The organism is Paenibacillus tianmuensis, from assembly GCF_900100345.1.
Lineage (GTDB): Bacteria > Bacillota > Bacilli > Paenibacillales > NBRC-103111 > Paenibacillus_G > Paenibacillus_G tianmuensis.
In genome coordinates this window covers 51259-108451 of the sequence record NZ_FMTT01000016.1, presented here as the reverse complement: position 1 = coordinate 108451, position 57193 = coordinate 51259, and the positions used below count along the sequence as shown (strand labels likewise).

Sequence of the window (57193 nt, the reverse complement as noted above, 5' to 3'; positions counted from 1 at the left end):
GGCTATGAATGAGATTTCCAAACATGCGGGGCGATTAAAGCTCGTTTATACAAGCCGCTATTTTCAACCGCAAGCGGAAAAGCTGGACGATAGCTTTATTTTTGTCGGTCCTTCGATCGTACCGCGTAAAGATGCTCCGTCTTTCCCGTTCGAACAGCTGCGTGCCCGACATCATCGGACGGTTTACATCGCAATGGGAACCATTTTAAATAAAGACTTGGATTTCTACAAGCTTTGCTTTGACGCATTTCAGGATTTGCCAGTGACGTTCGTCTTATCTTCAGGCAAATATACGGATATGAAACCGTTGGAGGATCGGATTCCCGCTAATTTTATTGTAAAATCTTACGTTCCACAGTTGGAAATGCTGCAGCATGCAGACGCCTTTATTACCCATGCGGGAATGAACAGCACAAGTGAGGCTTTGTATTACAATGTGCCTCTGGTGATGATTCCATTAACCTCGGATCAGCCTCTTGTGGCGAAGCGGGTGGAGGAGCTGGGAGCGGGCATTGCTTTGGATAAAAATAACCTCACCCCTGCTGCTTTGAGAGCTGCTTTGAGAGCTGCTTTGGAAGAAGTGCTGAGCAATCCCGCTTATAAACAGCAGGCTCATGTGATCGGCGAATCTTTACGCCAGGCCGGTGGCTATAAGAGGGCTGCCGATGCCGTAATGAATGAATTTGCCAATATGAATAGTTTCAATGTAGGAGGTTTTACAATTTCATGAGTATGCAAAAAACACACCTGCCTTATGCCATAAGGTAAGTGTGTTGGTTTTTGGATATGAGGTTCGCCTGATCATTAAACAAAGAGTGAAAAGTTCTTACAAAGCGGGTGATGGGAATCGAACCCACGCCACCAGCTTGGGAAGCTGGAGTTCTACCATTGAACTACACCCGCATGAAGTTGTATTGGAATTATCGGCTTCTAATCCGGCTAAAATTCAGTGATCATACACTTTTGGGCGTTCATGAATACTAACCATTTGCTTCACTTTAACCAAAGTATATAGGGTTCCATTCAACTTGTCTAGTGGTCAAGTTGATAAAAAAGGTTAGTGGTCTCTAACGGAGTAACCTTACTGTTGCATCTCACATTCCGCACCCTTGTTTATTTATTCAAAGGATTTTTATGCAGAATTTTAGGCTTAAACAATACATTATCTATTATTAAATCCCATAATTGGATTTATTTCAGATGAAAAAATGCTTGAAAATTAATATAGTTCGAATTTCCACGATGGGTGCGGAATGTGAGCGGGATGGTCGCGGATATCCGCCTAATGGCCGCAGCGCAGCGAGCCGCGAGTTAAACAAAAAAGTCCCTGACCAGTCAAGTTGCTGGCCGGGACTTTTTTGCTTTGTTGCGCCGTATTGTGAATAATGTTGTCGGTTGCTCGGATGCCTTCCGTAGCTCGTTCGCCAGCCAATGAATGTAATCGCCTGCTGCCGGTGCATCGTGGCATCATGACATGGATCGATATTTGAAAATAAAAAATCCCCTTAAAAAGGGATTTTTTAGGTTATGTAGTTGCAAATATTGGATTAAGTAAAATTAGTTCAGACCGTTTCATATCAACTGTCCAAGTTCTATTCTCGGAACTATATAAAGAATGCCATGAAATCACTTGACTCAATAATCCCGTGTCCAAACATTTCCCGCTACTCATTACGGACTGCTCAAGTTCTGAAAATGACTCATAATGATAAATTTCATCAAGTTTAACAAAAGAAGGTTGCGGAAATGGAGGAAAGTGCTTACTTAAATTCTTGTTCGAAGGTATAATTAATTTTGTTTCTTTCCCCCTCAAAGAAGAAACATTCAACGCTTTGATAATGGTACCAGTGTTTTCTATAACAAGGAACGGGCGATTATAATCACACTGAGTACCATTAGCAAAACGCCCCTTAAGCCATAACCCTTGGCCAGGGATAATATTCATTAGTAGATTATTAACCCCACTGTTTCGTCTTTGTAGATTGTATATGCTGAATCTCGCCCGTCAAATGATTCAAGCATGGATAGTAATTCTTCATTTAATTCAATGGATTGAGCGTCGTAATAGAACTTGCGTCCATTGGAATTTCTGTACTCATTTAAATTACTGCCTGTTTCATAAGCTTGGATGATTTCTTTCATATTGTCCAACTCGTTTGTTCTCATTTGCTCCAAGGTAATTACACTTTGAGCTTTCCATGAATATCCGCCACTTTTAGAACGCTTATAAGAATCTTTCCATGATTGATGAAGATGGTTCAATTGAGAAAGTTCCCATGCGCTAAGATCTCCAAAAAGACTTTCAACTGTTTGAAGGGTTTCAAGTTGCTCACTTGATAGATGAATATCATTAACAATCGCAGAGTTAACGAATGATGTGTGGCTGTATTGGTAAAGATGCCTTACCTTTTCAACCACTGATCCATTTTCAAAGGCGCAAATGTCCTCTTCAAATAATGGTTCGTTATACTTAGCTAAGTGTACTAATTGCGAAAAATAAAGCAGTTTTTGCAGCTTCATATTTCCTTCTTTTGAATTTCTCGGTGCATCATAATTTTTCTTAATGAACCAGCGAGCTAACTGCTCAGCTTTTATTGCTACCATATTAACCTCCTCCTTGCATGAAGAATTTTCTTTTTCCCAAGGCAATCAATCCTTGAATGAACAAACGTTCGTATTTTTGGAATATTTGTTCGTGTTCTTCAACTTAATAATACTACAAATTTCCAAATAAGCAATGGTGATATAATGTCGAAATTTGTCACAATAAGTGTCTTTTTTGTGTCTAAATGCTCAAAAAAATAAATACCCCCACCGGCTTACTTAACGGGGGAAGGAAAATTTTCCTGAGATAGACTTTTACCCATCTCTAGTGCACGATGGCTGAATTATCCAATGTCTATGAATCTATGATATACTGGGAAGCAAAAGATTCATAGGATAGGATGGATATATCATAAAAAAACAAACAGCGATTAAAATCATACTCAGTGAACGGCAGCGAAATGTGTTAAATAAGCCGCCCGGAAACTGGACTCATGGTGCCCTTTATCCTCGTCTTAGTAGTACACGAGGGGACTACAAGAAGTGGTACGACAACAGTTTCAATACAAACTTAAACTTAGATGGTTACGAGGTTCATCATATACAACCGCTTTCTTTAGGCGGCAACAATGAAATGTATAATCTCCTTCACTTGCCTGCTTCGACACATTCAGGAGTGACCGCGTGGTTTAGTGGATATTAAAGCTATTGACGATGAGGTGATTTTTTCATGGAAGATACAGGGGAGGAGTACTTTAAGCCTTTAACAATGGAAAGGCTAGTTGAAGGTCTAAAGGTAATAAGCCAAAAGGAAGCAGAAGTGTATCATCAAGGGACGATAGTGACTTATTCCATGCGCTTAAATCCGCCCGCAAATCCAATTGCCATTTCACTAATGGAAGAGGATATTAATATTAAGTTTCCGAAGGATTACTCGCAATTTCTATCTTTGGTTAATGGGATGGATTTCGGAAATCAAAACACTAGAGTATGCTCTTTGGAGAGGATTCACGAATTTTACGTCAACTTTGATATTTACTATGAGAACATGATCGTCATTGCAACTGCATTAGGAGCCTCTGTACACATCATCATGGAAGTGAAGGATGATGGAAACTATCGTTTATATGTAACAGACGTTCTTGGAGAAGCTGAAATGTGGTATCTAGGAGACGACTTGTTAAAATTTTTAGATGCTCTCGTTTCATCATATGGATATCCGTTTTGGGAATGGAACAAAAAGTCCTCGGAATATCTAATCAAACAATTCTACTAGAGTAATTGAAGTTCCACACCAGAGGGATTTCCTTCTGGTGTGTTTTTATGTTACGTTTTACATAATCAAACAGTGGCCCGGAATTAAGCAGATGTTCTGAGTCGAATGAGGGCTGAAAGTAGCAGAAGCGCCGGTTCGTAGCGCGTAACGCTTTCTCCATTCCTTGCTGTCGCGGAGATTATTGGGATGTTTCGAAAGAGTCAAGAGGAAAATTTGTTCGCCCTCCTGTTTTGGGGTGAAACAATAAAAGACCCTGACCGAAAGGCCAGAACCGATGCGGGATTTTTAATTCCGAGAGGTTTTAATATAGTAGAGGAGGGGGAGGGTTTACAGTTAGGAAGTTTTAGCGTTACCCCATCCAGAGGGATACACATTCTCACTGAAACTCATAACGTAATTTCCACGACACGAAAACCATATTGGCAAAATGCCTTATAAATGTTTGTTTCTTGCTTACTCGTCGTAAACTATGTCGCACAACGAAGAGGACTTTTCCCTCCTACTAAACAATAAAAAAAGCGAATAACTTATCAAAATTCGAAGTTGTTCGCTTATAAAGCTAAATTCAAACATTCATGCTATCTGAATGGTTTCAAGTAAAGTAATAATTTCCGAAACTGAATACATCTTACGATACTTTACAATTAGAGCATAAAACATGGGCAACGATATATTTTTCTTTTCCATTATTGTCTGTATCTTATTCAGTTGAGATATACTCGCTTTTAATGCAAGTAATCTTTCAATAACGAATCGCTTATCATTTGTTCCATGAGCACTCAAATAAGCGTCTTCAAACTGTTTGCAAGTTTGGAATGAATGTTTGTCTTGCATATGAATAATGAAATTATGTACAAGTAAGACTTTGGTCATTCCATCGCCTTTAAGTATGATAAAGTTATAAAAATCTTGCATGGTTTCATTATCTGTGATGTACTGTATAAGTTGAATCAATAATTTCCCATTGAAGCCCATTTCGATCAAAGTTTGTGTAATATCAATATCGTTTTTATACTCCATTTCTCTTTCCTCCCGCGTTGGCATAGTCATCTGGAAATCTAACTTGCGACTGTCTTCTTCATGCGAATCAAGTGTGTCACAACCTCAATTTTTTTAATATCTTTGTGTTATATACACAATTTATCATTATTATTTTGAGTTGTCAACTCATAAATTTTCCACACATTGTGTTGACTAAGGTGTTTTTTGTGTTGTAATGTGTGACTATATCTATAAAACAAGGAGGCAGGTCGCGTTGCATAACAGGATTAAAGCGGTTAGAGAATACTTGGGATTATCGCAGAGGGAGTTTGGTGAGCAATTAGGTGTGAGTAGAGACGTAATTAGCAACTTAGAGTATAATCGAGTCCAGCCTAGAGAATTGCTGCTAAAGCATATTTGTAAACTTTATTCTGTTAGTGAGACATGGTTAGAAACAGGTCAAGGGGAAATGTTCGTAGATAAAAAAAATCAAAATAAGAAGCTCGATGAAGCAGTTGCTATTTTCAAGAAATTACATCCAGATTTTCAAGACTATGCATTAGAACAATTAAAAAAGTTATCAGAATTACAGTCCAAGGTCTTCTGGGATTCCGATTTACAAGGTTTTCAAGGTTCCTGATATAGGCTAAGGTTAATTAATACTACAAGTGCATTTAGCACTTGTAGTATCGTTAAAAATAATGTTAATTGAACCATACTTCCTTAATTTAAGGTCGATTCTGGTAGCATTTATACGAACACACCCCAAGAAGTGATTTCGATTTCGATGTAGTGACTTGCAACAACCTCTAAACTGTAGGAATACTATTCAATGCACAGATATGATGTATGATAGGTTGTTCGCGTTAATTCAAATCAATTCTTGAACCAGTCAGCTTAATACTACCAGTTGCATTAAGGTTTATGTCGCCATTCACTTCTACAGTAAGTCCATTATTGTCTATCTTTACTTTACTGCCATTAGCATGTTCAAGTTTAATTACATCCCCTGCTTCGCTTATCTCTATACTTGTGCCTAAAGCATGTGAAAGTTGAATCGAGCCATTATTAGACATTACTTTAACTTCGCTACCATTAAGTTTTATCTCACCTTTCTTTGAGATAATATCAACGCCCAAATCATAAAGCTTGACTTCTCTCAAATCCCCATTTCCACTTGCATTATATCTGAAAATAAACTCTGTAGATGTTTTATAAAGATATCCTCTTGCACTATCACGATAATCAGGAGTATTTTCAATGAATCCATCGCCAGCACCCCAAACACTATATGGATATGAGGCAATCCCTGAATCCTTAAATGCAAATTTCAACTTATCAGAATAATCCAAATCATAGTTATATGCCACATGAGATGTTACTTCTGTTGTTAAGTACTTTTTATCAGCATCTTTCCAATAAAGTTTATTCCCTTTAGAATCTTTAGCCTGATCCTTCGACTTGACTTTACCTGTAATCCATCTTGCCTCATTTTTTTTGATGTCAATATAATCCACATAATCTCCCACATTAGCATCTTTAGGCAATGTTTTTAAGTGATCTACTGTTAGACTCGCAATATACCCATCGTCCGCTGTAATTGTGTTGGTTACAATATGTTCTGCTGTTATGGTATTTGCGCCCCTGATATCGAATTTGTTAAGATATAAAACTCTATCGTTTCCATCGATCAACATATCTCCTTTATCAGATAAGATTCTCAACCTAATCGCCATCAAATCTTCTGCGTACAATTTCCCATCCAATCCAGCGTAGAACTTTTTAATCCAATTTGGACTTGAAGCTGATCCTATATTTGCTTCGATACTAATACCTTCTGTAGCATTCATGATTGTTCTGTGTAGCATATTCCCTCTGGTGACAACAACGCCATTCTGAGCATCGATAACAGTGTTATTATAATTCCTACCCAACTGTAACGAACTCTTCTCAAGGAAGTCTGCAAGCTTCGCTCTTGCTCCTTCGTAAGCTTTATAGAAGTTCTCCCACATTTGATGAAATGCGGTTCTTGTAGAATGCAGATCATTTACAATGTGAGTTGTTGCATTCATATTTGCAAAAACAGGATTCATGTAAGCTGTCAATGCATTATACGAAGAAACCAATTCATTTCCTGCTGCAACCAATTGATTCTTTGCATCATCCAAACCATAATACGAAGAATCTCTGTCATTATAAATAGTTGTTGTATACCTGTTAATTTGATCTTTTAGAGTAGTGTATTGTTTCGTTATGCTCTTATATTGATTAGCTAAAGTTATTTTTTCTGTTGCTACAATAACGTCATCAAGAATAATGGAGTCAAGAACAGTGAAGTCAAAATTAAGTGCAGCAGCGTCCAACAATACTCCACCTTGCTTTGTTTCAATACGCAAACGTTTAGCAACCAAGTCTTCGGCAATGAGTGTACCATCTTCATAAGTGGTATTCCCAATTGATGCGTACACTTTATTTGTCCATCTGTTGTTTTCCCATTTTTGCAAAGCCAAACCATTCGTTGCATTTAGCCATGCTCTGTACTTTCCATCGTTCCTAAGAGCAATAAAGCCATGGTTTCCAATAACAACATTGTTATAGAATTGCCCCATATTCAGGCCAGAATAGAATTGTGAATCTTCGATCTTATTTCTCAAATCTTTTTCTGCATCATAATAGTTCTTGAATTTCAAAATAAATTCTGACCTATCAGCGATATCGCTTGTTTTTTCGGTTAATGGATCATTCACATCAATGTTTAAGGGGCTTTTACTTGTGATTTTCATGAACTGTTCCATATATGTTACCAACGCATTATAAGCGTTTGTTAGAGGAGTAGTGGAATACAAATTGGTCATACTAGGAGCTTTTTTAAAGAATTGGGCCGATGTATCAAATACATCATCTCTTTGGGAGGTTTTATATTTCTCTGCTTGTTCAAGCATACGTTTATAGCTTGCTTCAATTTTATATAGCTCTGTAATTACTTGAAGTTTTTCGAGTGTTGAGAACTTATTGTCCATTGCAATCTTCTCAAAGTCGCCAAGATCAAGATAATTGTTTTCAGCATCAAGTATCGTTTTTCCGACATTGTTGACAATTTTAATCTCTTCTGCAACAAGATCATGTGTATAAAGAGTCCCATCGATTCCTGCCCAAAGAACCTTCTCCCATCCAGATGGAAAGCGTGTTGCATCATTATTTTTTCTTTCAACAGCAATGCCCTTACAATCAGTCAAGCTTACCTTTGTAATATCATTAAATGCTTGCAGACCGAAGCATTCTCTTGTATTAGGCGGCTTTTCTTCAACTAATCCCATTTTCATGACAAGCTTTCCAGCACGATTAAAAATTTCACCTTTTGAGCCTTGCCATTTAACAATGCCATGCTCATCTTCAATGGCGAGATTAACGCCAGATACCACTTTCCCATAAATTCTTTCACCAACAACAAGATGAAGATGTTTTTGGAAGTAATCTAACAAAACATCAGGATTTAAATGATTTATTACTGATTTTTCTTTGATTTTGTGTGTAAGATATGTATTTATGCCACTCCTGTTTATTCTGTATACTGTCAGCATTCCACCTACACCTTCAAATGAAATGTTATCAAATACTTCTCTATAGATATCAGTGACGTTTTTTCCTTCAGTTAGGTTTTTACACGCTATTTCGTAGGATTCCTTTGTTCTTATTCCTGCTGTTAATAAGTTAACCCCGCCACGAGGAATATCACTATAACAAGTTGGTAGAAAATTATTATACGATGATAACTGATGCAAAACAGTCTGTTCTCCATTATGTTCACAGACTACAACCTCAATAACTTGTCCATTATGACTTTGGACAATCAGGTTTTTTAACGATTCAACATTTCTAATATCTTGTAAAAGAAACTTCTCAATAACTCTGTAGCAATAGTCTAGTTCGCCTGAACAAAATATCACCATGTCATCTATGTGATAAAGCTTTTTTGCTATAGTGTCATGCCTATACAAAATTTCATCAATTAATACTGATGTAGCAGAATCTGAGCCAATGAAAATGGTATCCCTCGTCTGTATAATTGTAGCATTACTCATACTTAACTCCTTTCCTTCACAAACTGCTTAAGCCTATTTTTTAATTGGTCTGAAATCACATGCGAATCATTGTGTAGCCACTTGCTTAAATGTTCTCTGGAAACTGCAACTTTATTAGCAATAAAAACTATTGGAGTGCCATATCTCTCTTTTAATCCGAATAGAGCTTTGCGTAATTCCGTGTCGTTCATTTTAAACATCACTCCTTTGTAATAATGCAATACTGCAATCTAATAAGCATAAATAAAAAAACCGCCGATATATCTCGGAGGGCTTCACTTCGTAAAGTGACTGGTACAACAGTAATTCTACTCAAATGGCAGAGATGTTACCGCAGAATAATGTATTCATTATGATGCTACTATCTAACAACTAATGTACGCCATTAAATGACCTTGCGACGAGGTCATCGGATGTACCATTATCGGATATTATCCCCTCAATAAAGAACAGAAGCCACTTCCAACAGTGAAGCGGCTTTTTGTGTTATATACATTCTAAAATTGATTCTAAGCCACTCAGTACCAGATTATAGTGCTGTAACGTCAGAATAACTTCTATATTCTCGGTAAGCCCATCACACCTAATTTCTCTAATAAATTGTTCCAATTGTTTACTTTTGCCAAAACAATAGAACAAATAGTGTTTTCGACTCTTTGAGAAGTGAGGGAGAAAAGGGGCTATATCCCCTTTTCTCCATGAGCGATGACAAACCAACCTTTCCTGTCGTGGCAAGTTTTTTTTGTCGTTCTCTCCTCAACACTTTCGGCAAATAGGAGATGGGGCATTATGAAAAAGAATGAAACGAATGAGAATCAAATCGAGGTCATTCAAGGTGAAGTCTGGAGAGAAATTGCAGGTTATGAAACACTTTATCAGATAAGCAATTATGGACGAGTTAAGAGTTTAGGTAACAGTCAAGATCGCCAAGAAAAGATTTTGAAACAGCAACTTCAACGAGATGGGTATAAAAGAGTCTGGCTATATAAGAAAGGTTTGAAGCGAAAGAGATTTCCTGTTCATAGACTTGTAGCTAACGCATTCATCCCAAATCCGCTTCGCAAAGAACAAGTTAATCACCAAAATGGAAACAAATTGGATAATAGACTTGAGAACTTAAATTGGATGACACGTAAAGAGAATATCGCTCATGCCTACGAAACTGGGCTAGTTAAGAAGAATAAGAATCCAGTAATCGCAACTCATTTGGACACAGGGGAGCAACGACAGTTTAAGTCGCAGAAAGAAGCATCTAGGGAACTTGGTTTTTATATGAAGAATATCTCTAACGTACTAAAAGGAAGAATCACACATGTAGGTGGATGGAAATTCGAGCGTAGTTCGTTAGACAAGAAATCATCATAATAACAAGCCGAAAGCAATCATTGGTCTGTCCAATTTTGACATAGAATATTTTCTCTTTAACCCCGAATACGAAAATCGTGTTTGGGGTATTTACTTTAATTTGTGAAGTCAAAGGAGCGAAATTAGATGAACGATAAGTATTTCTTCTGTTACTCAACAAACTTGCAAATATTTTTGAAAAATAAAGGGTTCAGTTATATCTGCTGTGCTTATCACGCAAAAACAATGAGGAAGTTCTGGCAGTTCAAACACAATAAAGCATTACAGGCTGCGCTAGACGAATATCGAGAACAAGGAATTGAGTTAAAGAGGACTTAACAAGGCTTCTTGTTGAGTCCTTTCTCTTGTAATTCCATGCTGATAGTTCAAAAAGACAAATGGTAATTCAAAGGGGCGATCATTAATGCAAAAAGAAGCAATCAAGAAACTAAGTGATTTATATATAATTCAAAGAGGTAAATATCTCTTGCAAAGTAAGAAGGGTAATTGGCGTCATGTTACAGCAGGGCAGTTGAACAAGTATACCAAGAAAAAAGATATAAGACTGTCAGATTGGCATCTAGAGAACCATTTGAATGGTAATTTCACCATCGGGACATTTGCAGGTGATTTTGGTAGTATCTTTATGTCATTTGACGTAGACTTCCGTGATAATGAAATGGCAAGATGGATTACTTATAAGATTACTTATACACTTGATTCGTTTGGAATCGACCATCACACTAGCTTTAGCGGTTCAAAGGGTTATCACATTGATATATTCTTTGAAGATAAGATTACAGTAAAACATGCAAGAAAATTCTTTGACTATGTGATTGAGACGTCAGATGTTAAACAACATACACAGGGGCAAGTTGAATTTCGCGTTAGCGAGAAACAAGGAATCAAACTGCCACTCGGAATCCATCAAGTAACAAAGAATTATTGTGGTTTCTGTCGTGTGGAAGAGGGATTAAGAGTCATGAACAAAGAACAGAGTGAAAAGTATCTGTTGATGATAAAGCAGATACCAAGTAGGCAAGTATTAAATGTTATCGAAATTGCTGAATCAGAATTAGATGAAATTGATACAAAACAGTTCATTGAATCACAAGATGCGATCAGCCCATTTGTACCACTGGCGAATCATGAACAGTCAGAAGATTACTCGATTTCGCGGGCGCAAAAGCTTCTAACCGAAGGATCACAAGTACAAGGTAGCCGACATAACTCAACATTCTTAATTTGTATGTATCTCAAAGACTGTGGATACGAGCGTGACGAATGCAAAAACGAATTGTATGATTGGATGGACGCGCAAAACCCTGATTCATATACAACGAAGTTAAACGATTGTTACAAGGACATTGATTTAGTTGTTCGAGACGTTTACGAGAAGGATTATAACCTACGCGGCGGTAACAAGGATTTGACAATTACTTTAAACGAATTGAAATGGATTATTGACCGATGTCCTGAAAAGAACCAGAAGCTAATCACATATGCAATGCTGAAACATTCTAAACGCCATGCGAATATGCAAGGCGTTTTTTATATGCCATTTACAATGATTGAATCAGCAACAGGTGTAGTTGAAAAAACAGTAAGAAACCAAGTAAACAAGTTGATTGAACTAGGTGTCATTGAAGTTGTCGCTCGTAACAGGAAGCCAGTAGGCGGTAAAGGGTTTCAACGAAATCTGCCTAATCTGTATCGCTTAAACATTGATGTTTTTGTTGATGATTCAAATGTTTTGACGATAAATGAATCCCATGACTTGAAGTCGTGTATGTTGTTCTTCTTTGATAAAAAGGAATTGAAAAATATGTTGCCGAGAAGACAATATGAGAGTTTGGTTGGTTGATTTGATATGTTGCTTGCGCGTTGATGTAACTGCCACAAGCTGACTGGTCAAATTACCTATTGATTAATGCTTGTAGTGATTAAGTACATTGTACAGTAATGCTTATAATGCTCATAGCCCGTTGAGTTCCAGAGATTAAAAAAGATAAATAATCTATTGTAGGTAATATCGTACAACGCGCTGATAAGACGCTTTGAACTCAATTGAATCTGGATTTTATTGAGATGCAGACAAGAAGATGATGTTTGTGCTATGCAAAGATCAGTTAGTCTACTCTTTATAGCATTCTCTATTTATCTTTACTGCTTCATTTTTGCTTGATTTCGAGCGTAGATTAATAGGTATATCGTATCAAGTTTGCTCGGAAACAAGCAGATAACATTGCTTCAGTAATAAGCTAAATGTGCAGATATAAATGTGAATTGAAATATATCTGCTAGAGTCCGAAAGATGTATAATATTATCAAATAACTCATTAAAGGGATATAGAAATATTTGAACTGAATTTTTTGGGAGGATATTCTTGTGAAAATATTAGTTATTGGGAATGGATTTGATTTGGCTCATGGATTACCAACAAAATACAACGATTTCTTAGAATTTCTTTCACTAATTAAAGATATGTCTATGTATCATGGTAACCCAGTAAATTTTTTAAATCAATTAAAGGAATCATCAGTTGACCATTATATCCAAAAGTACATTGAGGATTTAATTTCAAAAATAACTGATGAATATAAAATAAATAACGACGATGGTAAACTTTTAAAACTTCAAGACCTTAATACTTTAGTAAACAAATCAAAGGACGAGTTAATTCAAGAATTAATTGCAAACCTTAAAGGAAATTTATGGTACGAACATTTTGTTGAGGCTAAGTCTTACATTAATGAAGGATGGATAGATTTTGAATCAGAAATATCAAGGGTAATACAAGTTCTGGAACAATATAAAATTAAAGGATTGTTTCACCCAAGAGACATTGTAGAAGAGGACGTTAAAAAAATTCTTTTCTCGGTTAGTGTTCGAGAGAGAAGTTCAAATACCGCTAAATTTAAGGTTGATGAAAAACTGGTTCAAGAACTTGAAGAGGATTTGAATAAGCTAATACGAAGTTTGGAAATATTCCTTGAGGATTGTATTGGGAAAATTAATATTGAGTATCTGCTTCCAGACATACAAAACATCAAATTAGATTATCCTGATAAAATACTAAGTTTTAATTATACAGATACTTATACGAAAGTCTATAAGCCTGAACGTCGTATTGACTGTGACTTTATTCATGGAAAAGCTGATATTAGACATAACATTGAATCGAATAACATGGTCTTAGGCATTGATGAGTATTTAGACAGCACTCAATCGAGTAAAAATACATCATTTATTGTGTTCAAAAAATATTTCCAAAGAATACACAAGGAAACAGGTTGCGACTATAAAGATTGGATACAGGCTATTCAAAGTTCAAGTGCTATGTCCGAACTTTTCATTTTTGGACATTCGCTGGATACAACTGACAAGGATGTTCTTCGAGAATTAATTGAAACGGAAGGTTTAATAACTACAATCTTTTACTACAACAAAAAAGTATATGCTTCTCAAATTGCAAATTTAGTAAAAGTGTTAGGCGTTGATAATTTAATTTCACGAGTTCATGGTCGAGATAGAAGTATTATTTTTAAGCATCAACAAGACCCAATTAAAAGAGCAGATCCATTCCAAGTTTCTAATTCGGTAAATATGTAAGAGAACTACGCTACTAATTTATTTGCGTTTGAGAACCAATAACGACTTTTAGGCTGTTACATTTTTACGCTTCCGTCTCCATAGTATGTTTCTTACGCTCTACAATGCCCTCTGGCAGCTTTCGACCGCAGGACTACTACTTGATTAATTTCGTCATAGCATCTGCTATAAAACGGCACAACTCGTCTGACTTATACGATGTGTCAGTGAGTCGGTACGCTTCCTCCATCAGCACGACTGCAAAGACTAACTGAACACCATGCTACAAGCACATAACTAGATTGAATCTGAGTTTTATTCAGATTGAAGGAGCGGGATTATGAATAAAAATAACGATAATCGCAACAACAACATTCCTGAGTCTTTCGAAAGCAAAAGCTTAGAGGAATTATGGGAACTTCTGCTAGGTAAGGATGGCTTAGAAGTACAAAAAGCGAAATATGAAGCAAGAAAGTTAAAGCCTGATTATCGGGAAGGGGAACTCAATCTATATGAATGCCCGATGTGCGGTTCAGACGATGTACCGAATGTTGATATAGACTTTGATCTTAACATGAATAACGACAGAATCAAGAGCATCAAAATGCGCGGCGGTAAGTGTTCTCGTTGTGGTGAGACATTTTATGATTCCAAGGTTACAGACCTAATTAGAAAGATAAAAAAGCTGCTTGATTAACAAATGAATTTCAGACTCTAGAATGAGCAGGCTCTAAGCGTTCTATTAGAACTTTAGTAACCATAGTAACTATTTTCAAGTGTGCTCGATTATTGTATACTAAAAGTCACGCCTGTTGATTAACCAAAAACTGTAACTTTATGTCCGATGAAAACAGCACTCTGATCCCTAAGCAAAGAAAGTTTAATGAGCCATATAGATTGAACAAGGTCGAGGAACGTGGTAGACTTTTTCATGAGGCCGCCTCTTTCGTCTTGGGTAACGGAAAGGCGTTCTTTTTGCTATTCTTTTTTGTATTTTATTGGTTAATCAACAGGCGTGACTAAAAGTGCAAGAATATTTCTTGGAGTTGGTCGAAATGATTAATTGGACAAGTAACAGGCTAAATTTTTCCCTTATATATTTTGGCAAAAAGCGGAGTGGCTACTAAGCCCTCCGCTTTTTTTGCGCAAAAATGTTGCAGTACTTTATTTGGCTTTCAGGGGGTGAGTAAAATGTAAGCACTAAAAACATTAATCTGGCAGTTGTTTCATGAATAATTTGATCTGGAGGGATTACATTGACCGAAAAACGAGTTTCAACCAATGACTTTTCACTTGATAATCTGATTGGCAAAGAAGTAACCATTAAACATGTTAAAGGAAAAATACCATTAGTTAAAGGGATGTTCGGTCGCTACAAGGAGTTTATTTTAGATGTTCAAGCCATGATAGAAAAAGATGATTATAAGCTAGTGATTCTCATGAGAGGAAAAAGGAAAGACTCAAAAGTAGAGTACACTGGGTATAAGCGTTTACTTTCCGAGGTAAATCTCATTCTTGTGGCAGATGGAGAAACCGTAGATATCCATACACCTGAGATACAAAGAATGCATGAGGAGCTAAATAAAACTTATCTTTTATTAAAGAATCATGGAAAACTTCGACAATCATCTTCCACAAATATATGAAAAGATACGAATTAATAAAGAAGACCCCAAGGCAAAATACATGTCTAAGTTACTAAAGAATTTAGTGGAAGATAATTAGCAATTTTTGATATCGCTAGATTTTAATTAGGAGGTCTTGAGGTATTGGGTAAAAAAAATAATAAAAAGGGTAGAACAATTAAAAGAAATACGCACAATGTTGTTGATTTTAAAAAATACAAAAGCAAAACATTAGCTGTAAAAAATTTAGCAATTAAACAGCCAAAACCATTTCATCTGCAAAGCGAAGAATATCAAAAGGGCAGCATCGACTCTATGTTAGATGATTAAAACTAACTGAAACATAATTTGAGAGTTTAGCCACCAGATTCAATTTGTTATTCAAAATTGCCCAAAAGTGGAAACCCGCTTCTGGGCAATTTTGAATTTTTATTTCTATTACCCTATCAGCTTCTTCTTCTGTGATTCAAACTCATCTCCGCTGAGTATTCCGTCATTTCTTAGCTGAGCAAGCTTTCTAAGTTCATCAGCAACAGACACATTCTCATGCGGATTATTGCTGATTGCGAGAGTTTCTTTTTGCTTGTCTTCTTCATCGGCTTGTCTGATAAGGACTCCGATTAATTGATGGCAATGATATGCCGTATTGTAAGCATCTTTGTATTCATGGCTGTCTTTCGCATATGAAGTAAAATCAGAATCTAGGAAAGCAATTTTATGAATCGGGTTTGCTGTATCATTAACAATCACGTTCAACTCAATCTTCTTCACTTTCTCTTGACTTGTCGTTGAGCCAGAAAGACCTCCCATCAAAGCTCCTACACCACCAGCAAGCAAACCACCTAATAACGCTCCTCCAAGTTGGCTGCCTCTATTCGTAGACGTAACACTGATACCATCGGTCAAAATTTCAGATTTTAATATATCTGAATATTTATACAATTTGTCTTTGTGGTAGAAATTTGTGTTTACAAAAGAAATCTGTTTCGAGTTTTCATCAATAGACAAAGTAACATCTCCACTTTGAGAAGTGTACCTTTGAGTCGATTTATAGTTTGGGATATTCACTAACCTTTCATCTGTTATCTGACGCTTCTGTTCCATTTTCTCTTCTTCAAGTTCTTTATGCTTCTTATAGCAATACCATGAAGCAACTCCAAATCCGATAAGTAATAACCACGCTACACCTCCGTGAGCAATTGCAATAAAAAACACTATAAATGCAAGGATTCCAAATATACCCCCAAAGCCTAAATACATATTATACCTCCATTCAACATTTGCTCACCTTTTCGCAAGCGTCGAGATAATCATTCATTAAATTGGTTTCCTTCTTTAGCTGATTAATCTCCTTATCAAGCTGTTTAAGTCTTGCCTTCCGTTTATCACTCTCTGATTCACAAGCTGTTGCCAATAGAATCAAAAAGATACAAGTAATACTGAGTATGTAGTTCTTTATTCTCATCTGTATACACCCCCTAGTTGTAAAGTCATATACCAAATTATAGTATCGTATATATACGATTATTTCAATGAAACTTCTGATATACGATTATGTGAAAGTCTACACACCTTCCATACGCTTGTATGGAAGGGAAGTGATAAAAATGTCTTCAGATTTTTTAAAACTCGTTGGAGAACGTATCAGAACGTTACGCAAAGAAAAAGGCTACACTCAAGAGTCTTTATCGGAAAAAAGTGGAATACATGTTACATATATTTCAGATATTGAACGAGGGGAAAGAAATATCTCAATGGAAACACTTGAAAAAGTGATTACTGCCTTAGACGTAAACGCAGTTGAAGTGTTTAGAATCGAGGGTATTGAAGGTATAGAAGAACGGAATGAAAAAAAGCTATTAATCGAAGCATTTAACTCATTATTAGCTGGAAGAAAAATTGAGGAAGTCCAAATGATTCTCAGACTCGCTAAGGACGTTTTAGGTACATTCGATAAATTGAATTAACCAAAAATACTGCAACTTGAAATAACAATAGTCACCCTCGCCTTCAAAGTTTTACTGGCTTGGGTGACTATTGGATTTTGATTTATTGATTTGTTGTTTTTAGCTTCCGAGTGATTGAATTTGAGAGTACACTTTTTGCAAGTCGTAGATGCAATAATTCGCTTTGATGTATTAATTCGGCAGAATGCATATCGGTGATAATTTCCTCAATGGTGAGTAAATGAAGGTCGTTTGTGCCGCGTTCATGAACCAACATCATAATCGCAGCAATTACTTGTTGATACGTCCTTATTTTATAAACTAAGTCATTCTCTTCAAATAGAAGGTGTTCATATTTTTCCAACGATACACTCATGTTATGCCCTCCTGTGATATTACAATCGCTCTCCACTCTTTTGATGCCCAAATTCATTTGGTGTGTCTGTCTTTGGTCTTTATTTTCTGAAACAAGTTTAAAATGCGTTTTAGAGATTATTAAGTAGTGATAGTGATAAAAAAGCATCATTCATTGCAACCATGCATGTTTGTATTTGTCTTGCACAGCCCTTATAATTTAATATCGTTGAGTGGATTAAATTTCTCATTTTGCGTTTTTAGAGCTGTTCCAAACATACGTACATAACGATTTGTCATGCTGATATCGTTATGTCGTAGGAGACGTTGTAGAGTAAAAGCATCCATGCCATTTTGAATACAACGTACAGCAAACGTGGAGCGGAATGTATGGCATGATAATCTTACATCTTTGAAATTCATAATCTTCTTTAATCGTTTGAATATTGTTTTAATAGATTCGGCCTGCAACTGTGTATTTCTATCAGTAGGAAATACATATTGCCCAATGTTATCAAAATGTTTCTCACAGTATACCCGAAATTCGGCCAATTCTTTACATAATTTCTCTGTAAGGGGGACGGATGATAATTCTCTCTTCTTCCCGAGTATCGAAGCAGAGCCGTTTTTCAAATCCATATCAGACCATTTCAAATTAACAAGTTCTCCAAGACGTACTCCTGTCCCTAAAAGGAAAACTATTATCGAGTAATCACGAATGGCATAAAAAGTGCGTTCTCGTTGTTTAATTCGCCGTAGATAACCAAGCATCTGTTCGATGTGATAATCGGAAAACGGCTTAATAACAATATCTTCCTTGGCATAATTGACTTTCTTACAAACATTTTGCTTCTCGTTAATAATTTCGTTTTCTTGCAACCAATTGTAGAAGTTTTTCAACACACGAAGCTTGTTATTGCTTGATGTCGCATTATTTCCATTTTCATTTTGTAGTTCTATAAGAAATGATTTCACCGTTAGTGATGAAACATCATAGATACTGACCATTTCGTTCTTAGCTCAGTAGTTTTGAAACATATTAAGAACAGAATCATAAACCTCTAGTGTGTTAGACGACAGATTTTTGTATTTCTTGTCAGCAATAAATTCTTTAGTGGCAAACTTAATCAACATAAAAAACACACCTTCCAAATGGGAATTTAGTGTCCCAAAAGGTTAGTGTGTTAACGTTCCAAAATGGAGTTTTAACCTGACCTCAAACCAAAACTCTCAACAAATCTTCTTGAAAGCGGGTGATGGGAATCGAACCCACGCCACCAGCTTGGGAAGCTGGAGTTCTGCCATTGAACTACACCCGCAGGAAGTTGTATTGGAATTATCGCACAGTACTGAAGAAAAATCAAGCAAGTTATTGAACCGACGCGTTTATAATAAATCATGCACATTTAACATACATATAGGCATAAAAAGTATATTTAGTCTGCGGAGGATTGCGCTTGAATCGTTCATTTTACGCTTTATTGGTCAGTCAAACGGCAACCAATCTTGGCTTTGCGCTCTATACGATGGTTGTGGTCATGCATCTGTACACGCAGACCGGTTCGACGGCGTTGTCCGCTGCCGTGACGTTAATCAGCGCAATTTCGCGAATGGTCAGCGGCGTTGTTTTGCCGTCGTTTGCCGACCGGTTTCGGCTTCCGATACTGCTGATCTTGTCGCAAACGGCGCAACTGGTTGTTCTCCTGTGTCTTGCGCTGATGCTGACGCAGGACGTTTCCGCCTCGAGCTTGATTGTCATCATGGTGCTGCTCGCGATCATTTCTTTTTTTAACGGCTGGTTCTCGCCTGTGAAAAGCTCGTTGCTCCGGGCTGTCGTACCCGAGAAGGAGCGGGTGAGAGCGATTGGCTTGCTATCGACGGTGGATCAAACGTTCCAATTTGCCGGATGGACTCTGGGTGGCGTGCTGCTGACGGTTTTGGGCCAAGGCGCTACGCTTGGGATTACTTTTGCCCTGCTCGTCGTATCGATCGGATGCATATTTCTATTGAAGCAGCATGAAACGACGGAACTTCGAACGGGACAAGGATTCGTGTCCGGATTAACGGCAGGCTGGAAAATTCTTTACAGGCATGAAGGACTGCGCGTGCTCGTCATGATGGATTTGATCGAATCTTGGGTCGGCACGATCTGGATCGGAGCCGTCACGTTAACTTTTGTCAAAGAGGCTTTGCACGAAGGAGAAGCCTGGTGGGGATATATTAACGGCGGTTACTATTTAGGCACTATCGTCGGCGGCTTGAACGTCCTTCGGCTTTCCCGCCGGATGCAGGGGAAGCTGACCATGAGTATGCTGACGGGAGCGTCTTTGTTCGGTGTGCTGACACTGCTGTACGGGTTCGTATCGAACAGCATGCTGGCGCTGCTGCTCGTCCTGTTGATGGGGCCGGCTTATCAGATCCGCGATCTGGTGCAAGAGTCGATGATTCAAAATAGCTCGGACGAGCATACTTTGCTTAAAGTGGCGGCAGCCCGGTCCACCTTGGTCCAGCTCATCTCGATGTTATCCATTGCCGTGATCGGAATCGTAACGGACGTTATCGGCGTTCGGTTGGTTTATATCGTCTCCGGTTGCGTGCTGCTCGTTTCGTCCGTGTACGGGTTCGTGCAGTTGCAGCTTCGAAAAAAAGGGGCTTTGCTGGAGCGCGAACACCTGTAGCGCCCTTTCTCAATCGTTGGCCTGCTCCTCGTATTGCGGGAACAGCAGCTTGAGCATCCCCAGAATGCGCTCCCGGTCTTGATCGGTGAGCAGGTGGCCGTTGTAGTGAAGGCCGCTCACATATTGAAGCGACTTGCCGATATCGTACAGATGCTCGAGCGTCTGGGTATCGGTTTTTTCGGCGTCCGCTCCTATCGTTCGGAACTGCTCCGCCATGTTCTCCAATTGGCCGATCAGCTTGTAAATCTCGACCTTCGGCGGATCTTGCTGAAGCAAAGCTTGAAGCGTATCCGGCGTAATCTCAAAATCGTCGCCGAAGAACGGGCGATATTCTTTTTCCAATCGTTTAAGGGCCGCCCGGGGAATGCCGGGAAGGGCTTGAACGATCCCGTCGAGGTCGATACCGAGAATATCGAGCAGGTCTTGGAACGCCTGCCGGTACTTGTGGGTGTCGGCAAGCTTCCGATAACCGGCGGCCGCCATCAGGTCGGCATACTCGACGCCCAGCGGTTCGACCAGCTTCTCCAGCAGCTCGGGCGAGGGCATGTTTTTTTTCTTGCCCGTTTCGATCTGGGACAAATAAGGGTTCGAGTAGCCGATCCGATCGCCCAATTGGGTAAGCGTCAGTCCTTTGGCTTCTCTTAGGCTTTTTAAATAGGCTCCGAATTGCTGAACGTTCATCCACGCACATCCTTTCTTGTTCTTCTAGTATACACTTTTGCTTGCTATTAGTAAATAATATCGTAAATATTATTGCTATTAGCAAGAATTTGTGATAATGTTACTAACACAAAACAAGAAACGATGAGCAGCAGCCTGTGGATGCTTGTCCGCAGCAACAATAACCATTCGGGTGAATCGAAAGGTGGTCGCTATGAACGATACGCTCACGCTTGCGCAAAAGAAAGCCGTCCGTGCGGCTATGGAAGAACGGCTAGCTCTGTACCGGAGCTACAAATACAGCAGCTTCGAACGCCGCGAAGCCCGGGTTATCGCCAGCTACGACCCGCGGTACCATGGGGTGACGAATGCGGTAAGCGATCCTACCGCGCAGATCGCGGTGTACAACGTCAACGAGCAAATGCACCGCAGTTACGTATGCGATTCCGTGGAAATCGCGCTGAGCCTGCTGCCGGACAAGCAGCGGTCGATCATCGAAACGCGGTATATGCGGCACAATACGCCGACGGATATGCAGGTGTGCGACAGGCTAAGCATGTCCAAGGATACGTACGACCGAAACCGGCTTGCGGCGATGTACGAATTGGCTTTATTTTTGGAAGTGGATTGCGGGTTCGAGCTGACATAGCGCAGTAAGCAGCTGAATTATACTGAAAAAAGCCGGTGTTTCCTACGCGTAGGAGCACCGGCTCTCTATTTTACTTACGTTAGATGGTAAAATGCGTGTCTTCGTCTTTCCAGATGCCGGGCTGCCGCTTCGGGAGGCTCTTTAAATGCGCCACTTCCTGCGGTACGCCGCTGGCTGCCGCAGCTTCGTAGATCGTCATGCCGCCCAGAATGAGTTCGTCAGGCATCAGCAGCTCGACGGCGAACTGGTTGGCTTCGCTCTCGATCCGGTCGATCGAAACGAGCGTGTTCGTGCGAAGGAAAGGCGTATTCACCTTGGGGTGAAGGAGCACGTGCCCAAGCTCGTGCGCGCACGTAAAGTGCTGGCCGGATTTATCCAAGCTTTGGTTGATATGGATGCAGCGGATGCGTTTGTACGTGCTGAAGTAACCGAGAATGTTGCCGAGCGGCTCAAAGAGAACAAGGATGTTTTTCTGAGATGCGATTTTGAAAGGGTTGTTCGTTCCGTATTTTTTAATCAGTTGCAAGGCTGCTTGTTTCGAATTTCGCATCTGTTTTATCTACCCCCGTACCGATTTTATTTTCGATATTTGTTCGGGGTAAACTTCTGTTTCGCTAACTGCTTGGCAAGCCGCATGGAATTCTCTAGCGATATTCGCAGCAATTCTTTACTCTCCTCATCCAAGGTTTCGCCATGAAAAGCAAGAGCTTCATCGGACTCGAGATCGCTGAGCATTCGTTCAAGATCCCGGGCGATGTCCTTCTCTTCTTTGGGTGTCAAGGGAGACGTGCCCCGCTTCTCCTCCATGAACGATACGTTCGGTGAAGGCTCGTCGGACAAGCCCAGAAGATAATCCGTCGTCACTTGAAAATGGGAGGCGAGCTTGCCGGCCATATCGGCGCTCAGCCGTTTTTTTCCCCTTTCGATCTCGTAATAATATTGAGGCGTAATGTTCAACAGCTCGGCGACAACGGTCCCCGCCATATTCCTTGCTTTTCGAATGTCCCGCATCCGATTCCCCATAAGACACTTCACCTTTTCTGAACTGGCTTTTAATAGAACGCTTGTTTCCATTGTATCAGCTTTTAGCTTAAAAATCAACCTAAAACAACTTAATAATGAAGATAATGGGAGATAAATTAAGCAAATAGATTGTTTTATGGATATATTTGTGCGATAATACCTCTATATGATGAAATTGAGAGATTGTATTTTTGAAGCTAATAGCTTATTCTTGGTTTCGTAAAGCGAACGATATGCTAATGAATGGAGGCGCCTCGAATATGACGAATCACGTCCATAACCTTGAATCTGCAAACGCGGCTCAACCGGCTAACTCTGTAAGGGAGCGGCGGCAGGTTGCGGCAAAAACGGTGAAGAGCAGCAAGGCGGAGCAGGTTTGCAGTGTGCAAGCGGGGTCTTGGGAACCGCGTCAATCGGTGACTTTGGAGATGCTCCGGACGAAGCTTGCCGGGCTCGTTCAAGCCGGACAACAATGTGAAATTCGGGCGCTTCTCCGGCACTACGGCGCCGAACGGCTGCCGGATGTTCCAACGAAATATTTTGACGAGCTGCTCCACGCGGCGGAAAAGCTCGGGTGAACGGTACCGCAAGTTTAAACTGTAAGTTTGATCGGACATACTTCCAGAGCATGACGAGAGGGGAATAAACCGGAATGATGATGCTTAATGTCGAATTAAACTACGAAAAAATAGCTATAGATCAGCTTCGAGGATATAAACGGCTTGTTGGACGAATCAAGATGCTTGAGAAGTTTCCTGTCAGCGGCGGGATGCGCCTCGGCACGATTGTTCAGGACGGACAGCTGCAAAACGTGCATCACCATTGGCGGAAGCTGTTGGCATCCGGCGCAGAGCAAGAAGCGCTGCGAAGCACGGAGGCGAAAGTCAAGGCGCTGTTGGAAGGGCTGTTGGGTACATCGGACGGCTATCAGGGGATATTGGCACGGATAACTGAGCTGCAAGAGCTGGAACGGCAAAAGGAGCGAATGGAGCATGCTCTGGATGCTCTGGACGATTTGAAACACGAATACGCGCAAGTACTCAAATTGCTCTATCTGGATGGAAACGAGCCGCATGACATCGCTTGCGATCTGGGCATCTCCCTATCCACCTTCTATGGATGGAGACGCAAAGCGTTGAAGGAATACGGAATATTGATTAGCTAGAGTCGCAGCGGTCTGCGGCTCTTTTTTTGCGCTACGGGTCTGCTTGATCCGTACGGCAGGATTCGCCTGTGCTATAATGAAGCTAATTTTCAATGAAGAGGAAACGAGGAGAAAACAATGCTTCAAGAGGATTTGGCATTCATCAAAAGCGTTAAAATGGAGGACATTCCGTGGCAGCGCCTAATTTCCTCCTACGGGCGGGCAGCGGCGTTTCCGCAATGGTTTCATGCGATGGCTCACGGAGATATGGAGGCGATGGGCCATGCTGCCGAGCAATTGGCCGAGGAGTTGGAGCATCAAAGCACGCTGTGGCACGCGACGCCGTTCGGCGTGATTTTTGCGATGCGGATGTTTGGCGAAGCTGCGAACGATTCGGTCAAGCAGGAATTGAGCGAGCAGAAGCGGGAGCGGCTGAATGCGCTTATCGTCGCGATCCTGAACATTTGTCAGCCCATTGCGGCTGCGTGTGCAGATACGCTGGGCCATGTCGTCGAGATGGAACCGTTCTTGTCCATCACCGATCTGCTTCGCGAAAGCGAGCTTTGGCCGGAAGATGAGGAAGAAGACGAGGAACGTTGGGAGGACGATCCCGTCTCCGATCAGGCATTTTACAGCTTCGTTTACTATACGGCGCAAATTTTGCTTCTATATAAGAAAGATATTCGCCGGCTTTGCGATTCGTCGTGTGAGGAAGTGCGGGATGCCGCCGAGGAACTGCATGCGGAGGTAGAAAGAATCGAGGCTGGTGGCTGAGTTGAGAAAGCCGGGGCTTAGTGGAAAAACGTCGGAATATCGCTGCAAATGCGTTGGAATAACAATGGACAACCTTTGTAACGAAGTGCGGTTTTCCCGTGCTATGATGTTAATGTAAGATAATTGTGCTAAGGGGAACACGAACGAAAGAGTCGCAGCGATGCGGCTCTTTTTGCATTCGCTCCGCCGCACAAGATTAGGCTTCAGGGGGAGGGAGGATATGGAGCGGTTGCGTAAACTGGATGGTACAGTTCAAGCAGGCGATTTCCGAAGCACCCTTTGAGGTGTGCGCCGCTGCCGGGCGGAAGGAAGCGCAGGCTGCGGCAATTCATGAAGCTTCGATTTTCTGGCTTCTATTGGGGTGGTGAACGTGGAAGAAATTAAGCAGGGGATCGCGAAACGGCTCAAGGAATTGTTTCCGGCCGTGAGCGTCTATACCGAACAGGTCGAGCAGGGCTTCACGAAGCCTGCTTTTTTTGTTCGGCAAACGGAAGGTGCGCAGAAGCACGGAATGAACCGGCGGTATATTCGGACGGGGACGTTCGACATCGCCTACTTTCCGGTTCCGGGCAGTCCGCAGTTGATCCGCGATTGCGAGACGGTCCGGGATACGTTGTACGAGCAGCTTGAGCTGATCCCGTGGGAAGGTCAACCGTACCGCGGCTCGGGCATGCGCTACACGTTGACGGACAACGTGCTTCATTTTTACGTCAGCTTCGAGGTTCATATGATACGGCCGAAAGGGGTCGTGCCTACGATGCGAAATTTAGTACAGGAGGAACATATCCGACATGATTGAACAAGAGACAGGCATGATGGAAGAAACGATTGCGACTCAGGAGGGCTTGCCTGCTTTTACGAAGCAGCAGTTTTTGGAGTCGAAGCTGTTTACGGCGCAGCAAAAGGATTTGCTGAACGCTCTGCTTCACGATGAGGAAACGTATACGACCGACCAGGTCAAACAACAAATCGAACAATTTTTGAATAAGGCGGTGGAATAGATGGCAGGCGGAACATGGACAACTCAAAACAAAGTACGCCCAGGGGTGTACATCAATTTCGAAGGTGAAGGAAAACCGGCCGGAACAGCCAGCGACCGCGGGATTATGACGATGGCGCTGCCGCTCGGTTGGGGCGAAGCGAAAAAGGTGCTGACCGTAGGCGCAGGCGACGATGTGAAAACGCTGCTCGGCTACGATATCGCAGCGCCTCAGCTGCTGCTGGTTCGGGAGGCTTTGAAACGCGCCAAAACGGTGCTGCTGTATCGTTTGAATGCCGGTACGAAAGCAGCCGCGACGGTCGGTGCGCTGAAGGTGACGGCCAAGCACGGCGGCGTGCGCGGCAACGATTTGTCCGTTGTCGTTCAGGCGAATATCGACGACAGTAAGAAATTCGACGTGAAGACGCTGCTGGCCGGGCAAGCTGTCGACTCTCAGACGGTGGCCAACATCGCCGGGCTGAAAGCGAACGATTGGGTCGAATTCGGCGGCACGGGCGACTTGACGGCGACTGCGGGCGCTTCGCTCACTGGCGGTGCCGACGGCACCGTATCGAACCAGGACCATACCGACTATCTCGCGGCGATCGAAGTGTTCGATTTCCAAACGATGGCGCTTGCGTCCGGCGACGCTACGTTGAAATCCGTGTACACAGCATTCGTCAAACGGCTTAGAGACACCGAAGGCAAGAAGGTGCAGGCCGTGCTGGAAAACTATCCGGCAGCCGACTTCGAAGGCATCATCAGCGTCAAAAATGGCGTCGTGCTGACGGACGGCACCGTTCTGGATGCGGTGAAAGCGACGGTATGGGTAGCTGCGGCAACGGCCGGGGCGCAGGTGAACCAATCGCTGACGTACCAAGCGTATGACGATGCGGTCGATGCGGACATCCGTTACACGAACTCTCAAATCGAATCCGCGCTGCGCGGCGGCGAGGTTGTTTTTGTGCAAAACAAAGGCCGTGCCATCATTGAGCAGGACCTGAACACGTTCAAAAGCTTCCTGCCGACGAAGGGCAAAGTGTTCTCCAAAAACCGCGTGATTCGCGCGCTCGACGGCATTGCCAACGATATTAAGCGGATTTTCGAGACGTTCTATATCGGCAAGGTGAACAACGATCATGACGGTCGCAATTTGCTATGGAACGAGGTTGTTACTTACCTGAGAACGTTGCAGGCGAATGCGGCGATCCAAAACTTCAATTCGCAAACCGACGTGAAAGTCATTCAAGGCCAGGATACCGACAGCGTGTATGTGGAGCTGCATGTCCAGCCGGTTGATTCGATCGAAAAAATCTACATGAAAGTGACGGTGAAGTAACATGGCAGAACAAAAAGTGTTACGTGCTCGCGATACGATTAGCGGTCAAGAAGGCCGTGCTTACGCAACGATTAACGGAAATAAAGAAGAAATGTTTTATGTCAAGAAGCTGGAAGCCAAGGTCGAGAAAGAAAAAGCGGAAATCAAGGCGCTCGGCCGCCGGGGAACGCAAAGCAAGGCGAAAGGCTGGAAAGGCACCGGTAGCATGACGATTTACTATATCACTACGCTTTTCCGTGATCTGATGAGAGAATATATGGTCAACGGAAGGGACACTTATTTTGATATTACGGTATCGAACGAAGACCCTTCCTCTTCGGTTGGAATGCAAACCGTTATTATTAAAAATGTCAACTTGGACAGTGTCATTATGGCATCTCTCGATACCGGAAGCGATGCGTTGGAGGAGGAAATTGCCTTCACCTTCGACGGTATTGAAATTAAAGATCGATTCAACGCCCCTACTGCGGGCTAATCTCAAAAACTGGAGGACATAATTCATGAGCGATTTAAGCGTATTTTTTGCCCAAAATGCAGAAACGAGCACGATTGAGGAAGTTGTCGTTTCGGAACGATTCAAGGACCGGGAGGGTGTTCCGGTGCCGTGGCATCTCCGCAGCATGACGGAGGAGGAGAACGAGGCGGTGCGCAAAGCCGTCACGAAGCGCGTCAAAGGTAAAGGCGGCAGCTATACCACCGAAATCGACCAGAATGAGTATATCGCGAAGCTGGCCGTGAACAGCGTCGTTTTCCCGAACCTGAAGGATGCGGAATTGCAGCAATCGTACGGCGTGCTTGGCGCCGAGTCGCTGCTGCGCAAAATGCTGCTCCCCGGGGAGTATGCGAACCTGCTCCAAAAGGTGCAGGAGCTCAACGGCTTCGACAAAGATATGAACGAGCTGGTTGACGAAGTAAAAAACTAATCAACGAGGGCGCAGGCGAGGCGAATTACGCCTACTATGCCCTCCACGAGCTTCACATTTTACCGCAGGATCTCATGGCGATGTCGCGGCGCGAAAGGGCCGCGATCTACGCCATGATCGACGTGCGGGTGGAGAAAGAAAAACGCGCCCGCGCTAAAAAAGGGCTATAGGGAGCGTCTCTTAGGAGGCGCTTCTTTTTAGGTTGTAGAAAGGAGGTAGGGATGTGAATTTTGGTCTCCAAATATTTAAAAGCGTGGCAAAGTCATTTGGGCAGGTTCCAAGGTTAGTGCAATCTGCTCGGACAGGTATTTTGCGTATAAGCACGATGGCCTTTCTGCAATTTCAACGAGTGTCTGGAGCTGTAGGCGCATGGGTGAATAATCTGAAGAACAATATTATACAAAAATTACGCCAGATTCGATTGCCTTCCCTAAATATACCGTCTTCGAAGATCCAGATCGTTATTAACGTAACGATTAACATCTCCGGCAACTTGTCCGCACTTCAACAGTTTCAGCGATCGCCGGGAAAAATAGCCGCAATGTTCCGTAATCTCGGGGCAACGGTTAATAAAGTATTCCAGATTATAAAGCAACTCAAATTACCTTCTCTTAATTTAAAACCGATAGCCCGAGCTGCAGCGGCAATAAAGCAAGTGTTGTTAAATGCTTTTACAGGCGGGCTGCAAAGGTTTAAACAAGGTATTGGAGCGATTTCGTCTGGCTTTGGTAAGTTAAGAAACTATATTTCAACAGCCTTGCAGAACAGCCAGATCCGGTTGCCCCTCCCTAACGTAAGACAATGGTTGAAAAATTTACTGGGAGCAGTTAATGCAGCCGCACCAACTGTTAAAAAATCGTTTCAAAACTTTGGATCTATGGTTGGCTCTGTTGTAAGCCTCGAAAACGGGCAGAAGCTGTATCAAGCTACCGTTGGAGGAGCCATGGAACAGCAAAAAAGAAAAGATATGTTCAAATTCCGAGCGGGAAATGAGACAGAAAATGTTGGCGAATCCATGTTCCATAAGTTTAAAAGCGAAGCGCTGGAAGCAGGGGTCGATGTAAATGACTACTTGTCTACTGCTTTAACGTTCATGCCTGTAGCACAAAATGCGGATCAGATCAGTAAACTGAGTAAGCTTGCTCATCGTTTGGCGACATTCGATCCTGAAAACCAAGGAATCCAGGCTAATGGTTTAGCTTTAAAAGAGGCGCTGAGTGGGGATCCAGTTTCAATGGCGGCTTTGGCTAAACGGTTTGGCATGAGCCAAAACCAAGTGAATGAGCTCAAATTGGACAAACTTGCTGAGAAAGGCGACAATGAAGGATTTATTTCGGGAGTGGATAAGCTTTTTGAAATGAACAATATGGGGCAACAAGCTTATACTAATATGCTTAACAGTCCTGTTGAACAGGTTGGAACGTTGAAAACTCGTGTTAATAACGCTTTTGCCGAAACGGGTCAGGCAGCGTTTAAAGCGCTGGGAAAAGTGGTTAACGATCTCAATAAAGCTTTTGAAGATCAGAGGTTTAAGCCCTTCTTCGACGGATTACAAGCTGGATTTTATGCTATTGCTACAGGAGTCGAAGCTTTTGCTGGAATTATTATGAGTAATATCGGTCTTGTGCAAAATATTTTGCTTGCTCTTGGCATCGTTCTCTTGGTGCTTGCCGGTATATGGATAATACAGTGGCTCGCAGCCTTATGGCCCGTGTTCTTGATCATTGGGGTTATCGTATTGCTTTTGGAAATACTAAGTCAATGGGGTATTACCACGAGCCAAGTCGTCGGTTTTGTCGCCGGATTATTTTTCAGTCTTTTCGCTGCTATTCATAACCAAATTGCTTTGTTTTGGAATGTCATAGTTTCCGTCGCTGAATTTTTCGCCAACGTTTGGAATGAACCGGGATATGCCTTTAAGAAGCTTTTTTACGATTTGTTAAAAAACGTATCCGGAAATTTAACCACTTTTATCAATACCGCCATTACGGGGCTAAACTGGCTGATCGAGAAAGTGAATAAAATAACCGGAAGTAAATTCTCACTTATCAGTAAATTCGAGAACGAATGGGTAGACAAGCTTAAACCGGATCCAAAGGAAGGTACGGTAGATTTATCCAACATGCGTTGGGAACAAATGGACCTAGCCAATGCTTTTAACCAAGGACAAGACTTTGCCAACAAGGCCATGAATTTTAATATTCCCGAGGGAATGGACTTGGACAAAAAGGTTCCGCCCCCGCCTCCGCCCCCGGACAATAGTCATCTTTGGAACAATACGAGAAATTTCCCTGTCGGCCAACAGCCTGGCTCCGAGCTTCCTAATCTCAACCACGTGAACTCGATCGGCCAAATCGAAAATACGGTCGATATTTCCAGCGAAGACTTGGAGGTCATGCGAGATTTGGCTGAAATTCAGAGCATCCAAAACTTTGTGACGCTGACACCGACCGTACAGGTGACCACAGGAGATATTCACCAACCGACCGATGCGAACGAAATGATCCGGCGCATCGAAGAAGTGATGTCGCGCGAAATCGCAAATTCCGCTCAAGGGGTGTACGCGTGATGGAAGACAATTATTTTATTTATTTGAGCTTTAATAATCAGGCTGAAGGTTGGAGGCTGCCGGTCAACCCGGAATCGATCGAAATTTCGGAAGAAGGGCAGGGGAAAACGTACAATATTGTCGGCAAAGGCGGGGGGACAGAGGAGACCCGTGCGGGAGAAATTAATGTCATTCAGAGCCCGAGGCTGAAGACGGTCAGCTTCAGCAGCTTTTTTCCCTCAAAATCGCATAACTATCCGTTTATTGTAAAGGGAATCCCGGAGTTGACTCCGAACACTCCGAACTACCGGTATCTTAGCGATGGGATTCATGACCCGATGAAATACGTTAAAGATATTCGTAAATGGATGGAAACCAAGCATCCCATTCGTTTTATGTATATCGTTCGACGACGTCGCGAAGATGGAAAACTAGATAACGCCAGCGATCGAGACCTTAACTTTCCGGCCTCGATCGAAAAGTTCGAATGGAAGGAGGTTGCCGGTTCCCCAGGTGATATCGAATATTCGCTATCACTTAAGGAATACGTCTTTTACTCCGCCAGAAATGTTCAGCCCGTTATGAACGCGAAGGGGGAGACCGTTCTCGTTCAGCAGCAGCCTGCTCGTCCGAACGAAGGGGTCATGCCGGAGACGCACATCTTCCAAGACGGGGACAGTCTTACGAAAATATCTACAAAGTACTACGGCGACAGTGCGCGTGCCCGCGAAATCCAAGAATTGAATGGGATTTCCGATTCGGAAGTGGAAGGTATTCAAAACGGCACGGTACTGAAACTGCCGCCAAAGTAAAGGGGGAGCGTCATGCTCCAGATCGAAATCGATAACAAGGACGGCTTCCTGTGGGATCTTTCGGGGATCGTCTCCGAAGCGACATTTAAAACCGCCCGGGTCGGGCAGGCTTCAAGCTTTGAAATGACCTTGATCAAGGGCGGTTTCTACGAATCGAAAGAATTCAAGTACAATCTTGGCGACATTGTCCGGGTCAGACAAGACGGACGCAATGTGTTTTACGGCTATATTTTCTCCATTGAGAGCGGGAGAGAGGAAACCGTACAGATTACGGCCTACGATCAAATGCGTTATTTGCTTGCAAATGATTCTTACGTGCTCTCGAATGTAACGGCAACGCAAGTGGTGGAGCGCATCGGCAAAGACTTTGGGTTGAAGCTGGGCAAGCTGGACGATACGAAACACGTCATTCCGGGGCTTAGCGAAAACAACACGAAATTGCTTGATATCATTTACAAAGCGCTCGACAAGACTTTAATCGCCACTAAAAAAATTTACGTCCTCTTCGACGATTTTGGGGAGTTGACACTTCGTGATGTCGAAACTATGGCTTTGGATTTTTCGCTTGGGGATACGAGCCTTGTTTACGATTATAAGCAGAAACGCTCTCTCGACAAAACCAGCAACAAGATCAAGATCGTCCGGGACAATAAAGAATCCGGAAAGCGCGAGCTATACATTGTTCAAGACAGCCGAACCATTGCCAAATGGGGGCTGCTTCAGCATTACCAGACCGTCGACGAAAAGGTGAGCGTCGAAAAAGTCAAAGAAATGTTGGACAATCTGATCCAGCTGAAAAACCGAGAGCAAAGATCGTTTTCGATCGACGCTCTTGGGGACATCCGCGTGCGGGCCGGCTGCTACGTTTCCATTAACGTGGAAGAGCTGGGATTGAACCAACGCTTTTTGGTCAACGAATGCACGCATAAATTTGAAGGCAGTGTCGAGCATACGATGAGTTTGGAATTAATCGACATTCGCATTGGGGAGAGGTAGGAATGGGACTCTTAAATCTTATCAAGCAAGCCGGTCTCGATGCTGTTGAGGCGGGCAACCCCGTTTCCGTATTGTACGGAACGGTAATTAGCGAAAGTCCTCTGAAGGTGAACGTTGATCCGCGTTTCACGCTGACGGAGGATTTTTTAATTGTTCCAGAGCAACTGACGGACTACCGGGTGACGGTGGGAGGACAGGAGATCGTGATCCGGGAAGGCTTGAAGACGGGTAACCGCGTTATTTTGCTCCGCATGCAGGGCGGAGAGCAGTATGTCATTGTAGATCGGGTGGTGACGGCATGATTCCGCAAGGCGGTGTGCTGGGAAACAACCGGAACGTGGAAATGACGCAGCTTCCCAGCCGGACATACCGGTTGGATAACGTGATGAACCGGATCGTCGGTATGACCGACGGGCTGGACGCGGTCAAGCAAGCTGCGCAGCTCATTTTGGAGACAGAGCGTTATGAGTATTTGATTTATAGCGACAACTATGGCCGCGAGTTCTCCGGATTGCTTGGACGGGAGCCCGCTTTCGTGCAGGCGGAGCTTTATCGGCGCATCCGGGCGGCGCTTATGCAGGACGACCGGATTCGGGATGTGCAAGACATGCGGATCACGGTTATGGGGGACGAGGCTTCGGCTTCGTTCACCGTCGTATCGCAATACGGCAGTTTTGAGATGACGAAAGGAGTGGGAGCGGGTGTATGAACATCAGACGTTTCAAACGATTTTGAACCGGATGCTTTCCCGCGTGCCAGCAGACGTGGATAAGCGGGAAGGCAGCATCATCTATGATGCCCTTGCGCCGGCCGCTTTGGAACTGACGGAGATGTATTTTCAGCTGGATACGAATCTGGACCTTTCGCTTGCGGATACGTCGAGCGACGAATTTTTGGAACGGCGGACGGCCGAGTTCGGGGTTGAACGTGAAAAGGCCAGCAAAGCGCGACGCAAGGGGCTATTTTACGGGAATGCCGACGCCCCGGCGGATGTGCCTGTCGGCAGCCGATTCGGCGCCGGGGATCTGAGGTATGCGGTCGTTCGTCGGATTGCGGCAGGCGTATTCGAGCTGGAATGCGAAACGGCCGGCGCCACCGGGAACCATTATTTCGGCGCGCTGCTGCCCATCGATTATATCGCCGGACTTGTCCGCGCAGAGCTGGCCGACGTGCTTGTCCCGGGAGAGGACGAGGAGACGGACGAAGCGCTGCGGAAGCGGTTTTTCCAAGGGCAGAAGGAGAAGCCGTTCGGGGGCAACGTGGCGGATTACAAGCAAAAGATCGGCAATATTCCCGGCGTCGGCGGGGTCAAAATCTTCCCGGCATGGCAGGGAGGCGGAACGGTCAAATGTACCTTGCTGGGTAGTGACTTTAATCCGCCGTCCGCCGCTTTGATCGAAGAAGTGCAGACGGCTATAGACCCTACGGTGAACAAGGGTAAAGGCTGGGGGCTGGCCCCGATGGGCCATACCGTCACGATTGACGGCGTACAAAGCGTGAAGCTCGACGTGGAGACGACGATTACGCTCGCAGCTGGTGTGTCCGTCGGGCAGGTGCAGGGAGAGATTGAGGCTGCGATTTCTGCATATTTGCTTGGGCTGCGCCAAACCTGGGCGGAAGAATCACAGCTGACTGTCCGGATCAGCCAGATCGATGCGCGTATTTTGACCGTATCCGGGGTTAACGATGTGAAGGGAACTCGCTTGAATGATCAGACGGCGAACATGACTTTGTCCACGGAGAAAATCCCGCAGATGGGGACGGTGAAGTTGCATGTCTAAGCTGATGAACTATTTGCCGGAGCATTTTCACGAGATCAAGGAAATGAAGGAGCTGACCCGGACCGAGGACGAGGAAATCGAGGCGATAGCTCACGCGGTCCGGCAGTTTTTGGATAACCAGTTCGTCACGACGGCGCAGGAATGGGTGATCAAACGTCGGGAGGACATGGTCGGCATTCGCGCAGACTCGGCGGTGGAAACGCTGGAGTTCCGCCGCAACCGGCTAATTAACCGTTATTCCACGCGCCCGCCGTTCACCGTCCGCTACCTGCAAAGCCGCTTGGATTCCCTCATCGGGCAGGGCGTGGCGAAGGTGGAAGTGGATGGGCAAAACTTTAATTTGAAAATTACGATGGGTGTGCCCGATGCGGCGTATTTCAAGGAGATCGAGCATACGGTCCAAATCGTCAAACCGGCGAACCTTGTATACAACCAGGCGACTTCTCTGGCCGACCGCGTCGGGCTGGAGGAGCACATTTGGAAAACGCCGCTTACCCGGATGACCCGGCTCTCCACGACGTGGAAGCTGGGCAGCACCCGATTCGCCAATCGTGGCAAGGAGGTACAGGTGAAATGATTCCTACAACGTTTATAAGCGAGCTGGCTCAATTTACGAATACGCAAATTGCAAAAGTGGTGCTGAACGGGAGTTACGAGATCGATACGTTTCGGATCAAAAAAGTGGATGCTGGTACGGTGGAGCTGGAGTATATGATCCCCGCTGGATCGGTGGCTGAGGTGACTTTGATCGAGCTGAAAAGCAGCAAAGGGCAAGTCGTAAGCTCTAACGAGGCGTATATGCCGATTACGAGCGATACCATAATTAAGCATACGGTAACGGTGAAGGAGGCTTAACATGGCATACACAGGAAAAACGGATTGGAAATATGACGAGGTTGTCACGGAAAACGACATGAACAGGATCGAAAAGGGTGTCATGGTTGCACATACAGAACTCCAAGACGTCAAGGATACGGTGGCTAAACGTACCGCCGTGGTTGTTGTGGCCGCGAGCAACAGTAGTCAAAAGTCCAAAAATGGTGCGGATTATATTTGTACCGGCACGGACGATTATTTGACAATTAACGCCGCCATCAGTGCCTTACCAGCAATTGGCGGGAAAGTGTTTCTTATGGCGGGGACTTATAACGTCTTTTCATCGGTGGAGTCTAAGGACAGATCTATAAATCTCATATCAAATTTAACTTTAGAAGGACAAGGCTATTCCACTGTGCTTTATTATCCGCAGAACTTTTTTACTGAGGAGCTCTACCTTATTATGGGTTATGAAAAGAGCCATGTTACTTTGAAGAATCTTCGTATTACAACAAAGGGAGGTGTCTAAATGCCTGGTACTATAGTTATTAGGCTTGGCGAATCGGCAGTCCTGGAAAACATCTTTGTTGAGATGCCAACCAATCCGGATACTTTTCGTAATTTCATTTATCTTGGCTCAAATTCTAGGGTAATTTATTCATATATCGCAAATGTTAATGAAGTAAGCGTATCTAGCAATGCTTTGGTTACTTGTTCATATATTTCAAATGTGAAAGCAGTAGACGTATATAGTTCTTCTTTGGTTACAGGCAATAGGTTTGAATTCTCGAAAATTAACGTGCATGGCGATGACAGCTTGATTACGAATAACACTATAAGAAATCATACTGACGGTGGAATAGAAGTTAGGTTTGGAAGTAACAATCTTATACAGGGAAATATGATTAGAAAAGGCACTTCCTCTCCCGAATACGGTATTATGATTAATTCCGGAGACGGTAATTTTGTGATTAATAATGACCTGAAAGATAGCGGTAAAACAGCATTTAGTGACCAGGGAAGAGGCACTATAACCACAGCCGGAAACAGAACATAGCCCTGACGAATCAGGGGTATTTTTCATTTTCTTAATTGTATTAGAATTCGTAATTGATGTTCTCAAACCAAAATTGCCGGAGGTGTTAATATGGACAAAGCAACGATTTTCAAAACGGGCTTCGGCGTCGTTGGGGCCTTTATTTCTTGGGTGGTCGGCGGGCTCGGCCTTGCCTTTACAATCCTGTTGGGCCTTATACTGCTAGATTATGCAACGGGGATCATGGTGGGATACGTCAGAAAGGAGCTTAGCAGCCGCATCGGAACGAAAGGACTGCTTCGAAAAACTTATATTATCATTCTAGTCGGCTGCGTGTATATGATCGAACTGTCGGTCCTTAACTCAAACGGTGTAATTGGGGACGGGGTCGTTATTGCGTACAGCGTCATTGAGTTCCTTAGCATCGTCGAAAATGGCGGGAAGCTCGGCGTGCCGCTCGGGCCGCTGGCGAACGTCATATCGGCCGTGAAGGGAAGGAGCGAATCGAAGTGACCAGAGAAGAATTTATCGCCATCGTTGCGCCTGTCGCTGTGGAACTGAAAAGGGAAGGTTCTCCGATCTTTCCTTCGGTTCGGATTGCCCAGGCTTTGCTGGAAACCGGCGGCAAGATCCATGAGTGGAACAATCTTGTCGGTTATAAAGTCGGCAGCGGCCGGCCCAATAAGTTTTGGAAAGGAAAATCGGTAAGCACCAAGACATGGGAAGTATACGACGGCATCCGAGTAGATGGAGTAAAAGCCCATTGGCGCGCCTACGACTGCCTCGAGGATTGCTTCCGGGATCAGGATTTGCTTTTTCAATGGAGTCGGTACGACCGGGTACGAAGCGCCCAGTCGCCGCAGGAACAGGCGGAGATGCTTCGTGTTTGCGGTTATGCTACCGATCCGGATTACTCTAAAAAGTTAAAACATTTGATCGCGAGCTATTCGCTCGAACAGTACGATAAGGAGGCGGCAGAAGTGATGCTGGATACGGGAGTGGCCAATACAATTATCGCTACATGGATGAGTCCGGCCTGGAAGGAGTCGGATGCAAAACGCCGCGAAGCGGAACAACAAGGAGACGGGAGCACAGTCTCCGCTCATCAACAACAGGCGGATTATATTCATTGGCTCGCAAATGAGCTTCGGAAAGCGTCCGGACAGGTTTTGCAATAATTCAGATGTATAACGAAATGGACTAACCTCCCTACTGGCTTTGGCTGGTAGGTTTTTTTATTAAATGGAAGTAAATTACATTAAAAGATTCGGTAATGTGGCTTTCGGAAGCTACGTTCGGAAGCGGAAAAGAAGCAGGTTTTGGTGGCATTGTAGCAGCAGCAGGGACTTCGATCAGCGCATTTTTGGGTGGCTGGGACACAGCTTTGAAACTGTTGGTCTTTCTTATGGTTGCGGATTATGTGTCCGGTCTTCTCGGAGCGATCAAGAACAAAAACGTCAACAGCGAGGTTATGTTCTGGGGCGGAGTCCGGAAGGGTATTGTGCTCAGGGTTGTAGCGCTGGCCTCTATGTGCGATCAGTTCGTAGGCGGAGACTCCCCTATTTTCCGAACTATTACGCTGTATTTCTACGCTGGCCGGGAAGGGCTGTCTGTGGTTGAGAATCTTGGAATATTCGGCGTTCCGCTGCCGACTGGCTTGGCCAAATACTTAGAGCGGTTGCATCAAAAAGGGCAGGGGGAAGACAAAAAATGAATGGCTTCAAAATGAAATTTCCAATCACGACCCGGTATTTGACGGGGCCAAGTAAAAGACGCCCGTGCATTCCGATGCCGGGCGTTCGTTTTATGGTGGCGCATGATACCGGGAATCCCGGATCAACTGCGGCAGGCAACGTGTCGTATTACGAGCGCAGCCGGAACGACATGTCGGCTTCGGCACATTTGTTTGTGGACGACCGGGGGATTATCGAGTGCATCCCGTTTTTGACCGGGACTCCGGAGAAGGCGTATCACGTCGTGTATAATGTCACGACGGACAGTAAGATGTACGGCTGCAATTCGAACGACGCAGCGGGCGGTGTGGAACTCTGCTACGGTGGCCGGATCAACCTGCAGGAGGCGTACAAGCGATACATATGGGTGCTGGCCTACGCCTGCTATCGGTACGGCTTGAACCCGGCGACGGACATAACAGGGCACCATATCCTCGATCCGGCGAGGAGGACGGACCCGGTGAACGCCTTACGGCTTCTCGGGAAGAAGTTTGAGCAATTCATAGCCGATGTGGTAACTGAATATCAGGAATGTACGAATGAGGAGGACGAGCCTATACTTGAAGCAGGACTAGCGAATACAATCATTGATACGTGGATGGGTCCGGCTTGGAAGGAAGTAGACGCCAAGCGGAGAGAGGCGGACCGGGCCGGAAACGGCACCGCGGCTGGGGCACATCAAAAACAGGCGGATTATATCCATTGGCTCGCAAATGAGCTTCGGAAAGCATCCGGGCAGGTTTTGCAATAATTTAGATGTATAACGAAAATGGACTAACCTCCCTACTGGCTTCGGCTGGTAGGGATTTTTTTATTTTGATATGGAAAAATATACATATAACTGGAATTATGTGGCTTAGAGGTACCTTGGTTCTCATCGGTGGACAATATTTCGGGACTGTAACGGTGAACGTCGAGCGGCCTTAACTGAACGCTTCCTTGTTCAGGGAATCTAGCCGCACATGCTCCTCTTGAGTCTTCTCATGGTCATCCAGACATGCTTTTACATTCCTTCTATCTAATGTCATAAGCCGCTTCCTCCATACAACGGCAAGGTAGACACGTGCGGGAGAAACATGCTATCATTAACACTGTTTCCTAGCAAAAGTTTTCTACAATTTCATATCATAATAGAGCAGGTGCTGATAACCATTGAAGACGGAATCGGCTTAAAAGGGAAGCCGGTGAAAGTCCGGCACGGTCCCGCCACTGTAAGCGAGGAGTTTTTTCCGTATCGCGTATGCCACTGTTGTCAAGTCAATGGGAAGGCTGCGGAAAAAGCGATGAGACGCAAGTCAGGAGACCTGCCCGCTCTGTTGCGGCTGTGATGTTCGACGACGGCTGGCAACGAAGTCACCACAAAACCTACGCGGATAGGGAGGTGTACGGGAGCGGTACAGGACAGGCAGCAAGGCTGGCGTCACAGCGGCGCTCGTCGCAAAAGTCAATGCTGGCTGCACTCATCTCAGCAACCTAAGCTCGCACAAGCATCTTCCGACAAGGGGGATGCTTTTTTTAATTTCTCTCTCCGTTTCTGGACAAAGAAATCGGCATGAGGCGTCAGATGAATGAATAGGTTTATCGCATGGACAGCCGGCGGAGTACGTCAGTTACAGGCATCGGAAGCCTGGCACTCTATGAGGAAGCATACTTGACAGGAGGCGGCAATCAATGAAGGGGAAATTGTCAGTCATCGGGTTCGGCCCGGGCAGCTTCGAACATATTACGAAACGGGCAAGAGAAGCGATTCAGGAAAGCGACGTCGTGATCGGCTACAACACGTATGTGGATTTGATCCGGGGGCTTTTGAACGAGCAGCAAGTGGTCCGTACCGGGATGACGGAAGAGGTCAGCCGGGCACAGGAAGCGGTACGTCAAGCCGAAGCCGGGAAACGGGTGGCGGTCATTTCGAGCGGCGATGCGGGCGTGTACGGCATGGCCGGGCTCATTTATGAAGTGCTGATGGAAAAAGGATGGCGGCGCGAGGAAGGCGTCGAAGTGGAGATCGTTCCCGGCATTTCGGCGATCAACTCTGTGGCTTCGCTGCTGGGCGCTCCGGTTATGCACGACGCATGCACGATCAGCTTGAGCGACCATTTGACGCCGTGGGAGATCATCATTCGCCGGGTGGAAGCGGCGGCTTCCGCCGATTTCGTCATTGCGCTGTACAATCCGCGCAGCGGCCGACGCACGCGGCAGATCGTCGAGACGCAGCGCGTGCTGCTCCAGTACCGGTCGCCGGATACGCCGGTCGGCATCGTGAAGAGCGCCTACCGCGAGCGCCAGGACGTGATCGTGACGACACTTGGCAAAATGCTCGAGCACGATATCGGCATGCTGACGACGGTTATCATCGGCAATTCGACGACAGTCGTCTACGACGGGCTGATAATCACGCCACGCGGATACCAGCGCAAATATACGCTGGACGCCGACGTGCAGCCGCTCCGGCCCCACGAAAGGCTGCGGACGGAAGCGGAGCCTTGGTCGCTGGATGCGCAGCAGGAAGAAGCGTCCAAGAGCACGGGCGAGGAAAACGAAGCGTTGGTCGTCGAATCTCGTTCAGACGGGTCGAGCGAGTCCATGAAAGGCCCATACATCGTCGATTCGATGCTCGATCCGCTGGGCGGACCGGTTTACGGATCGAGAACGGGCGGCGAATCGCCGCTGGCCCTCGCGTTGGAAGCGCTGGGGCTTGTCGATGCGCATCGGGGCGTTCCCGAATCGGCTCAAGGCGAGCGGAGCGGCCTCTTGTTTAAGCAGGAGCAAATCTTAGAGTTTGCCGTAAGCCCGGGGCTTGCGGAGAAAAAGCTGACGGCGCAGCAGCTCATGCTGCTTGCGGAAGTTGTCGGCGAGCACGGGACGATGGAGTATACACCGCATCATCAGATGTTCGTGCGCATTGCGACGTCGGAGCCGGAAAGTGTAACCGGACGGCTTCGGGCTGTCGGACTGCTGCTTGCTCCGGTCGGCGATGTCGCGCAGATCAAGGCTTGCGATTTTTGCAATATGGATAAGGCCGATTCGGTGCCGTACGCCGAAGAGCTGCATCATCGTCTGGGGGGCATGCGCGTACCGAAGGAGCTGAAAATCGGCTTTAACGGATGCGGCATGGCCTGCTACGGCGCGGTGAAGGAAGATATTGGAATCGTGTACCGTAGGGAGAAATTCGATTTGTTCCTCGGGGGCAAAACGGTCGGGCGCAACGCCCATGTGGCGCAGCCGGTCGCCGAAGGGATCGAGCCGGAGCGTCTGGTCGAAACGATTGAGCGCATTGTAGCGCGTTATGCGGCGGACGGGCATCCGAACGAACGGTTTCATAAATTTTATAAACGCATCAAGGAGCTGGAAGGTTACCGGCATCAGGAAGTGCCAGCGTTCCAGATCGAGAATGCAGTGTGCGGGGATTAAAGCTAACGCGTTATTTGAAGCAGTTGCACTACTAAAGCGATAAGCGACAATGAAAATGAGGAGGAAGCGCATGAACGCAGTATTGTTTGTAGGCCATGGCAGTCGTGACCCGGAAGGAAACGAGGAGATCCGGGAGTTTGTCCGTTCGGTGGAAGGTCGTCTCGGGGAGCCGATCGTGGAGACGTGCTTCCTGGAATTCGAGGCGCCGTCCATTTCGAAAGGCATCGCGACATGCGTCGCGAGGGGAGCGACGCGAATCGCGGTCGTGCCGATTACGCTGTTTGCGGCCGGACATGCCAAGCTGCATATTCCGGCAGCCATCGACGATGCGAGACTGAAGTATCCGGCGGTGCAGTTTATGTACGGCCGTCCGATCGGGGTGCACGAGCTGGCGCTGGATATTTTGATCTCCAGACTGACGGAAGCGGGTGTGAACGGCTTGGCTGGGGCGGACGAAACGGCGCTTCTGGTCATCGGACGCGGCAGCAGCGATGCGGATGCCAACAGCGATTTGTTCAAAATTACACGGCTGCTCTGGGAGCGGCTTAAGGTAAAATGGGTGGAGACGGCGTTTATCGGCGTTACGGCGCCGCTGGTGGATGAAGGAATCGAACGATGTATCCGGCTTGGGGCGAAGCGGATCGTCCTGCTGCCTTACTTTTTGTTCACCGGCGTGCTGATCAAGCGGATGGAGCAAATGACGGAAGCTTTTGCGGAGAAGTATCCGGACCAATCGTTCGTGCTGGCGGAATACTTCGGGTTCCACCCGACGCTGCAAACGATCCTGCTGGAGCGGGCCCAAGAAGCGCTCCAAGGCGAAGTGCGGATGAGTTGCGATATGTGCCAATTCCGTCTTGAAGCGATGAAGCATATGGACCATCATCACCATCACGATCACGAGCATGGTCACGATCACCACCATCACCACCACCACCATGATCACGACCATGACCATGACCATCATCACGACCACGAGCACCATCATATGCACTCTCATGATCACGCACACGAACACGGTCACGATCACCACCATCAGGAAAGCGGCGGCACGAAGCCCGCGGGGCCGTCGGAGGCGGCTGCGTCGAAAGAGGTGCTGTCATGATCGTTGTGCTGGCCGGGACGAGCGACGCGAGGGAGCTTGCGCTGCTCATCCGCTCGGCGGGCTATCCGCTCGTCGCCACCGTCGTGACCGAGAGTGCGGCCAAGAGCCTTGAAGAAGTGGGGCTTGAGGTGCGCATGGGCCGACTTGACGCACATGGCTTGGCCGATTTGATCCGCAGCCGCAGCGCCCAAGCGGTGGTCGATGCGAGCCACCCGTTTGCGGAGGAAGCGTCCCGCAACGCAATGGCGGCGGCCGAGCAGGCAGGGGTGCCTTACATCCGGTACGAGCGCGAGCGCGGATCGTACGAGGGGCACCCGCGGCTGTTTTTCGTCGACGACTACGAAGAGGCGGCCGAGTTGGCAGCGCAGAAGCGCGGGGTTGTCATGCTGACGACGGGAAGCAAGACGCTGCAAATTTTTGCCGAGAAGCTGATCGGACTGCCGGACACGACGCTGGTGGCGCGCATGCTGCCGCGCAAGGACAATATGGAGAAATGCGAGCAGCTCGGCTTGGAGCAGAAGAACATTATCGCGATGCAGGGGCCTTTTTCCAAAGAATTGAACCAGGCGCTGTACAAGCATTACGGCGTCAACGTCATCGTGACGAAGGAAAGCGGCAAGGTCGGCGCGGTGGAGGAAAAGCTGTCAGCGGCGCTTGAGATGGACATCGATACGATCGTTATCGGACGGCCGCAGCTGGAGTACGGCGAAGTATATTCGGATTTTGAAGGCGTCACGAACGCGTTAAACGCATTATTTCAGGAGGTGCTCGATTAATGGATTTTCGCACGGAATTTAAACCGCTTACCGTTCAACCGCAGGAAATCGAGGAAAAAAGCTTCGAAATGATCACGGAGGAGCTTGGCGAGCACGACTATACGGAAGAACAGTTCAAGGTCGTGCAGCGCGTCATTCACGCGTCGGCGGATTTTGAGCTCGGGCGCAGCTTGGTATTCCATCCGGACGCGATCCGTGCCGGAATCGAAGCGATCCGCAGCGGCAAGCCGGTGGTGGCGGACGTGCAGATGGTGCAGGTCGGCATCAGCAAGCCGCGGCTGGCCAAATACGGCGGCGATGTGCGGGTATACATTTCAGATGCGGATGTGATGGAGGAAGCGAAGCGGCTGAACACGACCCGGGCGATCATTTCCATACGGAAGGCGGCACAGGAAGCGGATGGCGCGATTTATGCGATCGGCAATGCGCCGACGGCGCTGCTGGAGCTGATCCGCCTCGTCAAGGAAGGAGAGGCGCGTCCGGGACTGATCGTCGGCGTACCGGTCGGCTTCGTATCGGCGGCGGAGTCCAAGGAAGAGCTGCTGAAGCTGGATGTGCCATTTATTACGAATATCGGGCGGAAGGGCGGCAGTCCCGTAGCAGTGGCTACGGTTAACGCGCTGTCGCTGCTCGCCGAACGGCAGGGATAACGCGATGGCGGACGGCGGGGAAAAGGAAACGAAGCCGCTCCGGCATGGCTATACGACGGGCGCCTGCGCGACGGCGGCGGCTCAAGCGGCGCTCGAGGCGCTGATTATGCAGGAGTCCCAGACGCAGTCGACTATCCGTCTGCCGATCGGGCAGGACGTGACGTTCGAAATCGTCGCCTGCGCTTATGCGTCCGAATGGGCGTCCGCCGAGGTGATCAAAGACGGCGGCGACGACCCGGACGCCACGCACGGCGCGCGAATCATCAGCGAGGTGTTCTGGCGCGAAGCGCCGGGGATCGAGATCGACGGCGGCGTTGGAGTCGGCCGGGTGACGAAGCCGGGGCTGCCGATCGAGGTCGGACAGGCGGCGATCAATCCGGTGCCGCGGAAAATGATCCGCGAAGCCGTCGAAGCGGTGCTGAACCGCTATGAGCTTCATCGTGGCGTGCGCGTGGTCGTTTCCGTGCCAGACGGCGAGGAGATCGCGAAGAAGACGCTCAACGCCCGGTTGGGCATCCTCGGCGGCATCTCGATTTTGGGCACGCGCGGCATTGTGGTGCCGTTTTCGACAGCCGCGTACAAAGCGAGCGTCGCGCAGGCGATTCGCGTAGCGGTCAAGGGCGGCTGCAGCCACGTGGTGCTGTCGACCGGCGGGCGCAGCGAAAAGTTCGGCATAGAGCTGTATCCGGAGCTGCCGGAGGAAGCGTTTGTCGAGATGGGTGATTTCGTCGGCTTTGCGATTCAACACTGCGCGCGGCAGGGGATAAGCAAAATTACGCTTGTCGGCATGATGGGTAAATTTTCCAAAGTGGCGCAGGGCGTCATGATGGTTCATTCGAAGAGCGCTTCGGTCGACTTCGGATTTCTGGCGCGTATGGCGGAGGAAGCGGGAGCGCCGGAGGCGGCCGTCAAGGAAATTTTGGAAGCGAATACGGCGGCGCAGGTCGGCGATCAGATGCAGGCGCTGGGCTGCACCGCGTTTTTCGATGTGATGTCCAGCCATTGCTGCCGGGAATCGCTTCGGGAAGCAGGAGCGCTTGGACCCGGCGCGAAGCTGCAAACGCCGCTGGAAGTCGAAACGGTGATCATTTCGATGAAGGGCACGCTGTTGGGGCGCAAAAGCATGACGAACGAGGTTTAGCGGTTCGCTTGCATAGAGGACTAAGATTGACCGGACTCGGACTCCGGCAGGCGGGCAAGAAGGAAAGGGGTACACGCATGGGAGAAAAAATCGCAGTGATCGGGATTGGCGACGACGGAGCGGCGGGCTTGCCTCAGACGTATCTCGACCGGATTCGGCAATCCTCATTATTGATCGGCGGGGAGCGGCAGCTGCAGTTTTTTGCCGATACCGCCGCTGAAAAGGTCGTGCTCAAAAGCGGGCTGTCCGAGCTGACGGAGCGCCTGAGGTCAGAAACCCGGAACACGGTGGTGCTGGCTTCGGGCGATCCGTTGTTTTACGGGATCGGAGGCTATTTGGCCGGCAAGCTGCCCGGTCGGGTGGAGGTTTATCCGCAAGTAAGCTCGCTGCAGCTTGCTTTTGCTCGGATTGGCGAGAGCTGGCAGGACGCTGTGGTCGTCAGCGCACATGGGCGCAGCATGCAAGGCTTGGCGCAACGGATCGACGGCGCGAAGAAGGTGGCGCTGCTCACGGACGAGCACAATACGCCGGGGGCGATTGCGCGCTATTTGTTGAACTACGGCATGACCGAGTACGATGCGTTCGTCGGCGAGAACCTCGGCGGACCCGCCGAGCGGACGGGCTGGTTCGGGCTGCAGGAGCTGGCGGATACGGCGCAGACGCACTTTTCGCCGCTCAATGTCGTCGTGCTGCGGATGCGTAAAGACGCCGAACCGCCGCGCTGGGCGCTTGGCATTGAGGATGGAGCGTTTGCGCAGCGGAAGCCGGACAAAGGGCTCATCACGAAAAAGGAAGTCCGTGTGCTCAGCTTGGCGGCCCTGCAGTTGAAGCGGGATAGCGTCGTTTGGGATATCGGCACATGCACGGGCTCGGTCGCGATCGAAGCGGCGAAAATATGCGGCGAAGGCGCAGTGTACGCCATCGAAAAGAACGAGGGCGATCTGGACAATTTTCACGAGAACGCCCGCAAATTCCGTACGGACATTACCGCCATACACGGCAAAGCGCCGCAAGGTTTGGACCAGTTTCCCGATCCCGACGCGGTCTTTATCGGCGGCAGCGGCGGCGAGCTGCGCGAGCTGTTGGCTGTATGCTGTTCCCGGCTGAAGCCGGAAGGACGGATCGTGCTGAACGCGGTGACGATCGAGAATTTGTCCGCCGCGGCGCAAGCTTTTGCCGCGGAAGGGTTCGTGACAGACATGACGCTGACGCAGGTGAGCCGCAGCAAGCCGATTTTGGACATGACGCGGTTTGAAAGCTTGAATCCGGTATACATCATTGCAGCGCGGAAGCGGACGGATAAAGGAGAGGACGGAACGGATGAGTAAGCTGGGCACGTTGTACGGATTGGGCGTAGGCCCGGGGGACCCCGAGCTGATTACGGTGAAGGCGTTCCGTTTGTTGAAGGAGTCGCCGGTGATCGCCTACCCCCGCAAGAAATCCGGGGCCAAGAGCTACGCTTTGGCGATTACGGAGCTGTACGTCGATACCCGGGAGAAGGAAATGGTCGGCCTGACCTTCCCGATGACGAAGGACCGCGAAGCGCTGGAGAAGCAGTGGAACAAGACAGTCGATTCGGTATGGGGCTATCTCAGCCAAGGGAAAAACGTCGCGTTCGTCACGGAAGGCGATCCGATGCTGTACAGCACGTACATTCACCTCATGCGACTCATGAAGGAGCGCCATCCCGAGGTGGAAGCCGTATCCATACCCGGTATCTCTTCTGTGCTTGCCGCCGCGTCGAGGCTCGGTCTGCCGCTGGCGGACGGAGACGAGCAGGTGGCCGTCGTGCCGGCGACCGACGATTACGATGCGATGCGCCGGGCGCTTGAAACGCACGACTGCGTCGTGTTCATCAAGGTAGCGAAGGTCATCGACCTAATGCTGACCGTGCTGCGCGATCTGGAGCTGGTCGACAAGGCGGCCGTATTGACCAAAGTAACCTCTGCGGAGGAGCTGATCTGGCGCAACATTGAGGAGTTAGCCGGACGGGAGCTGGAATATTTGACGCTGATGGTGGTGAGAAAATAGATGAAAATTTATATTATCGGAGCCGGTCCCGGCGACCCGGATTTGATCACCGTCAAAGGACTTCGCATTCTTCAGGAAGCGGACGTCGTGCTGTATACGGATTCGCTCGTCAATGAAGAGCTGATTGCCCGGGCGAAGCCGGGGGCGGAGGTGCTGCAAAGCGCGGGCATGAGCCTGGACGAGATGGTCGCGGTCATGACCGACCGCGTCAAAGCGGGCAAGCTCGTCGCACGGGTGCATACCGGCGATCCGGCCGTGTTCGGGGCGATTATGGAGCAAAAGGCGCTGCTCGCCAAAGAAGGCATCTCCTGCGAGATCATTCCGGGCGTCAGCTCGGTGTTTGCGTCCGCAGCCGCGGTCGGCGCGGAGCTGACGATCCCGGATCTGACGCAGACGCTCATTTTGACGCGGGCTGAGGGACGTACGCCGGTGCCGGACCGTGAGCAGCTAAAAGAGCTGGCGTCGCATCACTGTACGATTGCGCTGTTCCTCAGTGCGACGCTGACCAAAAAAGTCGTGCGTGAGCTGACCGAAGCCGGATGGAGCCTGGATACGCCGGTAGCGGTCGTGCAGCGGGCGACGTGGCCGGATCAATTGATCGTCCGCACGACGCTGGAGAAGCTGGACGAGGATATGCGGACGAACGGCATCCGCTCGCATGCGATGATTTTGGCCGGGTGGGCGCTTGACCCGAATATCCACGAGAAAGACGAATACCGCTCCAAGCTGTACGATAAATCGTTCACTCACGGCTACCGCAAAGGAGTGAAGGACTGATGAGCGCGAAGGGCGGAGACGGAGAGCGGAACGGTATGGTGGCGGAGGTAGCGTCGGCCGCAGCTTCGAAGGGAGCGTCGGGCAACGCGTCCAGAGCTGTAACGGACGGGGCTCAGCCGATTGTTCTACAGGAAGGTATAATCCCTACGGTTCGCTTGAACGGCGACTACGCCGTCGTCGCCATTACGAAGCACGGCGTGGAGCTGGCCCGACGTTTGCAGAGCACCTTTTCCCATGCCGACGTGTACTACATGTCCAAATTCGCGCGAGGCGACGAAGCGGCTAAAGGCATCCAATTGTTCGAGGGCAGTGTGCGGCTGCTGTTTCCCGCGCTGTTCCCTGCGTATAAGGGCATCGTTTGCATCATCTCGCTCGGCGCGGTGGTCCGGATGATCGCGCCGCTGCTGGAGGACAAAAAGAAAGACCCCGGCATCGTCGTCATTGACGACAAAGGGGAGCACGTCATCAGCGTGCTGTCGGGCCATCTGGGCGGAGCCAACGAGCTGACGCGCGAGGTGGCGGCGGCGCTGGGCGCAAGGCCGGTGCTGACGACCGCGTCGGACGTGCAGAAGACGATCGCCGTCGACCTGTTTGGCCGCCGCTTCGGCTGGACGTGGGAGTCGGACGACAAGCTGACGCCGGTCAGCGCGTCCGTCGTTAACGAAGAGCGCGTCGCCGTCGTCCAGGAGTCCGGCGAACCGGACTGGTGGCTATACGACACGCCGCTGCCGCAGACGATCCGCGTGTACGGCGACGTGCGGAGCGCGCTGGCGGACGAGCCGCAGGCAGCGCTGGTCGTGACACACCGGCTGCTGGAGGCCGACGAGGAATCGATTCTTGCCAACGGCGTACTGTACCGGCCGAAGGTGATTGCGCTTGGCATCGGCTGCAACCGAGGAACGGCGGCGGAGGAGATCGAAGCGGTGATCCGCGAGACGCTCGAAGAGCTGCGTTTCTCGATCCGCAGCGTCAAGGCGGTCTGCACGATCGATCTGAAAAAAGACGAGGAAGGGCTGCTCGCCGTCTGCGCCAAATACGGATGGCCCCTTGAATGCTACACGCCGGGCGAATTGAACGAGATGCCGATGGAAGAGCCGTCGGACACGGTGTTCAAGTTCACCGGCGCTTACGGAGTCAGCGAGCCCGCGGCCAAACGGTACACCGGCGCGGAGCGGCTGGTACTAACCAAAAAGAAAAGCGGCAACGTGACGATTTCCGTCGGTCTCCTGACGTTTGGGAAGTAACCGTACGCACGCGGCTGCTGTATAGAAGTAAAACCGGAAATCTCAGCTTTGCAGCGGAAAGGAGCCGATGAACCTCATGAGCGAATCTAGAACGCACCGAAGCCTTGTCGTTGCCGGAACGGGAAGCGGAGCGGGCAAAACGACCGTCACCCTCGGTCTCATGGCGGCACTCCGCCGCCGGGGAATGACGGTGCAGGGCTTCAAATGCGGCCCGGACTATATCGATCCGACGTATCATAAGGCGGTGACGGGAAGACCGTCCCGCAATTTGGACAGCTGGATGCTGACCCCGGATACGGTGAAGGAAATTTACGCCCGGGCTTCCCGGGATGCGGACATTTCGATCATCGAAGGCGTGATGGGATTTTACGACGGTAAAGATCCGTTGTCCAATACGGGAAGCACGGCGGAAATCAGCCTGCTGCTCGATTGTCCCGTCCTGCTCGTGGTCAACTGTCAGAGCATGGCCCGCAGCGCCGCGGCCATCGTCAAAGGCTTCCAGTGTCTGGAGCCGCGCGCCCGCATCGCCGCCGTATTCGCCAACAAGGTCGGCAGCGACGGGCATTACCGGATCGTGAAGGAAGCGATCGAGCAGGAATGCGGCATTCCCGTTATCGGGTATATGAAGCGGGAGGACGCGCTTTCCGTCCCCGAACGGCATCTGGGGCTCGTGCCGTCCATCGAGCGTGGGGAGCTTGGCGGCTTGTTCGAAGCGCTGGCTGACCGGATGGATCAGACGGTTGATATGGACCGGCTGCTGGAGCTGGCACAAGCGTCCGAGCCTCCGGCCGTCCCGGAGCCGCGATTGTTCGCCGAGCCGTCCCGCCGTTATCGTGTGCGGATGGCGGTTGCACGGGACGCTGCATTTCATTTTTATTACCCGGAAAATTTGGAGCTGTTGGAGCTGTACGGGGCGGAGCTTGTCTACTTCTCGCCGCTGGCGGGCGAACCGCTGCCGGAGGACGTGCAGGGCTTATACATCGGCGGCGGGTTTCCCGAGGAGTTTGCCGAGCAACTGAGCGCCCAGACGCAGGTCACGGACTCGATCCGCAGCGCCGTGGAGCGCGGGCTTCCGACACTGGCCGAATGCGGCGGCTTTATGTATTTGACCGGTGCAATCGGAGATACGCAGGGGCGAAGCTACCCGATGCTGGGCCTCGTCCCGGGTCGAGTGACGATGCAGACCAAGCTGGCGGCGCTCGGACTGCGGGAGGTCGCGGGAGCGGAAGGCAACTTTCTGCTGCCAGCAGGGGAGACGGCCCGCGGACACGAATTCCATTACTCGGTCTACGAGCCGCAGTCGGAGCTGCCTCACGCTTACGAGACGAAGGGACTGCGCGGCGTGAAAAAGGACGGCTGCCTGCTCCATCGGACGGTGGCCGGCTATACGCATTTGCATTTTGCTTCGAACCCCGGCATCGTGGCACGCTGGCTGGAATGCTGCGAAACGTATGGCCGATAGAAATCCCATGCGTATGGCGGGAAGCTTTGCATAATCAAAACAAGAGGGCTAATCGGCGATCGGTCAAGCACGACTCGTCAATTGGCCCTTTTTGGCGTGGACTGATCCGCAAAACGATCGGATAAAAACGGCCCCGCCGCGTTTTTTCCTGCGATGAAGGGATTCGAATGGAAGCTAACGGCTTCCGGAGCGAAACAGCGTCTCGCCGACAAATCCGCCTTCTGCTGCACCGGGCGGACAAGCGAATACGGCACTGGACACATGCGAAGTGAATTTATTGAGCGCATCCAGCTTCGCAAGAATGGACTGCATGGGAATGAACTGCTGCTTGACGCTCCGCTGAAAGCTGATAAAAAAGAGGCCGGCATCCCAATCACCTGTCCCAGCGTCGATCCCGTCGACGTAGGAATAAGCCCGGCGAAGCATTTTCGTTCCCGCGCTGCGGGCTTGCCACACGTGAGAGCTTCCCGGAAATTGGCCCAGCGGAGCCGGGTCGAATTCGTTCTTTTTGCCAAAAGGAGCGCCACTCTCCTTCAGCCGGCCGAAGGTGATCTCCTGCTCGGCCAGCGTGGCCCGGTCCCACGGCTCCAAAAACATGCGAATTTTGCGCGCGACCAAATAAGAGCCGTTCGCCATCCATGCAGGCGCGTCGGACGATGCTACCCAGACGTGCCGCGATCTCGCCGCGTCCGAATCGAGCTCGCGGTTGGCCGTGCCGTCCTTGAATCCAAACAGATTTCTCGGCGTCTCCCCGTCAGGAGCTCGGATAAAGCCGTTCTGAACCCAACGGATCGCCGCGGTGCCCTTGGAGGCTTTGGCCAAGTTGCGGATCGCATGGAAAGCGACGCCCGGATCGTCTGCGCATGCCTGCACCCCGATATCTCCGCCGCACCATTGCGGGTTAAGCCGGTCGCCGGGCATAGGCGGAATATCCGATAGCTCGGCCGGCTGCTCGGAGGCGAGGCCGAAACGGTCTTTGCCGTTGTTTTGGAACAGCGTGGGTCCGAACCCGAACGTGAGGGTCAGATTCGAGGGGGAGAGCCCCTTCGTTTCTCCGGTATCCGTCGGCGGCGAGGTGACGTCTTCACCTTCTTTCAGAGGCTTCCCGGCTGTCATGATAGCGCTGGCCGCGGACCATTCTTGCAATAATTTCAATAGCTGCCCGGCATCCTCATGCAAAATATCGAATGCGGCGAAGCATACGTACGGCTGCTGAGGGGTGACGATCCCGGCCTGCTGCGGACCGTAAAAAGGGACGGCATCGCCAGTATTCGCTTGAGGCTTCGTCGCCGGTGTGCCGGAGCCCGGGCCCGAATCAGCGCGTTTAAGAGACATGAAGGTTGCCATCCCGCTCATGCCCATCACAACGCCGGTTCCGGCAATGGCAGTCAGTTTCAGCATCTCGCGCCGGCTGATCGATTCACTCTCCAGTTCCGGCAGTTCCTCCTGGGCTGTGTTCTTTTCTTCTTCTGGCTTGCTGTTCATTGAAAAAGCCCCCTTGTTTTTATGCGTCAATCCCGGCAAGTCCGGCGGTGTTTCGGTACAAATGGTATCGAGCCGCAGCTCTTTCTGCGTTAACCGTTAGTATGGTTCTCACAGGGTTTGGATGGATTAAAAAGAGACCGATCAGTTTCTTTTTTACAGTAATTCAGAATCCAGCTGTTTTCAACCGTCTCATGTTACGAATTTGCGACAGCCGTATCTCGGCGGAATCCGGAGGCAAGGTGAAGTTGGCACCCCATTTACCGGTCTGGGAGTGGCGGGGGCTCCGCGCTTTCCAAGACGGAAAAATCTCCGCCATCGAGGACCGTCATAAAGGAACTCGCTCTGCCGTCCTGCTCCCGCATGAACATGCTATGAATCGCGCCGTTTGCGCTTGCAATCGGCCGCCGGTTTGCATATAATACTTCTCATATACTGAATACTGCCAAATGCGTTGACGGAGAAAAGTAAGCAGTGCCTCTTGACAGGGAGGAGACGCCGGAGATTGAGAGCGTGTCCGAAGAACCAGGCTGCCGAAGTTCGCTCCCGAGCAGTCCTTTGAACCCACGCGGTCTATCCGACCCGTCGGCAAGTAGGAGGAACCGGTCCGAACGCAAGTTCATGAACCGTTACGTTCAATGAAGAAAGAAGACTTCAAGGCGGCTTCGCCGGTCTTCTGAACAAGGGTGGTACCACGGCTTTTTCGTCCCTTACCGGGATGGAAAAGCCTTTTTTGCGTTCGCGGACACGGCGCAGGCGGAAATCATACAAGGAGGGAATGCAGGCATGAAAGAACGATTGCTTACACTGAAGGAAGAAGCGCTGCGCGAGTTGGCCCAAGTGGAAAACCAGCAGCAGCTTGCCGACCTTCGGATCAAGTATTTGGGCAAAAAAGGCCCGCTGACGGAGATTTTGCGCGGGATGGGTGCTTTGAGCGCGGAGGAGCGTCCGGTCATCGGTCAGGTGGCTAACGAGGTTCGCGCCGCGATTGAGGAAGTCATCGAGGCGAAGCAGGAGGCATACAACGAGGCGGAGACGAATGCCCGGCTTGCGGCGGAGCGGATCGACGTAACTCTGCCGGGACGTCCGGCGGCGCGCGGCGCGGTGCATCCAATCAGCAAAGTGATCGAGGAGATCGAGGATATTTTCATCGGGATGGGTTATACGGTAGCCGAAGGCCCCGAGGTGGAGCAGGATTACTACAACTTCGAAGCGCTCAACCTGCCGAAAAACCACCCGGCCCGCGACATGCAGGATTCGTTCTACATTACCGACGAAATCCTGATGCGGACCCAAACGTCGCCTGTTCAAGTTCGTACGATGGAGAAAATGAAAGGGCATGCGCCGGTCAAAATTATTTGTCCCGGCAAGGTATACCGCCGCGACGACGATGACGCGACCCATTCCCATATGTTTACGCAAATCGAGGGACTGGTCATCGACCGGAACATCCGGATGAGCGATCTGAAAGGAACGCTGCTCCAATTCGTGCGCGAGCTGTTCGGCTCCAAGACGCAAATTCGTCTGCGTCCGAGCTTTTTCCCTTTCACCGAACCGAGCGTGGAAGTGGACGTAACCTGCGCCATGTGCGGAGGCAGCGGCTGTCGGGTATGCAAGCAAACCGGTTGGCTCGAAATTTTGGGGGCAGGGATGGTACATCCGCGTGTGCTTGAAATGAGCGGTTACAATCCGGAGGAATACAGCGGTTTTGCGTTTGGCCTAGGTGTTGAGCGGGTGGCTATGCTGAAGTACGACATTGAAGATATCCGGCATTTCTATACGAACGATCTGCGCTTCTTGAAGCAGTTCGTGCATTTGTAAGCGAGAGGAGCGTGGGTTAAATCATGAAAGTATCTTACCAATGGTTGTCGCAGTATGTGGATGTCAGCGGCTATTCGTCCGCCGAGCTGGCGGAGAAGCTGACCCGCAGCGGCATTGAAGTCGATATCGTGGAAAGCCGCAACAAAGGCGTATCGCAGGTGGTTGTCGGCTTCGTCAAATCGCGCGAAAAGCATCCTGACGCGGATAAGCTGAGCGTCTGTATCGTTGACGTAGGCCAAAGCGAGGACCTGCAAATCGTATGCGGGGCCAAAAACGTAGCCGCAGGGCAAAAGGTGCCCGTCGCCGTCGTCGGCGCGAAGCTGCCGGACGGTCTCGTCATCAAGCGGGCGAAGCTGCGCGGCGTCGAGTCGCAAGGCATGATCTGCTCGGCCAAGGAGCTTGGCTTGAACGACAAGCTGCTGCCGAAGGAAATTCAAGAAGGCATTCTGGTGCTGCCGGAGGATACGCAGGTCGGCGCAAGCATCCTTGACGTCCTTGCTTTAAACGACGAAGTAATGGACTTCGACCTGACGCCGAACCGTTCCGACTGCCTCAGCATGCTGGGCGCAGCCTACGAGATCGGGGCGATTCTGGGCCGCGAGGTGAAACTGCCGGATGCGGAAGCGGGCTTGAACGACAGCGCGGCAGCCGTCAAAGCGGCAGACCGGATTTCCGTGGAAATTTCGGACAAAGAGCAGTGCTCGCATTACGCGGCGCGTCTGATCGAAGGCGTGAAAATCGGGCCGTCGCCGCTTTGGCTGCAAAACCGCCTGATGGCTGCCGGCGTGCGTCCGATCAACAACATCGTGGATGTGACCAACTACGTCATGTTCGAATACGGCCAACCGCTGCACGCTTTCGATGCTGATCAGCTGAACAACGGCCATATCAACGTGCGGCTTGCCCGCGAAGGCGAGAAGCTCGTGACGCTGGACGATGCGGAACGCACCTTGGAGCCGCATATGCTGCTGATCACCGACGGGGTGAAGCCGGTCGCGCTAGCGGGCGTTATGGGCGGCGCGAACTCCGAAGTATCGGACGGAACGACGACGCGCATCCTGCTGGAGTCGGCCAACTTCGCCGGTTCCTCGGTCCGCAAAACGTCGCGTCAGCTCGGACTTCGTTCGGAAGCGTCGCTGCGCTTCGAAAAGGAAGCGAATCCCGAAGCGGTCATTCCGGCGCTGAACCGCGCGGCGGCTCTCATCGCCGAGCTGGCCGGCGGTCAAGTGGCGTCCGGTATCGTCGAAGCGGTGGCGGGAGAGCGCAAGCCGGTGCAAATCGAGTTGACGGTAAGCCGCATCAACGGGTATCTCGGCACGGAGCTGTCGGTGGAAGAAGTAAAGGCGATCTTCGAACGCTTGAACTTCACGGTCGAGCCGCTGGAGCAGGACGGACTGCTGGTGCATGTGCCGAGCCGCCGCGGCGATATTACCCGCGCGGTCGATCTGATTGAGGAAGTGGCCCGTCTGCACGGCTACGACAACATTCCGACCACGCTGATGAACGTGGTTACGACGCCGGGCGCGCTTACCCGGGAGCAGGCGATTCGCCGCTTGACGCGGACGCTGCTGACGGGCAGCGGCCTGCATGAGACGATTACGTACACGTTCACGCATCCGGAGCAAATTCGCCAGTATACGGGCGCTTACCCGAACGCGAAGCCGATTGCTCTGGCGATGCCGATGAGCGAGGACCGCAGCGTGCTGCGTACGAGCCTGATCCCGCATTTGTTCGATGTGGCGGTATATAATCGGAACCGGAACCAGGACGACGTCGCTGTGTTCGAAATCGGCCGCGTGTTCGTAACTAGTGAGGAATCGCTGAGCCGCCTGCCGGAGGAAAAATTGAAGCTTGCGATTTTGTTAACCGGCAAACGAAGCGAGCTGCATTGGACCGGCAAGCCGACCGATGTCGACTTCTATGATTTGAAGGGCATTTTCGAAGGGGTAGTATCTTATCTCGGAATCGACGGCATCCGGTACGAGGCCGCCCAGCTGGAAGGCTTCCACCCGGGACGGACGGCACAGATCGTTGTCGAAACGCCGAATGGAAGCCGGGCCATCGGAACGATCGGCCAGCTTCACCCGACGCTTCAGCAGCAAAAAGACCTTGCGGACACGTATGTCCTCGAAGTAGAGCTGGATACGCTCGCACAGTTGGCAAGCGAAAGCTTTGCCTACCGTCCGCTGCCTCGTTTCCCGTCCATCGGCCGGGATATGGCGCTCGTTGTGGACCGCAGCGTTCCCGTCGGCGATCTGCTCGCCAAGGCGCGGGAAACCGCAGGCCGCCTGCTCGAATCGATCCAGGTGTTCGACATTTACACCGGCGAGCGGCTTGGCGCGGATAAGAAGAGTGTGGCCATCTCGCTGGTCTACCGTACTCCGGAGCGGACGCTGACGGACGAAGAGGTCAGCGAGCTGCACGGCCGTGTCGTAGCGGCCCTTGAGACCGGGTTCGGCGCCGAGCTCAGGAAATAATTCCCTCGCCTTTTGACCGTCAAAAGTCTGAAAAGGACAGCAGGAAAAGCGATTCTCCGTATCGAAGTCTATAGGATACGGAGAATCTTTTTTGTGTTTCGGAAAGGGGAGCAAGGCGAATGAGCGGTGAAGAAAAAGTTCGGATGACCGTCGACATTTATGGTACCCAGTACAAGCTGGTTTCAAAATCCAGCCCTTCCTATATAAAGCAAGTGGCCGCTCTGGTAAACGATCAAATGCACAAGATCGCGGAGAGCGGCCAGCGGCTTGATTTGCCTAAAATCGCGGTGCTCGCGGCCGTCAATATGGCGGACGAATGGAGCCGGATGCGTCATGATTTTGAGTCGGTATTGGAGCGTCAGCGGCAGCTCGAACATGCGAGCGAAGAGCAGCAGGCTTCGCGGGAGCGCGCCGAGGCGAAAGCGGCAGAGCTGAGGGCTGAGCTGGAACCGCTTCGCGAGCGTTTGTCCACGCTCGACAGCGAGCTCGTCGAAAGCCGGGAGCGATTGACCGGCCAACTGGAGCTAAGCGGCGAGCTGGAGCGCAAGCTGGCCGAGACGCTGGAGCGGGCGCGCGAGTTCGAGGGGCGTTACGCAGCCGAAGCGCAGGAAGCGGAACGCCGCGGACAGCAGATCCGGGAGTTGGAGCAGGCGAAGCAGGAGCTTGAGCGCCGGGCGGCCGAGCAGGCCAAGGAGCGGGACGGCCTGCGGGCGAAGATCGCTTCGCAGGAAGCGCAGCTGAGCAAGCAGGCGGAAGCGGAGCGTCAGACGCAGGAGCGGCTGACAGCTCAGGAGAAGCGGGCACGCGAGCTGGATGAGCGGCTGCAGGCTACCGAGCAGGCTCGGGGCGAGGCGGCGAATCGGCTCGCGGAGCGTGAACAGCAGTATGCCGAGCTGAGCGACCAGCTCGACGGACTACAGGAGCAGCTTTCTGGCCAGCAGCAGGAGATCGAGCTGCAGGTGGCGCTTTATAACGAGCTGCAGGAGCTGAGCGAAGCGAAGGAATGCGAGCTTCGGGAGCAAGCAGTCGCGGCGGAGGCGAAGCTGGCGGAACAGGCACGAGAAGCGGAGGCGCAAGCGGCCGCGGCGAAAGCGGAGCTGGAGCGACAGCTCGCAGCCGAGCGGGAGCGCGGCCGCGAGGAGGCAGTCGCAGCGGAGGCGCTGTTGGCGGAGCAGTCACGCGAA

General features: G+C 48.7%; 60 protein-coding genes, 2 tRNA genes, 1 pseudogene and 1 riboswitch (1 of these 64 cut by a window edge). Of the genes and pseudogenes, 49 read left to right on the top strand and 14 right to left on the bottom strand.

Translation table 11 applies throughout. From position 1 onward, the window contains the following. Positions 1 to 730, top strand: partial view of a macrolide family glycosyltransferase gene (locus BLO51_RS12885; RefSeq protein ID WP_090672113.1) — the 3' portion only. It extends 527 nt beyond the left edge of the window; the window shows 730 of its 1257 coding nt (coding positions 528-1257); the start codon falls outside the window, past its left edge; it ends in the stop codon at positions 728 to 730. Positions 731 to 832: 102 nt separating this feature from the next. Here BLO51_RS12885 and BLO51_RS12880 read toward each other — a convergent pair. The 3 genes from BLO51_RS12880 to BLO51_RS12875 form a co-directional block, all read right to left on the bottom strand. Continuing rightward, positions 833 to 903, bottom strand: a tRNA-Gly gene (locus tag BLO51_RS12880). Positions 904 to 1525: 622 nt separating this feature from the next. Beyond that, the gene (locus BLO51_RS28585) at positions 1526 to 1945 is read right to left on the bottom strand and encodes a hypothetical protein (RefSeq protein WP_143006883.1); all 420 of its coding nucleotides are present in this window, start codon (positions 1943 to 1945) and stop codon (positions 1526 to 1528) included. Then, entirely contained in the window at positions 1945 to 2604 is a 660-nt protein-coding gene (locus BLO51_RS12875) for a Panacea domain-containing protein (RefSeq protein WP_090672110.1), read from the bottom strand. The genes BLO51_RS28585 and BLO51_RS12875 overlap by 1 nt, the downstream gene beginning before the upstream one ends. Before the next feature lie 670 nt (positions 2605 to 3274). Here BLO51_RS12875 and BLO51_RS12870 point away from each other — a divergent pair. Continuing rightward, on the top strand, positions 3275 to 3820 hold the full coding sequence (locus BLO51_RS12870) for an SMI1/KNR4 family protein (protein ID WP_090672107.1): 546 nt from the start codon (positions 3275 to 3277) through the stop codon (positions 3818 to 3820). A 573-nt stretch (positions 3821 to 4393) separates the two neighbouring features. On the opposite strand, the gene BLO51_RS12860 is transcribed toward BLO51_RS12870, so the two are convergent. Continuing rightward, on the bottom strand, positions 4394 to 4840 hold the full coding sequence (locus BLO51_RS12860; RefSeq protein ID WP_090672101.1) for a hypothetical protein: 447 nt from the start codon (positions 4838 to 4840) through the stop codon (positions 4394 to 4396). Positions 4841 to 5075: 235 nt separating this feature from the next. Here BLO51_RS12860 and BLO51_RS12855 point away from each other — a divergent pair, with 235 nt between their 5' ends. After that, the gene (locus BLO51_RS12855; protein WP_090672098.1) at positions 5076 to 5441 is read left to right on the top strand and encodes a helix-turn-helix domain-containing protein; all 366 of its coding nucleotides are present in this window, start codon (positions 5076 to 5078) and stop codon (positions 5439 to 5441) included. A 226-nt stretch (positions 5442 to 5667) separates the two neighbouring features. Here the strand turns inward: BLO51_RS12855 and BLO51_RS29600 are convergent, their stop codons facing one another. Together BLO51_RS29600 and BLO51_RS12845 are read right to left on the bottom strand one after the other, a co-directional pair. Next, positions 5668 to 8883: a DUF4097 family beta strand repeat-containing protein gene (locus BLO51_RS29600; RefSeq protein ID WP_174551242.1), complete on the bottom strand. Its 3216-nt coding sequence runs from the start codon at positions 8881 to 8883 to the stop codon at positions 5668 to 5670. Between the two features lie 2 nt (positions 8884 to 8885). Continuing rightward, positions 8886 to 9074 (bottom strand): hypothetical protein, encoded by a 189-nt coding sequence (locus BLO51_RS12845; RefSeq protein WP_090672095.1) that lies wholly within the window; start codon positions 9072 to 9074, stop codon positions 8886 to 8888. 598 nt (positions 9075 to 9672) lie between these two features. Between BLO51_RS12845 and BLO51_RS12840 the strand changes: the two genes are divergently transcribed. From BLO51_RS12840 to BLO51_RS12810, 7 genes are all read left to right on the top strand, one after another. Further along, complete coding sequence (locus BLO51_RS12840) at positions 9673 to 10248, top strand: NUMOD4 domain-containing protein (protein ID WP_167670190.1); 576 nt, start codon at positions 9673 to 9675, stop codon at positions 10246 to 10248. A gap of 126 nt (positions 10249 to 10374) precedes the next feature. Beyond that, a complete protein-coding gene (locus BLO51_RS12835; protein WP_090672090.1) occupies positions 10375 to 10566 on the top strand; it encodes a DUF5659 domain-containing protein in 192 nt (63 codons plus the stop codon). A gap of 85 nt (positions 10567 to 10651) precedes the next feature. Beyond that, a complete protein-coding gene (locus tag BLO51_RS12830; RefSeq protein WP_090672087.1) occupies positions 10652 to 12091 on the top strand; it encodes a TOTE conflict system archaeo-eukaryotic primase domain-containing protein in 1440 nt (479 codons plus the stop codon). Between the two features lie 525 nt (positions 12092 to 12616). Then, positions 12617 to 13840: an AbiH family protein gene (locus BLO51_RS12825; RefSeq protein ID WP_167670189.1), complete on the top strand. Its 1224-nt coding sequence runs from the start codon at positions 12617 to 12619 to the stop codon at positions 13838 to 13840. A 319-nt stretch (positions 13841 to 14159) separates the two neighbouring features. After that, a complete protein-coding gene (locus BLO51_RS12820) occupies positions 14160 to 14516 on the top strand; it encodes a YgiT-type zinc finger protein (protein WP_090672082.1) in 357 nt (118 codons plus the stop codon). Positions 14517 to 15075: 559 nt separating this feature from the next. Continuing rightward, positions 15076 to 15465, top strand: coding sequence for a hypothetical protein (locus tag BLO51_RS12815; protein WP_090672080.1), 390 nt, complete (start codon positions 15076 to 15078; stop codon positions 15463 to 15465). Positions 15466 to 15588: 123 nt separating this feature from the next. Next, the gene (locus BLO51_RS12810; RefSeq protein ID WP_090672077.1) at positions 15589 to 15774 is read left to right on the top strand and encodes a hypothetical protein; all 186 of its coding nucleotides are present in this window, start codon (positions 15589 to 15591) and stop codon (positions 15772 to 15774) included. A 108-nt stretch (positions 15775 to 15882) separates the two neighbouring features. Here the strand turns inward: BLO51_RS12810 and BLO51_RS12805 are convergent, their stop codons facing one another. After that, on the bottom strand, positions 15883 to 16704 hold the full coding sequence (locus BLO51_RS12805; protein ID WP_090672074.1) for an SHOCT domain-containing protein: 822 nt from the start codon (positions 16702 to 16704) through the stop codon (positions 15883 to 15885). A 347-nt stretch (positions 16705 to 17051) separates the two neighbouring features. On the opposite strand from BLO51_RS12805, the gene BLO51_RS12795 reads away from it, so the two are divergent. Continuing rightward, positions 17052 to 17411 (top strand): helix-turn-helix domain-containing protein, encoded by a 360-nt coding sequence (locus BLO51_RS12795; protein ID WP_090672066.1) that lies wholly within the window; start codon positions 17052 to 17054, stop codon positions 17409 to 17411. An 82-nt stretch (positions 17412 to 17493) separates the two neighbouring features. Here BLO51_RS12795 and BLO51_RS12790 read toward each other — a convergent pair whose 3' ends face one another. From BLO51_RS12790 to BLO51_RS12780, 3 genes are all read right to left on the bottom strand, one after another. Beyond that, entirely contained in the window at positions 17494 to 17766 is a 273-nt protein-coding gene (locus tag BLO51_RS12790) for a hypothetical protein (RefSeq protein WP_090672063.1), read from the bottom strand. A 191-nt stretch (positions 17767 to 17957) separates the two neighbouring features. Continuing rightward, on the bottom strand, positions 17958 to 18752 hold the full coding sequence (locus BLO51_RS12785; protein ID WP_245719645.1) for a tyrosine-type recombinase/integrase: 795 nt from the start codon (positions 18750 to 18752) through the stop codon (positions 17958 to 17960). Positions 18753 to 18992: 240 nt separating this feature from the next. Further along, positions 18993 to 19063 (bottom strand) — tRNA-Gly (locus BLO51_RS12780). A 138-nt stretch (positions 19064 to 19201) separates the two neighbouring features. On the opposite strand from BLO51_RS12780, the gene BLO51_RS12775 reads away from it, so the two are divergent. Continuing rightward, positions 19202 to 20422 carry an MFS transporter gene (locus tag BLO51_RS12775; RefSeq protein WP_090672060.1) on the top strand — a complete coding sequence of 407 codons (1221 nt, stop codon included), beginning with the start codon at positions 19202 to 19204 and terminating at the stop codon, positions 20420 to 20422. Positions 20423 to 20431: 9 nt separating this feature from the next. On the opposite strand, the gene BLO51_RS12770 is transcribed toward BLO51_RS12775, so the two are convergent. Then, positions 20432 to 21103: a helix-turn-helix domain-containing protein gene (locus BLO51_RS12770; RefSeq protein WP_090672057.1), complete on the bottom strand. Its 672-nt coding sequence runs from the start codon at positions 21101 to 21103 to the stop codon at positions 20432 to 20434. Between the two features lie 193 nt (positions 21104 to 21296). Between BLO51_RS12770 and BLO51_RS12765 the strand changes: the two genes are divergently transcribed. Continuing rightward, complete coding sequence (locus BLO51_RS12765; protein ID WP_090672054.1) at positions 21297 to 21731, top strand: ArpU family phage packaging/lysis transcriptional regulator; 435 nt, start codon at positions 21297 to 21299, stop codon at positions 21729 to 21731. A gap of 79 nt (positions 21732 to 21810) precedes the next feature. Here the strand turns inward: BLO51_RS12765 and BLO51_RS12760 are convergent, their stop codons facing one another. Further along, a complete protein-coding gene (locus BLO51_RS12760) occupies positions 21811 to 22281 on the bottom strand; it encodes an ImmA/IrrE family metallo-endopeptidase (protein WP_090672051.1) in 471 nt (156 codons plus the stop codon). A 26-nt stretch (positions 22282 to 22307) separates the two neighbouring features. Then, positions 22308 to 22754, bottom strand: coding sequence for a helix-turn-helix domain-containing protein (locus BLO51_RS12755; RefSeq protein WP_090672048.1), 447 nt, complete (start codon positions 22752 to 22754; stop codon positions 22308 to 22310). 260 nt (positions 22755 to 23014) lie between these two features. Here BLO51_RS12755 and BLO51_RS12750 point away from each other — a divergent pair, with 260 nt between their 5' ends. The 33 genes from BLO51_RS12750 to BLO51_RS12595 all read left to right on the top strand — a co-directional run bounded on the left by BLO51_RS12750 (position 23015) and on the right by BLO51_RS12595 (position 50229). Next, positions 23015 to 23332, top strand: coding sequence for a hypothetical protein (locus BLO51_RS12750; RefSeq protein WP_090672046.1), 318 nt, complete (start codon positions 23015 to 23017; stop codon positions 23330 to 23332). Between the two features lie 74 nt (positions 23333 to 23406). Beyond that, positions 23407 to 23919 carry a DUF1492 domain-containing protein gene (locus BLO51_RS12745; protein WP_090672042.1) on the top strand — a complete coding sequence of 171 codons (513 nt, stop codon included), beginning with the start codon at positions 23407 to 23409 and terminating at the stop codon, positions 23917 to 23919. A gap of 132 nt (positions 23920 to 24051) precedes the next feature. After that, positions 24052 to 24672 (top strand): hypothetical protein, encoded by a 621-nt coding sequence (locus tag BLO51_RS12740; RefSeq protein ID WP_217266737.1) that lies wholly within the window; start codon positions 24052 to 24054, stop codon positions 24670 to 24672. 242 nt (positions 24673 to 24914) lie between these two features. Beyond that, positions 24915 to 25040, top strand: a complete 126-nt coding sequence (locus BLO51_RS30805) for a hypothetical protein (protein ID WP_281180354.1) — start codon at positions 24915 to 24917, stop codon at positions 25038 to 25040. A 2-nt stretch (positions 25041 to 25042) separates the two neighbouring features. Next, entirely contained in the window at positions 25043 to 25471 is a 429-nt protein-coding gene (locus BLO51_RS12735; RefSeq protein ID WP_090672036.1) for a phage tail terminator family protein, read from the top strand. Further along, positions 25464 to 25673, top strand: a complete 210-nt coding sequence (locus tag BLO51_RS12730; RefSeq protein ID WP_090672032.1) for a hypothetical protein — start codon at positions 25464 to 25466, stop codon at positions 25671 to 25673. Before BLO51_RS12735 ends, BLO51_RS12730 begins: the two co-directional genes overlap by 8 nt. Next, a complete protein-coding gene (locus BLO51_RS12725; protein WP_090672029.1) occupies positions 25674 to 26990 on the top strand; it encodes a phage tail sheath family protein in 1317 nt (438 codons plus the stop codon). Position 26991: 1 nt separating this feature from the next. Next, complete coding sequence (locus BLO51_RS12720; protein ID WP_090672026.1) at positions 26992 to 27465, top strand: phage tail tube protein; 474 nt, start codon at positions 26992 to 26994, stop codon at positions 27463 to 27465. Between the two features lie 25 nt (positions 27466 to 27490). Next, positions 27491 to 27913 carry a phage tail assembly chaperone gene (locus tag BLO51_RS12715; RefSeq protein ID WP_090672023.1) on the top strand — a complete coding sequence of 141 codons (423 nt, stop codon included), beginning with the start codon at positions 27491 to 27493 and terminating at the stop codon, positions 27911 to 27913. Positions 27914 to 28136: 223 nt separating this feature from the next. Next, positions 28137 to 30482, top strand: a complete 2346-nt coding sequence (locus BLO51_RS12710) for an energy-coupling factor transporter transmembrane component T family protein (RefSeq protein WP_090672021.1) — start codon at positions 28137 to 28139, stop codon at positions 30480 to 30482. Beyond that, the gene (locus BLO51_RS12705; RefSeq protein ID WP_090672019.1) at positions 30482 to 31273 is read left to right on the top strand and encodes a LysM peptidoglycan-binding domain-containing protein; all 792 of its coding nucleotides are present in this window, start codon (positions 30482 to 30484) and stop codon (positions 31271 to 31273) included. The genes BLO51_RS12710 and BLO51_RS12705 overlap by 1 nt, the downstream gene beginning before the upstream one ends. A 12-nt stretch (positions 31274 to 31285) precedes the next feature. Beyond that, positions 31286 to 32269, top strand: coding sequence for an XkdQ/YqbQ family protein (locus BLO51_RS12700; RefSeq protein ID WP_090672016.1), 984 nt, complete (start codon positions 31286 to 31288; stop codon positions 32267 to 32269). A 2-nt stretch (positions 32270 to 32271) separates the two neighbouring features. Beyond that, positions 32272 to 32571, top strand: a complete 300-nt coding sequence (locus BLO51_RS12695) for a DUF2577 domain-containing protein (protein ID WP_025853098.1) — start codon at positions 32272 to 32274, stop codon at positions 32569 to 32571. After that, positions 32568 to 32978: a DUF2634 domain-containing protein gene (locus tag BLO51_RS12690; protein WP_090672012.1), complete on the top strand. Its 411-nt coding sequence runs from the start codon at positions 32568 to 32570 to the stop codon at positions 32976 to 32978. The genes BLO51_RS12695 and BLO51_RS12690 overlap by 4 nt, the downstream gene beginning before the upstream one ends. Beyond that, positions 32971 to 34050, top strand: a complete 1080-nt coding sequence (locus BLO51_RS12685) for a baseplate J/gp47 family protein (RefSeq protein WP_090672009.1) — start codon at positions 32971 to 32973, stop codon at positions 34048 to 34050. Before BLO51_RS12690 ends, BLO51_RS12685 begins: the two co-directional genes overlap by 8 nt. Beyond that, the gene (locus tag BLO51_RS12680; RefSeq protein ID WP_090672006.1) at positions 34043 to 34627 is read left to right on the top strand and encodes a putative phage tail protein; all 585 of its coding nucleotides are present in this window, start codon (positions 34043 to 34045) and stop codon (positions 34625 to 34627) included. Before BLO51_RS12685 ends, BLO51_RS12680 begins: the two co-directional genes overlap by 8 nt. Beyond that, positions 34624 to 34905, top strand: a complete 282-nt coding sequence (locus tag BLO51_RS12675; protein ID WP_090672003.1) for a ketopantoate hydroxymethyltransferase — start codon at positions 34624 to 34626, stop codon at positions 34903 to 34905. Before BLO51_RS12680 ends, BLO51_RS12675 begins: the two co-directional genes overlap by 4 nt. 1 nt (position 34906) lies before the next feature. Continuing rightward, positions 34907 to 35395: a hypothetical protein gene (locus BLO51_RS12670; RefSeq protein ID WP_090672000.1), complete on the top strand. Its 489-nt coding sequence runs from the start codon at positions 34907 to 34909 to the stop codon at positions 35393 to 35395. After that, the gene (locus BLO51_RS12665) at positions 35396 to 35923 is read left to right on the top strand and encodes a NosD domain-containing protein (RefSeq protein ID WP_090671997.1); all 528 of its coding nucleotides are present in this window, start codon (positions 35396 to 35398) and stop codon (positions 35921 to 35923) included. 90 nt (positions 35924 to 36013) lie between these two features. Beyond that, the gene (locus tag BLO51_RS12660; RefSeq protein WP_090671994.1) at positions 36014 to 36415 is read left to right on the top strand and encodes a phage holin family protein; all 402 of its coding nucleotides are present in this window, start codon (positions 36014 to 36016) and stop codon (positions 36413 to 36415) included. Continuing rightward, positions 36412 to 37080, top strand: a complete 669-nt coding sequence (locus BLO51_RS12655) for a glycoside hydrolase family 73 protein (protein WP_090671991.1) — start codon at positions 36412 to 36414, stop codon at positions 37078 to 37080. Before BLO51_RS12660 ends, BLO51_RS12655 begins: the two co-directional genes overlap by 4 nt. 95 nt (positions 37081 to 37175) lie before the next feature. After that, entirely contained in the window at positions 37176 to 37616 is a 441-nt protein-coding gene (locus BLO51_RS12650; protein WP_090671988.1) for a phage holin family protein, read from the top strand. Continuing rightward, on the top strand, positions 37613 to 38386 hold the full coding sequence (locus BLO51_RS12645) for a peptidoglycan recognition protein family protein (RefSeq protein ID WP_090671986.1): 774 nt from the start codon (positions 37613 to 37615) through the stop codon (positions 38384 to 38386). The genes BLO51_RS12650 and BLO51_RS12645 overlap by 4 nt, the downstream gene beginning before the upstream one ends. Positions 38387 to 38755: 369 nt before the next feature. Next, positions 38756 to 38961, top strand: a riboswitch (cobalamin riboswitch). 345 nt (positions 38962 to 39306) lie between these two features. Further along, entirely contained in the window at positions 39307 to 41046 is a 1740-nt protein-coding gene (gene cobJ, locus BLO51_RS12640) for a precorrin-3B C(17)-methyltransferase (protein WP_090671983.1), read from the top strand. A gap of 70 nt (positions 41047 to 41116) precedes the next feature. Then, complete coding sequence (locus BLO51_RS12635; RefSeq protein WP_090671980.1) at positions 41117 to 42148, top strand: sirohydrochlorin chelatase; 1032 nt, start codon at positions 41117 to 41119, stop codon at positions 42146 to 42148. Further along, a complete protein-coding gene (gene cobK / locus BLO51_RS12630) occupies positions 42145 to 42924 on the top strand; it encodes a precorrin-6A reductase (RefSeq protein WP_090671977.1) in 780 nt (259 codons plus the stop codon). Before BLO51_RS12635 ends, cobK begins: the two co-directional genes overlap by 4 nt. Beyond that, complete coding sequence (locus BLO51_RS12625; RefSeq protein WP_090671974.1) at positions 42924 to 43574, top strand: precorrin-8X methylmutase; 651 nt, start codon at positions 42924 to 42926, stop codon at positions 43572 to 43574. Before cobK ends, BLO51_RS12625 begins: the two co-directional genes overlap by 1 nt. A 4-nt stretch (positions 43575 to 43578) precedes the next feature. Further along, complete coding sequence (locus BLO51_RS12620; RefSeq protein ID WP_090671971.1) at positions 43579 to 44715, top strand: cobalt-precorrin-5B (C(1))-methyltransferase; 1137 nt, start codon at positions 43579 to 43581, stop codon at positions 44713 to 44715. A gap of 77 nt (positions 44716 to 44792) precedes the next feature. Further along, on the top strand, positions 44793 to 46043 hold the full coding sequence (gene cbiE, locus BLO51_RS12615; RefSeq protein WP_090671969.1) for a precorrin-6y C5,15-methyltransferase (decarboxylating) subunit CbiE: 1251 nt from the start codon (positions 44793 to 44795) through the stop codon (positions 46041 to 46043). Further along, a complete protein-coding gene (gene cobI / locus BLO51_RS12610; RefSeq protein WP_090671967.1) occupies positions 46036 to 46746 on the top strand; it encodes a precorrin-2 C(20)-methyltransferase in 711 nt (236 codons plus the stop codon). Before cbiE ends, cobI begins: the two co-directional genes overlap by 8 nt. Continuing rightward, entirely contained in the window at positions 46747 to 47523 is a 777-nt protein-coding gene (gene cobM, locus BLO51_RS12605) for a precorrin-4 C(11)-methyltransferase (protein ID WP_090671964.1), read from the top strand. After that, a complete protein-coding gene (locus BLO51_RS12600; protein ID WP_245719644.1) occupies positions 47523 to 48767 on the top strand; it encodes a cobalt-precorrin 5A hydrolase in 1245 nt (414 codons plus the stop codon). The genes cobM and BLO51_RS12600 overlap by 1 nt, the downstream gene beginning before the upstream one ends. 76 nt (positions 48768 to 48843) lie before the next feature. Continuing rightward, positions 48844 to 50229, top strand: coding sequence for a cobyrinic acid a,c-diamide synthase CobB (locus BLO51_RS12595; protein WP_090671961.1), 1386 nt, complete (start codon positions 48844 to 48846; stop codon positions 50227 to 50229). A gap of 174 nt (positions 50230 to 50403) precedes the next feature. On the opposite strand, the gene efeB is transcribed toward BLO51_RS12595, so the two are convergent. Continuing rightward, positions 50404 to 51714 carry an iron uptake transporter deferrochelatase/peroxidase subunit gene (gene efeB / locus BLO51_RS12590; RefSeq protein ID WP_090671958.1) on the bottom strand — a complete coding sequence of 437 codons (1311 nt, stop codon included), beginning with the start codon at positions 51712 to 51714 and terminating at the stop codon, positions 50404 to 50406. Between the two features lie 783 nt (positions 51715 to 52497). On the opposite strand from efeB, the gene pheS reads away from it, so the two are divergent. The 3 genes and pseudogenes from pheS to BLO51_RS29200 form a co-directional block, all read left to right on the top strand. Beyond that, entirely contained in the window at positions 52498 to 53532 is a 1035-nt protein-coding gene (gene pheS / locus BLO51_RS12585; RefSeq protein WP_090671955.1) for a phenylalanine--tRNA ligase subunit alpha, read from the top strand. Between the two features lie 23 nt (positions 53533 to 53555). Further along, positions 53556 to 56009: a phenylalanine--tRNA ligase subunit beta gene (gene pheT / locus BLO51_RS12580; RefSeq protein WP_090671952.1), complete on the top strand. Its 2454-nt coding sequence runs from the start codon at positions 53556 to 53558 to the stop codon at positions 56007 to 56009. Positions 56010 to 56128: 119 nt separating this feature from the next. Then, positions 56129 to 57193 (top strand): annotated as a pseudogene (locus BLO51_RS29200) (cell division protein ZapA); the annotation flags it as partial.

Coding starts and splice junctions, on each gene's coding strand:
- BLO51_RS28585 (WP_143006883.1), bottom strand. CDS start 1,945: ATGAATATTATCCCTGGCCAAGGGTTATGGCTTAAGGGGCGTTTTGCT.
- BLO51_RS12875 (WP_090672110.1), bottom strand. CDS start 2,604: ATGGTAGCAATAAAAGCTGAGCAGTTAGCTCGCTGGTTCATTAAGAAA.
- BLO51_RS12870 (WP_090672107.1), top strand. CDS start 3,275: ATGGAAGATACAGGGGAGGAGTACTTTAAGCCTTTAACAATGGAAAGG.
- BLO51_RS12860 (WP_090672101.1), bottom strand. CDS start 4,840: ATGGAGTATAAAAACGATATTGATATTACACAAACTTTGATCGAAATG.
- BLO51_RS29600 (WP_174551242.1), bottom strand. CDS start 8,883: ATGAGTAATGCTACAATTATACAGACGAGGGATACCATTTTCATTGGC.
- BLO51_RS12845 (WP_090672095.1), bottom strand. CDS start 9,074: ATGAACGACACGGAATTACGCAAAGCTCTATTCGGATTAAAAGAGAGA.
- BLO51_RS12840 (WP_167670190.1), top strand. CDS start 9,673: ATGAAAAAGAATGAAACGAATGAGAATCAAATCGAGGTCATTCAAGGT.
- BLO51_RS12835 (WP_090672090.1), top strand. CDS start 10,375: ATGAACGATAAGTATTTCTTCTGTTACTCAACAAACTTGCAAATATTT.
- BLO51_RS12830 (WP_090672087.1), top strand. CDS start 10,652: ATGCAAAAAGAAGCAATCAAGAAACTAAGTGATTTATATATAATTCAA.
- BLO51_RS12820 (WP_090672082.1), top strand. CDS start 14,160: ATGAATAAAAATAACGATAATCGCAACAACAACATTCCTGAGTCTTTC.
- BLO51_RS12805 (WP_090672074.1), bottom strand. CDS start 16,704: ATGTATTTAGGCTTTGGGGGTATATTTGGAATCCTTGCATTTATAGTG.
- BLO51_RS12795 (WP_090672066.1), top strand. CDS start 17,052: ATGTCTTCAGATTTTTTAAAACTCGTTGGAGAACGTATCAGAACGTTA.
- BLO51_RS12790 (WP_090672063.1), bottom strand. CDS start 17,766: ATGAGTGTATCGTTGGAAAAATATGAACACCTTCTATTTGAAGAGAAT.
- BLO51_RS12785 (WP_245719645.1), bottom strand. CDS start 18,752: ATGGTCAGTATCTATGATGTTTCATCACTAACGGTGAAATCATTTCTT.
- BLO51_RS12770 (WP_090672057.1), bottom strand. CDS start 21,103: ATGAACGTTCAGCAATTCGGAGCCTATTTAAAAAGCCTAAGAGAAGCC.
- BLO51_RS12765 (WP_090672054.1), top strand. CDS start 21,297: ATGAACGATACGCTCACGCTTGCGCAAAAGAAAGCCGTCCGTGCGGCT.
- BLO51_RS12760 (WP_090672051.1), bottom strand. CDS start 22,281: ATGCGAAATTCGAAACAAGCAGCCTTGCAACTGATTAAAAAATACGGA.
- BLO51_RS12755 (WP_090672048.1), bottom strand. CDS start 22,754: ATGGGGAATCGGATGCGGGACATTCGAAAAGCAAGGAATATGGCGGGG.
- BLO51_RS12750 (WP_090672046.1), top strand. CDS start 23,015: ATGACGAATCACGTCCATAACCTTGAATCTGCAAACGCGGCTCAACCG.
- BLO51_RS12745 (WP_090672042.1), top strand. CDS start 23,407: ATGATGATGCTTAATGTCGAATTAAACTACGAAAAAATAGCTATAGAT.
- BLO51_RS30805 (WP_281180354.1), top strand. CDS start 24,915: ATGGTACAGTTCAAGCAGGCGATTTCCGAAGCACCCTTTGAGGTGTGC.
- BLO51_RS12730 (WP_090672032.1), top strand. CDS start 25,464: ATGATTGAACAAGAGACAGGCATGATGGAAGAAACGATTGCGACTCAG.
- BLO51_RS12725 (WP_090672029.1), top strand. CDS start 25,674: ATGGCAGGCGGAACATGGACAACTCAAAACAAAGTACGCCCAGGGGTG.
- BLO51_RS12720 (WP_090672026.1), top strand. CDS start 26,992: ATGGCAGAACAAAAAGTGTTACGTGCTCGCGATACGATTAGCGGTCAA.
- BLO51_RS12715 (WP_090672023.1), top strand. CDS start 27,491: ATGAGCGATTTAAGCGTATTTTTTGCCCAAAATGCAGAAACGAGCACG.
- BLO51_RS12705 (WP_090672019.1), top strand. CDS start 30,482: ATGGAAGACAATTATTTTATTTATTTGAGCTTTAATAATCAGGCTGAA.
- BLO51_RS12700 (WP_090672016.1), top strand. CDS start 31,286: ATGCTCCAGATCGAAATCGATAACAAGGACGGCTTCCTGTGGGATCTT.
- BLO51_RS12695 (WP_025853098.1), top strand. CDS start 32,272: ATGGGACTCTTAAATCTTATCAAGCAAGCCGGTCTCGATGCTGTTGAG.
- BLO51_RS12690 (WP_090672012.1), top strand. CDS start 32,568: ATGATTCCGCAAGGCGGTGTGCTGGGAAACAACCGGAACGTGGAAATG.
- BLO51_RS12680 (WP_090672006.1), top strand. CDS start 34,043: ATGTCTAAGCTGATGAACTATTTGCCGGAGCATTTTCACGAGATCAAG.
- BLO51_RS12675 (WP_090672003.1), top strand. CDS start 34,624: ATGATTCCTACAACGTTTATAAGCGAGCTGGCTCAATTTACGAATACG.
- BLO51_RS12670 (WP_090672000.1), top strand. CDS start 34,907: ATGGCATACACAGGAAAAACGGATTGGAAATATGACGAGGTTGTCACG.
- BLO51_RS12665 (WP_090671997.1), top strand. CDS start 35,396: ATGCCTGGTACTATAGTTATTAGGCTTGGCGAATCGGCAGTCCTGGAA.
- BLO51_RS12660 (WP_090671994.1), top strand. CDS start 36,014: ATGGACAAAGCAACGATTTTCAAAACGGGCTTCGGCGTCGTTGGGGCC.
- BLO51_RS12650 (WP_090671988.1), top strand. CDS start 37,176: ATGTGGCTTTCGGAAGCTACGTTCGGAAGCGGAAAAGAAGCAGGTTTT.
- BLO51_RS12645 (WP_090671986.1), top strand. CDS start 37,613: ATGAATGGCTTCAAAATGAAATTTCCAATCACGACCCGGTATTTGACG.
- cobJ (WP_090671983.1), top strand. CDS start 39,307: ATGAAGGGGAAATTGTCAGTCATCGGGTTCGGCCCGGGCAGCTTCGAA.
- BLO51_RS12635 (WP_090671980.1), top strand. CDS start 41,117: ATGAACGCAGTATTGTTTGTAGGCCATGGCAGTCGTGACCCGGAAGGA.
- cobK (WP_090671977.1), top strand. CDS start 42,145: ATGATCGTTGTGCTGGCCGGGACGAGCGACGCGAGGGAGCTTGCGCTG.
- BLO51_RS12625 (WP_090671974.1), top strand. CDS start 42,924: ATGGATTTTCGCACGGAATTTAAACCGCTTACCGTTCAACCGCAGGAA.
- BLO51_RS12620 (WP_090671971.1), top strand. CDS start 43,579: ATGGCGGACGGCGGGGAAAAGGAAACGAAGCCGCTCCGGCATGGCTAT.
- cbiE (WP_090671969.1), top strand. CDS start 44,793: ATGGGAGAAAAAATCGCAGTGATCGGGATTGGCGACGACGGAGCGGCG.
- cobI (WP_090671967.1), top strand. CDS start 46,036: ATGAGTAAGCTGGGCACGTTGTACGGATTGGGCGTAGGCCCGGGGGAC.
- cobM (WP_090671964.1), top strand. CDS start 46,747: ATGAAAATTTATATTATCGGAGCCGGTCCCGGCGACCCGGATTTGATC.
- BLO51_RS12600 (WP_245719644.1), top strand. CDS start 47,523: ATGAGCGCGAAGGGCGGAGACGGAGAGCGGAACGGTATGGTGGCGGAG.
- BLO51_RS12595 (WP_090671961.1), top strand. CDS start 48,844: ATGAGCGAATCTAGAACGCACCGAAGCCTTGTCGTTGCCGGAACGGGA.
- efeB (WP_090671958.1), bottom strand. CDS start 51,714: ATGAACAGCAAGCCAGAAGAAGAAAAGAACACAGCCCAGGAGGAACTG.
- pheS (WP_090671955.1), top strand. CDS start 52,498: ATGAAAGAACGATTGCTTACACTGAAGGAAGAAGCGCTGCGCGAGTTG.
- pheT (WP_090671952.1), top strand. CDS start 53,556: ATGAAAGTATCTTACCAATGGTTGTCGCAGTATGTGGATGTCAGCGGC.